The 53728-nt window shown below is 57.9% G+C and carries 64 protein-coding genes and 1 tRNA gene (2 of these 65 only partly in view); 14 read left to right on the top strand and 51 right to left on the bottom strand.

Features of this window, described 5'->3' with window-relative positions:
• The 6 genes from AC2FLJ_RS04155 to AC2FLJ_RS04180 all read right to left on the bottom strand — a co-directional run.
• Positions 1–122, bottom strand: partial view of a hypothetical protein gene (locus AC2FLJ_RS04155; RefSeq protein WP_496704520.1) — the start only. The gene continues 196 nt to the left of window position 1, outside the view; the window shows 122 of its 318 coding nt (coding positions 1–122); its start codon is at positions 120–122; its stop codon lies off the left edge, out of view.
• Positions 123–485: 363 nt separating this feature from the next.
• Positions 486–854 (bottom strand): c-type cytochrome, encoded by a 369-nt coding sequence (locus AC2FLJ_RS04160; protein ID WP_496704944.1) that lies wholly within the window; start codon positions 852–854, stop codon positions 486–488.
• Positions 855–931: 77 nt separating this feature from the next.
• Entirely contained in the window at positions 932–1798 is an 867-nt protein-coding gene (locus AC2FLJ_RS04165; RefSeq protein ID WP_496704521.1) for a CopD family protein, read from the bottom strand.
• Between the two features lie 2 nt (positions 1799–1800).
• Positions 1801–2142 (bottom strand): copper resistance CopC family protein, encoded by a 342-nt coding sequence (locus tag AC2FLJ_RS04170; protein ID WP_282120582.1) that lies wholly within the window; start codon positions 2140–2142, stop codon positions 1801–1803.
• Positions 2143–2153: 11 nt separating this feature from the next.
• Positions 2154–2585 carry a c-type cytochrome gene (locus AC2FLJ_RS04175; RefSeq protein WP_496704522.1) on the bottom strand — a complete coding sequence of 144 codons (432 nt, stop codon included), beginning with the start codon at positions 2583–2585 and terminating at the stop codon, positions 2154–2156.
• 538 nt (positions 2586–3123) lie between these two features.
• Positions 3124–3513 carry a MerR family transcriptional regulator gene (locus AC2FLJ_RS04180; protein ID WP_496704523.1) on the bottom strand — a complete coding sequence of 130 codons (390 nt, stop codon included), beginning with the start codon at positions 3511–3513 and terminating at the stop codon, positions 3124–3126.
• Positions 3514–3684: 171 nt separating this feature from the next.
• On the opposite strand from AC2FLJ_RS04180, the gene AC2FLJ_RS04185 reads away from it, so the two are divergent.
• Positions 3685–3933 carry a hypothetical protein gene (locus tag AC2FLJ_RS04185; protein WP_496704524.1) on the top strand — a complete coding sequence of 83 codons (249 nt, stop codon included), beginning with the start codon at positions 3685–3687 and terminating at the stop codon, positions 3931–3933.
• A gap of 4 nt (positions 3934–3937) precedes the next feature.
• Entirely contained in the window at positions 3938–4156 is a 219-nt protein-coding gene (locus AC2FLJ_RS04190; protein WP_282170058.1) for a GDCCVxC domain-containing (seleno)protein, read from the top strand.
• Between the two features lie 568 nt (positions 4157–4724).
• Here AC2FLJ_RS04190 and AC2FLJ_RS04195 read toward each other — a convergent pair.
• A tRNA-Ser gene (locus AC2FLJ_RS04195) sits at positions 4725–4814 on the bottom strand.
• A 202-nt stretch (positions 4815–5016) separates the two neighbouring features.
• Here AC2FLJ_RS04195 and AC2FLJ_RS04200 point away from each other — a divergent pair.
• The 8 genes from AC2FLJ_RS04200 (at position 5017) to AC2FLJ_RS04235 (ending at position 12654) form a co-directional block, all read left to right on the top strand.
• Positions 5017–6357 (top strand): SPOR domain-containing protein, encoded by a 1341-nt coding sequence (locus AC2FLJ_RS04200; RefSeq protein ID WP_108861611.1) that lies wholly within the window; start codon positions 5017–5019, stop codon positions 6355–6357.
• 16 nt (positions 6358–6373) lie between these two features.
• The gene (locus AC2FLJ_RS04205; protein WP_108861555.1) at positions 6374–7540 is read left to right on the top strand and encodes a D-alanyl-D-alanine carboxypeptidase family protein; all 1167 of its coding nucleotides are present in this window, start codon (positions 6374–6376) and stop codon (positions 7538–7540) included.
• Positions 7537–8163, top strand: coding sequence for a dTMP kinase (gene tmk / locus AC2FLJ_RS04210; RefSeq protein ID WP_108861556.1), 627 nt, complete (start codon positions 7537–7539; stop codon positions 8161–8163). Before AC2FLJ_RS04205 ends, tmk begins: the two co-directional genes overlap by 4 nt.
• 7 nt (positions 8164–8170) lie before the next feature.
• Positions 8171–9292 (top strand): DNA polymerase III subunit delta', encoded by a 1122-nt coding sequence (locus AC2FLJ_RS04215; RefSeq protein ID WP_496704527.1) that lies wholly within the window; start codon positions 8171–8173, stop codon positions 9290–9292.
• Positions 9289–10095 carry a TatD family hydrolase gene (locus tag AC2FLJ_RS04220; protein ID WP_496704529.1) on the top strand — a complete coding sequence of 269 codons (807 nt, stop codon included), beginning with the start codon at positions 9289–9291 and terminating at the stop codon, positions 10093–10095. The genes AC2FLJ_RS04215 and AC2FLJ_RS04220 overlap by 4 nt, the downstream gene beginning before the upstream one ends.
• Complete coding sequence (locus tag AC2FLJ_RS04225) at positions 10092–10889, top strand: MBL fold metallo-hydrolase (protein ID WP_472723324.1); 798 nt, start codon at positions 10092–10094, stop codon at positions 10887–10889. Before AC2FLJ_RS04220 ends, AC2FLJ_RS04225 begins: the two co-directional genes overlap by 4 nt.
• A 63-nt stretch (positions 10890–10952) precedes the next feature.
• Positions 10953–11885, top strand: coding sequence for an AEC family transporter (locus tag AC2FLJ_RS04230; RefSeq protein ID WP_282119204.1), 933 nt, complete (start codon positions 10953–10955; stop codon positions 11883–11885).
• Positions 11886–11955: 70 nt separating this feature from the next.
• Positions 11956–12654 carry a sirohydrochlorin chelatase gene (locus AC2FLJ_RS04235; RefSeq protein WP_496695786.1) on the top strand — a complete coding sequence of 233 codons (699 nt, stop codon included), beginning with the start codon at positions 11956–11958 and terminating at the stop codon, positions 12652–12654.
• Positions 12655–12685: 31 nt separating this feature from the next.
• Here the strand turns inward: AC2FLJ_RS04235 and AC2FLJ_RS04240 are convergent, their stop codons facing one another.
• The 5 genes from AC2FLJ_RS04240 to AC2FLJ_RS04260 form a co-directional block, all read right to left on the bottom strand.
• Positions 12686–13696, bottom strand: a complete 1011-nt coding sequence (locus tag AC2FLJ_RS04240) for a diguanylate cyclase domain-containing protein (protein WP_496704532.1) — start codon at positions 13694–13696, stop codon at positions 12686–12688.
• Positions 13693–14280, bottom strand: a complete 588-nt coding sequence (locus AC2FLJ_RS04245; protein WP_496704534.1) for a heme NO-binding domain-containing protein — start codon at positions 14278–14280, stop codon at positions 13693–13695. Before AC2FLJ_RS04245 ends, AC2FLJ_RS04240 begins: the two co-directional genes overlap by 4 nt.
• A gap of 120 nt (positions 14281–14400) precedes the next feature.
• Positions 14401–15960: a trimethylamine methyltransferase family protein gene (locus AC2FLJ_RS04250; RefSeq protein WP_282119200.1), complete on the bottom strand. Its 1560-nt coding sequence runs from the start codon at positions 15958–15960 to the stop codon at positions 14401–14403.
• Between the two features lie 120 nt (positions 15961–16080).
• Positions 16081–16773, bottom strand: coding sequence for an HAD family hydrolase (locus tag AC2FLJ_RS04255; RefSeq protein WP_496704536.1), 693 nt, complete (start codon positions 16771–16773; stop codon positions 16081–16083).
• A gap of 25 nt (positions 16774–16798) precedes the next feature.
• Complete coding sequence (locus tag AC2FLJ_RS04260) at positions 16799–17080, bottom strand: DUF3572 domain-containing protein (RefSeq protein ID WP_496704538.1); 282 nt, start codon at positions 17078–17080, stop codon at positions 16799–16801.
• 87 nt (positions 17081–17167) lie between these two features.
• Between AC2FLJ_RS04260 and AC2FLJ_RS04265 the strand changes: the two genes are divergently transcribed.
• On the top strand, positions 17168–18556 hold the full coding sequence (locus tag AC2FLJ_RS04265; RefSeq protein ID WP_496704540.1) for a diguanylate cyclase: 1389 nt from the start codon (positions 17168–17170) through the stop codon (positions 18554–18556).
• Positions 18557–18561: 5 nt separating this feature from the next.
• Here AC2FLJ_RS04265 and AC2FLJ_RS04270 read toward each other — a convergent pair whose 3' ends face one another.
• The 4 genes from AC2FLJ_RS04270 to AC2FLJ_RS04285 are packed head-to-tail and all read right to left on the bottom strand — an operon-like array spanning position 18562 to position 20466.
• Positions 18562–19035: a periplasmic heavy metal sensor gene (locus AC2FLJ_RS04270; protein ID WP_496704542.1), complete on the bottom strand. Its 474-nt coding sequence runs from the start codon at positions 19033–19035 to the stop codon at positions 18562–18564.
• Complete coding sequence (locus AC2FLJ_RS04275; RefSeq protein ID WP_496704544.1) at positions 19032–19385, bottom strand: hypothetical protein; 354 nt, start codon at positions 19383–19385, stop codon at positions 19032–19034. The genes AC2FLJ_RS04270 and AC2FLJ_RS04275 overlap by 4 nt, the downstream gene beginning before the upstream one ends.
• Complete coding sequence (locus AC2FLJ_RS04280; RefSeq protein WP_282119195.1) at positions 19378–19992, bottom strand: RNA polymerase sigma factor; 615 nt, start codon at positions 19990–19992, stop codon at positions 19378–19380. The genes AC2FLJ_RS04275 and AC2FLJ_RS04280 overlap by 8 nt, the downstream gene beginning before the upstream one ends.
• A gap of 6 nt (positions 19993–19998) precedes the next feature.
• On the bottom strand, positions 19999–20466 hold the full coding sequence (locus AC2FLJ_RS04285; protein ID WP_058279674.1) for an EF-hand domain-containing protein: 468 nt from the start codon (positions 20464–20466) through the stop codon (positions 19999–20001).
• A 190-nt stretch (positions 20467–20656) separates the two neighbouring features.
• Between AC2FLJ_RS04285 and AC2FLJ_RS04290 the strand changes: the two genes are divergently transcribed.
• Together AC2FLJ_RS04290 and AC2FLJ_RS04295 are read left to right on the top strand one after the other, a co-directional pair.
• Entirely contained in the window at positions 20657–21055 is a 399-nt protein-coding gene (locus tag AC2FLJ_RS04290) for a DUF983 domain-containing protein (RefSeq protein ID WP_058279642.1), read from the top strand.
• A 25-nt stretch (positions 21056–21080) separates the two neighbouring features.
• Positions 21081–21782, top strand: a complete 702-nt coding sequence (locus AC2FLJ_RS04295) for an NUDIX hydrolase (protein WP_058279673.1) — start codon at positions 21081–21083, stop codon at positions 21780–21782.
• Between the two features lie 22 nt (positions 21783–21804).
• On the opposite strand, the gene AC2FLJ_RS04300 is transcribed toward AC2FLJ_RS04295, so the two are convergent.
• The 33 genes from AC2FLJ_RS04300 to AC2FLJ_RS04460 all read right to left on the bottom strand — a co-directional run bounded on the left by AC2FLJ_RS04300 (position 21805) and on the right by AC2FLJ_RS04460 (position 51222).
• Positions 21805–23472 carry a ribonuclease J gene (locus AC2FLJ_RS04300; RefSeq protein WP_496695801.1) on the bottom strand — a complete coding sequence of 556 codons (1668 nt, stop codon included), beginning with the start codon at positions 23470–23472 and terminating at the stop codon, positions 21805–21807.
• A complete protein-coding gene (locus AC2FLJ_RS04305) occupies positions 23469–24248 on the bottom strand; it encodes a type III pantothenate kinase (protein ID WP_058274409.1) in 780 nt (259 codons plus the stop codon). Before AC2FLJ_RS04305 ends, AC2FLJ_RS04300 begins: the two co-directional genes overlap by 4 nt.
• 11 nt (positions 24249–24259) lie before the next feature.
• Positions 24260–25009, bottom strand: a complete 750-nt coding sequence (locus tag AC2FLJ_RS04310) for a biotin--[acetyl-CoA-carboxylase] ligase (protein ID WP_058279640.1) — start codon at positions 25007–25009, stop codon at positions 24260–24262.
• Positions 25010–25063: 54 nt separating this feature from the next.
• Positions 25064–26506 carry an NADH-quinone oxidoreductase subunit NuoN gene (nuoN, locus tag AC2FLJ_RS04315; protein ID WP_058279639.1) on the bottom strand — a complete coding sequence of 481 codons (1443 nt, stop codon included), beginning with the start codon at positions 26504–26506 and terminating at the stop codon, positions 25064–25066.
• A 15-nt stretch (positions 26507–26521) separates the two neighbouring features.
• Positions 26522–28066: an NADH-quinone oxidoreductase subunit M gene (locus AC2FLJ_RS04320; protein WP_496695806.1), complete on the bottom strand. Its 1545-nt coding sequence runs from the start codon at positions 28064–28066 to the stop codon at positions 26522–26524.
• Complete coding sequence (gene nuoL / locus AC2FLJ_RS04325; protein ID WP_496695808.1) at positions 28066–30219, bottom strand: NADH-quinone oxidoreductase subunit L; 2154 nt, start codon at positions 30217–30219, stop codon at positions 28066–28068. The genes AC2FLJ_RS04320 and nuoL overlap by 1 nt, the downstream gene beginning before the upstream one ends.
• Before the next feature lie 6 nt (positions 30220–30225).
• Positions 30226–30531 carry an NADH-quinone oxidoreductase subunit NuoK gene (nuoK, locus tag AC2FLJ_RS04330; protein ID WP_005984024.1) on the bottom strand — a complete coding sequence of 102 codons (306 nt, stop codon included), beginning with the start codon at positions 30529–30531 and terminating at the stop codon, positions 30226–30228.
• 4 nt (positions 30532–30535) lie between these two features.
• Positions 30536–31138: an NADH-quinone oxidoreductase subunit J gene (locus AC2FLJ_RS04335; RefSeq protein ID WP_281994868.1), complete on the bottom strand. Its 603-nt coding sequence runs from the start codon at positions 31136–31138 to the stop codon at positions 30536–30538.
• Positions 31135–31545, bottom strand: coding sequence for a carboxymuconolactone decarboxylase family protein (locus AC2FLJ_RS04340; RefSeq protein ID WP_496695810.1), 411 nt, complete (start codon positions 31543–31545; stop codon positions 31135–31137). The genes AC2FLJ_RS04335 and AC2FLJ_RS04340 overlap by 4 nt, the downstream gene beginning before the upstream one ends.
• 244 nt (positions 31546–31789) lie before the next feature.
• Entirely contained in the window at positions 31790–32284 is a 495-nt protein-coding gene (nuoI, locus tag AC2FLJ_RS04345; RefSeq protein WP_496695812.1) for an NADH-quinone oxidoreductase subunit NuoI, read from the bottom strand.
• A gap of 1 nt (position 32285) precedes the next feature.
• Positions 32286–33323, bottom strand: coding sequence for an NADH-quinone oxidoreductase subunit NuoH (gene nuoH / locus AC2FLJ_RS04350; protein ID WP_058274400.1), 1038 nt, complete (start codon positions 33321–33323; stop codon positions 32286–32288).
• Entirely contained in the window at positions 33316–33531 is a 216-nt protein-coding gene (locus AC2FLJ_RS04355; RefSeq protein WP_108861577.1) for a hypothetical protein, read from the bottom strand. The genes nuoH and AC2FLJ_RS04355 overlap by 8 nt, the downstream gene beginning before the upstream one ends.
• Positions 33528–35549: an NADH-quinone oxidoreductase subunit NuoG gene (nuoG, locus tag AC2FLJ_RS04360; RefSeq protein WP_496704551.1), complete on the bottom strand. Its 2022-nt coding sequence runs from the start codon at positions 35547–35549 to the stop codon at positions 33528–33530. The genes AC2FLJ_RS04355 and nuoG overlap by 4 nt, the downstream gene beginning before the upstream one ends.
• Before the next feature lie 3 nt (positions 35550–35552).
• Complete coding sequence (locus tag AC2FLJ_RS04365) at positions 35553–35957, bottom strand: DUF5333 domain-containing protein (protein ID WP_496704553.1); 405 nt, start codon at positions 35955–35957, stop codon at positions 35553–35555.
• A gap of 98 nt (positions 35958–36055) precedes the next feature.
• Positions 36056–36391 (bottom strand): hypothetical protein, encoded by a 336-nt coding sequence (locus AC2FLJ_RS04370; RefSeq protein ID WP_496695821.1) that lies wholly within the window; start codon positions 36389–36391, stop codon positions 36056–36058.
• Positions 36392–36444: 53 nt separating this feature from the next.
• Positions 36445–36861, bottom strand: coding sequence for an MAPEG family protein (locus AC2FLJ_RS04375; protein WP_496695823.1), 417 nt, complete (start codon positions 36859–36861; stop codon positions 36445–36447).
• A gap of 58 nt (positions 36862–36919) precedes the next feature.
• The gene (gene nuoF / locus AC2FLJ_RS04380) at positions 36920–38218 is read right to left on the bottom strand and encodes an NADH-quinone oxidoreductase subunit NuoF (RefSeq protein ID WP_496695825.1); all 1299 of its coding nucleotides are present in this window, start codon (positions 38216–38218) and stop codon (positions 36920–36922) included.
• 12 nt (positions 38219–38230) lie between these two features.
• Positions 38231–38452, bottom strand: a complete 222-nt coding sequence (locus AC2FLJ_RS04385) for a DUF5337 domain-containing protein (RefSeq protein ID WP_058274396.1) — start codon at positions 38450–38452, stop codon at positions 38231–38233.
• 34 nt (positions 38453–38486) lie between these two features.
• Complete coding sequence (gene nuoE / locus AC2FLJ_RS04390) at positions 38487–39593, bottom strand: NADH-quinone oxidoreductase subunit NuoE (protein WP_496695828.1); 1107 nt, start codon at positions 39591–39593, stop codon at positions 38487–38489.
• The gene (locus AC2FLJ_RS04395) at positions 39593–40069 is read right to left on the bottom strand and encodes a hypothetical protein (RefSeq protein ID WP_472723306.1); all 477 of its coding nucleotides are present in this window, start codon (positions 40067–40069) and stop codon (positions 39593–39595) included. Before AC2FLJ_RS04395 ends, nuoE begins: the two co-directional genes overlap by 1 nt.
• Entirely contained in the window at positions 40066–41289 is a 1224-nt protein-coding gene (locus AC2FLJ_RS04400; RefSeq protein WP_472723305.1) for an NADH-quinone oxidoreductase subunit D, read from the bottom strand. The genes AC2FLJ_RS04395 and AC2FLJ_RS04400 overlap by 4 nt, the downstream gene beginning before the upstream one ends.
• Positions 41289–41420, bottom strand: coding sequence for a hypothetical protein (locus tag AC2FLJ_RS04405; RefSeq protein ID WP_255415356.1), 132 nt, complete (start codon positions 41418–41420; stop codon positions 41289–41291). Before AC2FLJ_RS04405 ends, AC2FLJ_RS04400 begins: the two co-directional genes overlap by 1 nt.
• Before the next feature lies 1 nt (position 41421).
• The gene (locus AC2FLJ_RS04410; protein WP_058274391.1) at positions 41422–41595 is read right to left on the bottom strand and encodes a hypothetical protein; all 174 of its coding nucleotides are present in this window, start codon (positions 41593–41595) and stop codon (positions 41422–41424) included.
• The gene (locus AC2FLJ_RS04415) at positions 41595–42200 is read right to left on the bottom strand and encodes an NADH-quinone oxidoreductase subunit C (protein ID WP_058274390.1); all 606 of its coding nucleotides are present in this window, start codon (positions 42198–42200) and stop codon (positions 41595–41597) included. Before AC2FLJ_RS04415 ends, AC2FLJ_RS04410 begins: the two co-directional genes overlap by 1 nt.
• Positions 42201–42211: 11 nt before the next feature.
• Positions 42212–42745: a NuoB/complex I 20 kDa subunit family protein gene (locus AC2FLJ_RS04420; RefSeq protein ID WP_037307875.1), complete on the bottom strand. Its 534-nt coding sequence runs from the start codon at positions 42743–42745 to the stop codon at positions 42212–42214.
• Positions 42736–43101, bottom strand: a complete 366-nt coding sequence (locus AC2FLJ_RS04425; protein ID WP_058274389.1) for an NADH-quinone oxidoreductase subunit A — start codon at positions 43099–43101, stop codon at positions 42736–42738. Before AC2FLJ_RS04425 ends, AC2FLJ_RS04420 begins: the two co-directional genes overlap by 10 nt.
• A 188-nt stretch (positions 43102–43289) precedes the next feature.
• Positions 43290–44078 carry a crotonase/enoyl-CoA hydratase family protein gene (locus AC2FLJ_RS04430; protein WP_496695831.1) on the bottom strand — a complete coding sequence of 263 codons (789 nt, stop codon included), beginning with the start codon at positions 44076–44078 and terminating at the stop codon, positions 43290–43292.
• A gap of 9 nt (positions 44079–44087) precedes the next feature.
• Positions 44088–44942, bottom strand: coding sequence for a hydroxymethylglutaryl-CoA lyase (locus AC2FLJ_RS04435; protein ID WP_496704558.1), 855 nt, complete (start codon positions 44940–44942; stop codon positions 44088–44090).
• Positions 44943–45008: 66 nt separating this feature from the next.
• A complete protein-coding gene (locus AC2FLJ_RS04440) occupies positions 45009–46937 on the bottom strand; it encodes an acetyl/propionyl/methylcrotonyl-CoA carboxylase subunit alpha (RefSeq protein ID WP_496695835.1) in 1929 nt (642 codons plus the stop codon).
• 3 nt (positions 46938–46940) lie between these two features.
• Positions 46941–47366 (bottom strand): ASCH domain-containing protein, encoded by a 426-nt coding sequence (locus tag AC2FLJ_RS04445; protein WP_496695837.1) that lies wholly within the window; start codon positions 47364–47366, stop codon positions 46941–46943.
• Position 47367: 1 nt separating this feature from the next.
• Positions 47368–48972, bottom strand: a complete 1605-nt coding sequence (locus AC2FLJ_RS04450; RefSeq protein ID WP_496695838.1) for a carboxyl transferase domain-containing protein — start codon at positions 48970–48972, stop codon at positions 47368–47370.
• Positions 48969–49769 (bottom strand): hypothetical protein, encoded by an 801-nt coding sequence (locus tag AC2FLJ_RS04455; protein ID WP_108861589.1) that lies wholly within the window; start codon positions 49767–49769, stop codon positions 48969–48971. The genes AC2FLJ_RS04450 and AC2FLJ_RS04455 overlap by 4 nt, the downstream gene beginning before the upstream one ends.
• Positions 49759–51222: an AMP-binding protein gene (locus tag AC2FLJ_RS04460; protein ID WP_496696507.1), complete on the bottom strand. Its 1464-nt coding sequence runs from the start codon at positions 51220–51222 to the stop codon at positions 49759–49761. Before AC2FLJ_RS04460 ends, AC2FLJ_RS04455 begins: the two co-directional genes overlap by 11 nt.
• A gap of 205 nt (positions 51223–51427) precedes the next feature.
• On the opposite strand from AC2FLJ_RS04460, the gene AC2FLJ_RS04465 reads away from it, so the two are divergent.
• Entirely contained in the window at positions 51428–52033 is a 606-nt protein-coding gene (locus AC2FLJ_RS04465; protein WP_496704561.1) for an OmpW/AlkL family protein, read from the top strand.
• Positions 52034–52087: 54 nt separating this feature from the next.
• On the opposite strand, the gene AC2FLJ_RS04470 is transcribed toward AC2FLJ_RS04465, so the two are convergent.
• Together AC2FLJ_RS04470 and AC2FLJ_RS04475 are read right to left on the bottom strand one after the other, a co-directional pair.
• Positions 52088–53251: an isovaleryl-CoA dehydrogenase gene (locus AC2FLJ_RS04470; protein ID WP_282153997.1), complete on the bottom strand. Its 1164-nt coding sequence runs from the start codon at positions 53249–53251 to the stop codon at positions 52088–52090.
• A gap of 156 nt (positions 53252–53407) precedes the next feature.
• A protein-coding gene (locus tag AC2FLJ_RS04475) for a DegT/DnrJ/EryC1/StrS family aminotransferase (protein WP_496704563.1) crosses the window boundary here: on the bottom strand, positions 53408–53728 show its final stretch. It continues 870 nt past the right edge of the window; only the last 321 of its 1191 coding nucleotides appear in the window; its start codon lies beyond the right edge, outside the window; its stop codon occupies positions 53408–53410.

The following is a 53728-nucleotide window of genomic DNA, read 5'->3' on the forward strand; positions in this document are numbered from 1 at the left end:
TGCGAATGGCCATGATCCTCGACCATTTCAACATGGTCTTGGATCGTCTCAATAATCGCCGGTGCATGCGAGAATGATGGTGTTACGGACCAAACGACCAACGCCAGAAAGAGGGCAGCCAAGCCAACTCTCTGAATGTGCACGTAAGCCTGTTTCATCACATCTGTCAGCCCGGTGATTACAGCCTTTATGCGGCTGCCACGAATTTGTTCACTTCTACCGTAGTGTTTGCCACGCGGTCAATTCCACCTATCAGGCTCTTGCATTCGTCTGGTGATCTTGGAACTATTGAAGCGACCTAGACGATGATTGAAAAATATCCCGGGCCGACCTGCCAGATGTGCAGGTTAGTGGTCTTGTCAGTATCGCTTTCGATTGCATCGCGCATCACCGACCTTCACTCAAAGACGTGCGCGCAAAGCTTTTTCACGAAAACCCGACATGGGGGCTATGTCCTTAACGCCAGGTGGCGAAGGTTGCCTTTCTTAGTCATGCGCTGGGTTGCGGCCTGCTTGAATTTCCTGAACACGTTCAGGCCAAGTGGAACGGATATAGGCAAGAATATCCCAAATATCGTCATCGGTGAGGGTATCACTAAATCCGAGCATGCCACTTGCAAAGCCGTCGACGCCACGCGCTGCCAGCGCCGCCTCGCCACCCAGCCGGGTGTACTCGAACAGAAGCTGGTTGTCGTGGTGCCATGTATGCCCAGTCTCGTCATGGGGCGGCGCAGGCAGAATGCCGTTGTTGTCAGGCGTCTGCCAATCCGGCTGCCCTTCGAGATTGACGCCATGACAAGAAGCGCATTGTTCGGCGTAGAGGGTCTCCCCATTGGTCAAATCCCGGTCGTCCATTTCGTGACCAGCAGTTACACCCGTTGCGAAGCTGAAAAATGGGATGATCAAAAAGTCCCGCACGTTCATGGGATACCTCAGTTCGGTAGGGTCAAAACGCTGGTGAGTGTTGCGGTTGCTGCAAGGACCATCAGAATGATCACAGTTTCGATTTCAATGGAGCGCGCCAAGTGGCGGGCGGCATTATCATCCCCGGACTGCATGGCCGGAACGAAGCGGAGCTTGTTTGCGGCTGCCAACGTCAGGACCACGCCCACAAGTGCAAGTTTGACCAGCAGGGTTTTCCCATAACCCGTTGTCATTAACGCCCGCATATCGCCCAGCAACATCCAGGCCATCAGCAGTCCCGCCAAAATCAACGCAGGGACAATGATCGAAGCTGCCTGTCCAAACCGATGCCCCAACATGGCCGCGTTGTTCAAATACTCTGGCTGTTGCGACAGGGTACGCAACGGTCCAAGGATACCGACCCAAAACGCAACTCCCAGAAGGTGCAAGAGCAATAGCAAACGGACGCCAGTTATCTCCAACTCGGGGACATGCCCGATCTGGGCGAATGACCACAGGGCGATCATTCCACCAGCAAGCGCGATCCATTGGCCGACTAGGGGTATGAATATCCCGAAGATCATCAATACCGTCCCGACAACCCGATAGACGAGAACGTCGCCAACCGAGGTCTGCCACAGCAGACCGAGCATTTCTGGATCGGTCATACCATCAGCTCCGCCCGTCAAGGCTGCACCGCGCAGCATGAACCCCAGGAAAGAGCCCGCAAGCGCAAGCCCCGCCAACAGAGCAATCTGACCACGCATTCTATCACCCAGAGGCGACACCAATTCGGCAAAAGCAGCCCGAATGATCAAAAGACCGGTCGCACCACTAATGCCGACATACAGCATCAGCTTGGACAAAATCGCGCCTATTCCCCAGATATCGGGCATGCTCAGTCCACTGTGAAGGTGAATTCGCCCTGCATGGCGTGCCCATCCGCACCCAAGCCCCGCCATTCAATGCGATACGTGCCTTCGCCCATGCCTTGAAGCGGGAGCGCGAATGCGCGGCCAAAACTTGTCTGGCCTCCAAGATCGAGTGCGACGGTATGTGCCTCTTGGTGGATCATGTTGACTTTTGTCAGGCGAATATCATCCGCGAAATTGAAACTGATCTCAGAGGGCACTTCGGCAACTGTCGCGCCGTTTTCGGGTGTGGTGGTGTCCACGCTCGAATGGGCAAAAGCGCTTGTGACAAGCGTGGAGATCAATGCAACTATGCTGAGCGTTTTCATTGGGGTATTCCTCAGTTTATTCCATTAGCGCGCTGGATTTCGCGGAGATAGTCGATGACCATAGCCACGTCACCGCGGGTTAAGCCTTCAACCGGAGGCATGTTGCCAAACTGCCAGTGGTGGCTTCTGACGCCCATTGCGACCGCGCGTTGAAAGGACTCGTCTGCATGATGGCTGGGTTCATAGATTACATGGATCAGCGGTGGCCCTGCGCCTTCAACGCCTACCGCGTTGCTGCCGTGGCATGCGGAACACGCGTTTTCGAATATGCGCTGCCCGATGGCCGCATTTCCTTCGATAGGCGGCATCTGAATTGCCACCATTGCCTTGCCCTCGGTAGGTGCCGATTGCGCTGCGTCCTCAACAGGGGCGGGACGTAGGGTGATATAGGCAGCGATGGCTACCACGGCGCATGTGCCAATCAGGAGATATTTTTGATTCATATACTGGTCCTAACCTTATGTAACAGAGTGGTGCCGCAAACAAATCGCAGCACACCGGAACGTGTTCACTCCCGTGAACAGCGTTGGAAATCTGTTTCAAGAGTTAGGTGGTCTGTCCGGGTTGCCCGGTTCATTGAGCGTCGAGAGGTTTGAGGCCTGCCATACCGCTACAATCACGGATCGGTTAGGTGTCGTTTGGAAATCCTGCGCCGTGAGCGCGAGAACATTGCACAGGAAAGGATTGCATCCTTCATGTGCTGTGCTGTCCGGTTCATGCTGTCTGTCTTCGCTAGGAGCGACCAGCCCGTGGTTAGCGTGTTGCACCTCAACACTTGTGGCCATGTGATCAATACAATGCCCGCCAACGCACTCACTAGCTAGCGCATGCGCGACGTTCCCAAGCCCCATAACAAGGATCAGGCAAACCGTAAGAAGTGTCGTGGTTATTGGCCGAAGGTACGTCACGTGGCGAGGCTACCCCGGATGCTGAGCGAACACAACGCGCGTACCAAAGGGTCGCGCAACACCCGATGTTCCACTACCCGGTACGCAATTGAGAAAGCAAAGGGCAGGAAGCATTCCCGCTGTCGCAATTGGATGTGAGTTCAGTCAACGCCGCTTCCAAACGCGCAAGTTCCTTTATCTTTTTGCGCACATTCAGGACGTGCTGTTCAGCCAAGTCCTTAACAGATTGGCAATCATCGCCATCGCTTTCAGATAGCTCGAGGAGCGTCCTCGCATCCGCAAGCGGAAAGCCCAGTTCACGGCATTTCTTTAGGAACCGAAGCCGTCCAATATCCTGCGTGGAGTAAATCCGCCGATTATTTGAAGCGCGTTCCGGTTTAGGAACGATCCCTTCGCGTTCGTAGTAGCGGATCGTTTCAATGCCGACACCGCTTTGCCGGGATGCTTCCCCAATCGCAAACATGTGAGACTTCCCACCTTGATCCTGTAGTGGCTACAGAAGTTATACGAGACAGGGTCACTTAGACAACTCCGCGCAAAAGGACTGTTGAAAACGAAAATGCAGAGGGTGCTCAAACTTAGTTACATAGGATCGTTGTCAGCACTTGGCGTGGCGACTTGCTGTGTATTACCCATGACGATGATGCTGCTGGGATTGGGCGGCAGTTGGCTGGCAATCTTTGGGAAGATCGCAGCGGCTAGCTACTACGTGTTGGTAATTTCGACCGCGCTCGTCGCGGTATCTTGGCTGGTATCTTACCAACACGGCTCCCAAAAGCAGTTGAAATGGTGGCTTTTGGGGGCGACCGTGATGACCGGCTTGGCTTGGGTCGTCGTATTCTATGAGGCTCGGATCAACGATTTTTTGATTATGCAGATGTGAGACAATGACGGAACAAACTGTTGTGCTTGAAAGCACGCTGACTTGCCCAAACTGTGGGCACAGCGAAACTGAAGAAATGCCTACGGATGCCTGCCAGTGGTTCTATGAATGTAAGTCATGCAGAACAGTCTTGAAGCCGTTGGAAGGCGACTGTTGTGTCTACTGTTCCTTTGCCACCATTCCCTGCCCACCAATTCAGCTGGGCGATGGCTGCTGCGGATAGTGTGTCGTGTTGCTCGCTAGGTGAACTTGTCACCAGAGAATTTCGACAATTTGCCCAACTGCAGCCCCGGTAAATGATCGCGAGAAACCCGTCATTCAGCGCTTGCGCAGCATGAGGTATTTAGGGCTCGATGCGGACCTTCGCTGCAGTACATCCGAACGACCACTCTGCGGGACAAAGCAACCGTTCGCTGCTGTTTAAGCCAAACTACGGCTCCGCGGCCTTTTCAGCCTGGCATTGCTGTTAGCCAGCAGAATGAACAAACAGCAGCGAAATCGACCCCACAAGAATCAGGCTCAGCGCCCATATTACGTCCAGATTGAACCACCCTTTCGAAAGGAATCTCGGGTTCCAAACTTGTTTTGCAGAAATTCCCTGTAAATTGCCGGGTATCAGGGAAATCCAGCCCAAAGCGACCCCGCCAAAATGCGGCACTGAGACTGGGGCCTGAATTGTCCTCTGAATGTACGAACCGCTCTGTCTCTGATTGAAAGCGCATGCGCCAACTCGCGGGAATTGCGGAACAATTCCGGGTCAGAAAACACAACTGAAGTGAGACAGGTGTGAGTGGCGGGGAGACAGGGATTCGAACCCTGGGAACGCTCTCACGTTCAACGGTTTTCAAGACCGCCGCATTCGACCACTCTGCCACCTCCCCGCGTGGGGCCGGGTCTAAGGCCATCGCGAACCGGTGGCAAGACCAAATAGGGAATTCTTGCCGAAGCGCCCGCTGCGGTCTTTCCATGACACTTTGGCCGCGTTATGATCTGCAGGAAAGACCGAAGCAGGCTGGCAATACAGAACCAGCAATCGGCGGCGGGTCTCGGGAAACGAGGCCCAATCAGGCAAGGGATGACAAGATGAAGCGAGCGACAGAGACACGCGCACATCCGCGAGCGTTAGCGGCTTTGGCCGTTGTGTCCGTGGTTTTGGCTGGTTGCGATGAGGTGCTTTCCCCCGAAAATGTCTCGGCAGATACCCAGAGCTCCGAATCCGCACCAGACGGTCGGACCGACCTTTTCCCCACTCCAAGCGGAAGCCCGAAAGATGATGTCGAAGCGCCTGAGGTGTTTCAACTGTCTGAGCCCGGACTTTGGGACGGCCGCCCGTCTTTGGGCGGAATATGGGTTGCCCACCCGGATGTGACACAGCCCGAACGTGTGCGCGTCAAAAACCCCAAAAATAATAAAACGATCACAGCCGCGTTGTTCCGTCGCGAAAGAAACCTGCCGGGTCCTGAACTGCAGCTTTCCTCTGCTGCAGCCGAAAAACTGGGCATTCTGGCTGGTGCACCTACACAGGTTGATGTCGTCGCCCTGCGTCGCAAAGCGCCCGAACCGAAACCTGAGCCGGTTGAAGAAAAGCCCGCAGCCGAAGAGATCCCTGTCGAAGAAACGCAAACCGCAGCAGCGGATGAGCCCAAGACCGACATCGCCGAAAGTGAGGCCGCAGAAGCTGAACAGCCAGCCAAGCTCAAGTGGTGGCAACGCAAAAAACCTGCAGCGGCGGCCGGTGCCGCGACTGCGGCTGCTGTAGCCGCAGATGCCGCGACCGACACGGCAACCGACACAGCGGCGGAAACAGCCGCCGAGGCGGTCGAAACCGTCACAGAGACGGAAGTACCGGCCAAGCCCAAATGGTGGCAGCGCAAGAAACCAGCCACGGCGGCCGTGGCCGCTGATGCCGCGACCGATACGGCGACCGACACAGCGACTGAGGTGGTCGAAACGACGGCAGAAGCAACATCATCGGCTTCACTGGTGGATCCAGAGGTTACCCCCCCGACTGAACAACCGGCCAAACGTAAATGGTGGCAGAAGAAAAAGCCCGATGAAATCACCGAAACGCCGCTGGACCCTATAGCGGGCGCGGCTGCGGCGATTGACGCGGCAGAACCCACACCGGCCAGCCCCCCCTCTGCCGCAACAGCGGACGCATCGGCAGCTACGGCGGCTTCGGTATCGTCCTTGTCAAAACCGTTCGTCCAGGTCGGCACTTTCGGGGTTGAAACCAACGCCAATAGCGCTGCCAACAAGATCCGCCGCAACGGAATGCCTGCCGAGGTGCGAGAACTAACCTCGGACGGCAAAACGGTCTGGAGGGTCCTAGTCGGCCCAGCCACGTCGCGCTCGGAACGCAATGCCATGCAGCGCGATGTCAAAGACCTGGGCTTTAACGACGCGTTCACCGTCAAAAATTGAAACCTAGGAGGCCCCCATGCTGTCCTCACTGCGATCATCTGTTTTGACCCTCGGGCTGGCGCTGTTTGCCCTGCCCGCCCACGCTTTCGACACAACCGCCCGCGCGGCCTATGTGATCGATCAGACGACCGGAACGGTTCTGCTGTCGAAAGAAGCAGACCAGCCCCTGCCGCCTGCGTCGATGTCCAAACTGATGACGCTCTACGTCGCGTTTGAGGCGCTGCGCGATGGCCGCCTGACCCTGGGGGAAACCTTGCCCGTGTCGGAACACGCCATGAGCTATGGTGGGTCGACCATGTTCCTGAACACGCAGGATCGTGTCAGCGTCGAAGATCTGCTGCGTGGCATCATCGTTTTGTCTGGTAACGACGCATGTGTGGTGATTGCCGAGGCGCTAAGCCCCGATGGGACCGAGGCCGGGTTTGCCCGCTACATGACACAGCGCGCCAAACAGATGGGCATGGACAACTCGAACTTCGCCAACTCGAACGGATGGCCGGCGGCGGGCCACATGATGTCGGTCCATGACCTTGCCGTATTAGCCAACCGGCTGATCAGCGACTTCCCCGAATACTACCCACTGTTCGCTGAAGAAGAGTTTGAGTTTGATGGCCGTGCGCCGTCTAACAAACGTAACCGCAATCCGCTGCTGAAACTGGGGATCGGGGCCGACGGCCTGAAAACCGGGCACACGCAAGAGGCGGGTTACGGCCTTGTCGGCTCGGCCAAGCAAGGCGACCGTCGGGTTGTCTTTGTCCTGACCGGCCTCGATAGCACCGCCCGTCGCGCAGAGGAGGCTGAGGCCGTGGTTAACTGGTCGTTTCGCAATTTTGTCGAGAGGACCATTGCCGACGCCGAAACGCCGATAGCCGAAGCCCAGATTTGGATGGGCGCCGAAAAAACTGTTGGGCTGGTGCCCGAAGGGGATCTGACCTTGTTGTTCCCAGTTCTCAATGACAAGGACGTCAAAGCTGAGGTCGTCTACGAAGGTCCGATCAACGCGCCTGTGGAAAAGGGGCAGAAACTGGCTGAGCTGGTGATCACACCCGAAGGATTGCCCGAAATCCGTCGCCCACTGTTCGCGGCCAAAGACGTGCCTGTAGGCGGCTTTGTCGTGCGCATGAAAACCGTTGGCGGTATTGTTCTAGAAGACGTGATCGGCAATCCGCTGGAGGCGATGTGACGAAGGCAGGGTTGTTTCTGACCTTCGAAGGTATTGACGGGTCTGGAAAATCATCACAAGCACGAATGCTTGCCGAACATTTGCGTGGCCTCGGTTACGATGTCGTTCTGACCCGCGAGCCCGGAGGATCTGCAGGCGCTGAAGAGATCCGAAGCCTTGTTCTGGAAGGTGACCCGGATCGCTGGTCTGCAGAGACGGAAATCCTGCTGTTTACGGCGGCCCGCCGGGATCATTTGGAACGCACGATCAGGCCAGCGCTGGCCGAGGGCAAAGTCGTGATCTGCGACCGCTTCGCCGACAGCACCCGCATGTATCAGGGCCTGTCGCGCGGCGATCTGCGGGGATTGGTCGATCAATTGCACGACCTGATGATCGGGCGCGAACCCGACATGACCGTTTTGATCGACATGGACCCCGAAACCGGGCTGTCCCGCGCCAAGGGGCGTCAGGGAACAGAAGAACGGTTCGAAGATTTCGGGCTGGATCTGCAACAACAGATGCGTGCAGGGTTTCTGGCCCTTGCGGATGAGTATTCCGACCGTTTCCGCGTGGTTGATGGTAACCGGGACATGGACAGTGTTGCACAGGATGTGACAGATATCGTTCTGCAAGCTTTGCGATAGACGATAGATGAGCGACGACACCCCAACCCCGGATCAGGCACCCGGTGCCCCACACCCGCGCGAGACACTGCGCCTGTTTGGTCAGGACGCGGCGGAACAGGCTTTTCTAAGTGCCTATACCTCTGAACGTCTGCACCACGGCTGGTTGATTACTGGTCCACGTGGGGTCGGCAAGGCGACGCTGGCCTGGCGGATCGCGCGATTTCTACTGGCAACACCTCCGACTGAGGATGACGGGCTATTTGGTGCACCGCCACCGCCCGATAGCCTTGAGATCGATCCTGAACACCCCGTCGCGCACCGTATTCAGGCTGGGGCCGAGCCCGGCTTGGCCGCAATTACCCGATCTCTGAACGATCAGGGGCGGTTGCGTAATGAGATTGTGGTTGATGATATCCGCAAGCTTGGCAAGTTCTTCGGCCTTTCCTCGACTGACGGTGGTCGCCGCGTTGTGATTGTGGATGCCGCGGATGAGATGAATGTCAGCGCCGCCAACGCGCTGTTGAAAATGCTCGAGGAGCCCCCGGCCCGCACCACCCTGCTGCTGATCTCGCACCAGCCGTCGCGTCTGTTGCCGACAATCCGGTCGCGGTGCCGGACACTGCGCCTGTCTCCGCTGGGATCTGAGAATATGGAAGCCGCGCTGATGCAGACCGGCACAGAAATGCCGGGACAGGTGGATCATTTGGCTGCACTGGCTGCCGGGTCCGTGGGTGATGCGGTGCGCCTGATAAACTTGGGCGGGCTTGAGATTTACGCCGAGCTGATCGCCATTCTGGGCACCCTGCCCCGAATGGACCGTCAGCGCGCGCTTGCCTTGGCCGAGACTGCTGCCCAACGTGGCGCGGCCGAGCGGTTTGAACTGTTACTGACGTTGATCGACGTCGCCCTGTCCCGGCTTGCGCTGACCGGTGCAACCGGCGCGGCCCCGATGCCCGAGGCCGCTCCGAACGAGGCAGAAACCCTTGCCCGCCTGTCTGCCTCACCGCAGCAGGCCCGCAAATGGGCAGAGGTCGCTGCAGTGATCACCGCACGTGCGCGTCATGGGCAGGCGGTGAACCTTGACCCTGCCGCTCTGGTCCTAGATACGGTGTTCAAGATACAGGAAACCGCCGGTCAGAGCAGATGAGCAATACGCCCGAAATCACCGACAGCCATTGCCATCTGGACTTCCCCGATTTCGAAGGTCAGCTGGATCAGATCGTGGCCAATGCTACCGAGGCTGGCGTGACCCGCATGGTAACAATTTGCACCCGCTTGCGGAACGAACCAACCGTCCGCGCCATCGCCGAAACCCACGCGCCGGTCTTCTACGCGGCTGGAACGCACCCGATGAGTGCCGCTGATGAGCCGATGGCATCGGTCGATGAACTCGTCGCCTTGTCCCGGCACCCCAAATTTGTAGGTATCGGCGAAACCGGGCTGGATTATCACTATACCGCCGACAGCGCAGCGGTGCAGAAGCAATCCTTGCGGGTGCATATTGAGGCTGCCCAACGCACTGGCCTGCCTTTGATCATTCACGCCCGTGCCGCCGATGACGACATGGCCCGCATTCTGGCCCAGGAACACCGCAACGCGCCCTATTCCTGCGTGATGCACTGCTTTTCATCTTCTGCCGAACTGGCCAAAGCCGCCCTTGAACTGGGGTTCTACTTGTCGATGTCCGGCATCGCGGCCTTTCCCAAAAGCCAAGAGCTTCGCGATATCTTTGCCAGCGCCCCGGTCGACCGCATCCTTGTTGAAACCGACGCGCCATACCTGGCCCCCCCCCCGTATCGCGGCAAACGGAACGAGCCCGCCTATACCGCCCACACAGCGCGCAAAGGGGCCGAGGTGTTTGGGATGGACTACGCCGATTTTGCTGCCCATACGCAGGCAAATTTTGACCGGTTGTTCACCAAAGCAGCGACCTACAAGGCGGCTGCATGACCGAATTGCGATGCACCATCCTTGGCTGCGGATCATCCGGCGGCGTCCCCCGGCTGGGCGGGCACTGGGGCGATTGCGACCCCAAGAACCCCAAAAACATCCGTCGCCGCTGTTCATTGCTGGTGGAACGGGACGGCCCGGACGGTACAACCTCGGTGCTGATCGACACCTCCCCCGACATGCGCAGCCAATTGCTCGACAGCGGGACCGGACGTCTGGATGGAGTTATCTACACCCATTCGCACGCCGATCACGTCCACGGCATCGATGACCTGCGTATGATTGTGTTCAATATGCGCGAGCGCGTGCCCGTGTGGGCCGATGGCGACACGCAGAACGCCTTGTTGGGACGGTTCGGTTACGCCTTTGTCCAGCCCGAAGGTTCACCCTACCCGCCGATCCTTGACCTGAAGTCCATCGACGGCCCGTTCGAGGTGGACGGCCCCGGCGGCCCGATCCCGTTCCAGCCATTCAAAGTCAACCACGGCTCGATCGACTCGCTTGGTTTCCGGATGGGCAACCTGGCGTACCTGCCGGATGTGGCGGAAATCTACGAAGAGGCCTGGCCGATGATGGAAGGGTTGGATTGCCTGGTCATCGACGCGCTACGTCGGAAACCTCACCCGACCCATGCGCATCTGGAAAGGACCCTGGGCTGGATCGAACAACTGAACCCCAAGCGCGCGGTTCTGACCAACATGCATATCGATCTGGACTATGCCACGGTTGATGCAGAAACTGCCGACAACATCACCCCAGCCTATGACGGAATGGTGATCCATCAGGCGCTCTAAGACCCCACGCAACCGACCTGGGACGCAGCAATTTTGCGTCGGCCCAGCCTGCAAAGCGGTGCCATGCTTCAAAGTCTGATCGACGTCATTCTACCGGTTTTCCTTGTGATCGGGGCAGGTTATGCCTCGACCCGGTTGGGGTATTTCAAGGAAATTCACATCGATGGATTGATGAAGTTCACCCAGGGCTTTGCAATCCCATGCCTTCTGTTCCTTGCAATCTCGCATCTGGATCTAAGCGCTAGTTTTGATCCCCGGCTTCTGATCAGCTTCTACTCAGCAGCTGGCCTGTGTTTCACTGCTGGTCTGTTCGGTGCACGGTTGATCTTTGGCCGGGATTGGGAAGATTGCGTTGCCATCGGGTTTTGCTGTCTGTTCTCGAACTCTGTCCTTTTGGGACTGCCTATTACCGAACGCGCCTATGGCCCCGAAAACCTGACCGGCAACTATGCGATCATCGCCTTCCATTCACCCTTTTGCTACGGCGTTGGCATCACGGTGATGGAGGTTATTCGAAATCGCGGCCAAGGTGGCCCCCGCATGGTCAAATCCATCTTGTCGGCCATGTTCCGCAACGCACTGATCCTTGGCATCGCGCTGGGTTTTGCCGTGAACCTGTCAGGTATTGGCATACCTGCGGTCGTGGACGAAGCGCTGGGCCTTGTGACTCGCGCCGCCCTGCCCGGGGCGCTGTTCGCGCTTGGCGGAGTGCTTGTGAAGTACAAGCCCGAAGGTGACCTGCGCGCCATCGCCTTTGTCTGCGCGATTTCACTAATGCTGCATCCCAGTCTTGTCTGGTTATTCGGCTCAACAGTTGGTCTGCCGCAAGACCTGTTCCGCTCGGGCGTGCTGACGGCAGCGATGGCTCCCGGTTTTAATGCTTACATCTTTGCCAATATGTACGGACGGGCAAAACGGGTCGCGGCCTCGTCCGTTCTGGTCGGAACCGGCGTCTCGATCCTGACAGTCTGGCTTTGGCTGACATTATTGGGATAGCGTGACGTCCCACGGATTGACTTTGCACCAGCCGGACACACCTAACTGAAAAGCCACAGGATACTCCTAAATGCCGCACGCCCTGATCGTCGCCCACGGCCAACCCTCGGACCCGGCCCCTGCCGAAGCGGCGCTAGCTTCCTATGCGGCAGAGGTCGATGCGTATTGCGATGGCGTCAGCGTTCATTCAGCTACGCTTGCTGCGCCTGGAATGCTGGAGGCTCGTTTGGATGAACTGCCCGACGACACTGTCATCTATCCCCTTTTTATGGCCAAGGGGTGGTTCGTGACACGTGCGCTGCCCAAGCGTCTGGGTGATAGAAACATCCAAATTCTGGACCCGTTGGGCGTTGACCCAGAACTCCCCGCTTTGGCTGCGGGCGCATTGCTGGATGCGCTATCGGGCAAGGGGTGGGACGCGGACAAAACGGATCTGGTTCTGGCGGCACATGGATCGGGCCGTAGCCGCAATCCATCAGCTGTCGCCATTGAGTTTTCCAGGGAACTGGCCCGGTGCATGACCTTCCAATCCATCCGCGTCGGGTTTGTGGAAGAGGCCCCGTCCATTGCCGAAGCCGCGACCGGGGCTGGCGATCACTCTCTGTGCCTACCCTTCTTTGCCTGCACCGGCGGGCATGTTTTGGAGGACGTGCCACAGGAGCTAGAGCGAGCGCGGTTCAAAGGCCACGTGATGCCGGTTGTCGGAGATCTTCCCCCGATCAAGCGCAATATTGCGGAAATTCTGACACGAGCTATTGCGCTGGATTAACTTAAATACCCGCCCCGCGCGGAATTAGAAGTCATTGTGAACTGGCCGGTTTCAGCCCAGAGGCCGCAAGTGCCGAGTACAGACAATGCCGCGACCGTCCCTGCCGCTTTGCCTCGTACAGCGCCTGATCCGCTGCATTCAGCAGCTCTGCCGCATCCGGCGTGCCAAATTGCGTGGACAGAGCCGTTCCGATGCTGGCTGAAATCTTACACTGGGCACCCTGAAACATCATGGGTTGGCATAGCCTGCTGATCAGGCGCCCCGCTATTTCAGACAGGACACTTTCGTCGACCAGACCTTTAAAAATGATAACAAACTCATCACCACCGATCCGGGCGACCGTGTCCTCAGTTCGTGTTTCTTCCTCCATAATGCATGCGGCCTGTTGCAACACAAAGTCCCCCGCCGCATGGCCAAGGCGGTCGTTGACACTTTTGAAGAAATCCAAGTCCAGATGCATAAGCGCAAAAGCGCAATTGGCCGAGATCAGGTGGCCGAGAACCACATCCATCGCACGGCGGTTTTTCAACCCCGTCAACATGTCTGTCACCGCCTGTTCTTCAGCGGCCAGCATAGCTCCCTGCAGTCGCAGGTTCAGTGAGCGCGATGCCTCCATCGCGGCTGTTTTCGCCTCAACCAAGTACAGCAGTTCGATCGCCAGATCCGTGCCAGAGAAATCCGCGCTAGTCAGGGCATAGTCACGAACTGCATCCAGTATCGAAATCCCGAAGGACAGGTTGATGATGGCCCCGTTCCCCTTTGGCAAGGGCGCGATTAGCCCGGTCAGCGCGGTCCGAGGCTCGTCGTGAAATTTCAGATGTACTTTGCCACCGGTCAGAGATAACAGCGTGGAAATCGTTGTTATTGTTCGCGGTCGCACAAGTTCAAAAACGTCCAGAAAATCGCGCCCCTGCATCGGATGGTCCGGACGGAGCTTTTGCAGCGTTGGTCCTGCGTTTACGATCATGCCCTTGTCATCCACCATCACGAACATGGGGCACAACGTGTCCAAAAGAGCTGAGAGTTCAGAGGCTTGCATCATGACTTGCGCGCCCCAAGATCGAAATGACGCCCTTCGGCAAAGGCGCTTTCTACAAGGGCAATCGTGATGACCTCGGCGTCGGCCTGCTGCCCTTCATGCGACAACATGGCCAATGCTCCATAATCGTCTGCAATTGCCCGTAATACGCCGACCATCACGCTGGAATAGCCTGGCAGGCCGGGGTAGCAGTACAAGTGATATTCTGCCGGTGACACCTCACACAACTCCAGCATTGGCAGACGCAGATCAGATACTGCAAGGCGGGCACGATCCGATAAGTCATCCAGCGAGTGCAGGAATTCGACATATGTCACACCGCCGAACCGAAGCAGTCGGCGCAAATCTTCCATATTGGGGTGCGACACCAGATAGGTCCCAAGATCCTCCAGTATCTCGGCCCGTGGACGATTCAGGTCAGCACATAACACGTCCAAAACCTGCGCGGTCATGGCGTCGTCATAAAGCAGCATTGCCTCAAACTCGGCAAAACCCAGGCGCGCAGCCTCGGTCACCCGCAGCCAGCAGGGTTGTCCATAAGTCGCGCAAACAAATGATTGTATTGCCCGATTGATCAGACCATGCATGAGATGCCCCAAATTGGTTACGCCCCAATCTGGACAGATAATCCTTAACAAATAGCCAAAAAACACGTTGTATTGACGGCAATCCGACAGAGTCTTAATCTGGAAGTCACTGTTGTTACATTAGAAATCCGTCGGCGCGCCACCCTCGGCCTTTCGGCGGGCTACAAAGTCCTCCAACTCCTCGCGAATCCCGTCATCTATCGGCGGGGGCTCAAAGCTGGTTACGATTTCCTTGAACATGTGGTGGGCGCGCTCAGCCGTCCAGATACCACCTGCCACATCCCAACCTTCATAGTTTTTCCAATCACTCAGGAAGGGTTGGTAGAATGCGGTCGTGTAGCGGTCCTGGGTGTGTTGAATACCAAAGAAATGGCCATCGTTCCCGACAGACTTGATAGCATCCAGCGCGATTTCGTCTGGGCCTGTCGCTGTAATTTCTGGTTGCATATACCTTTGGATTTGCTGCAGAATTTCACAATCCATGATAAATTTTTCGGGGCTCGCAATCAGACCGCCCTCAAGCCATCCCGCCGCGTGATACACCATGTTGGTACCCGACTGCACAGCAGCCCAAAGTGAGTTCGACGTCTCCCAAACAGCTTGCCCATCGGGTACGTTCGCCGCACACACGCCCGAAGACCGCATCGGCAAACCATAGTATCTTGCCATTTGGCCGGTCATCTGGGTTGAGCGCATATATTCGGGCGTTCCAAATGCAGGTGCGCCGGATTTCATGTCAACGTTGGAGGTGAACGTCCCGATAACACAGGGAATTCCCGGCCGGACATATTGGAACAGCGCAATTGCGCACAGCGCCTCAGCCAGGGATTGCGCAACCGCACCGGCCATCGTAACCGGCGCCATCGCACCGGCCAATGTGAACGGCGTCACGACAATTGCTTGCCCGCGCCGCGCAAGACGCAGGCAGCCGTCAATCATCGGATGGTCGTGTTTCAACGGTGAGGTCGAGTTGATGTTGGTATACATCCGCGGGGTCGCTTCGAACTCTTCATGGCTGTGACCTCCAGCGATCCGCACCATCTCCATCACGTCCTCAACGCGTTCCTTACCCAGCGAATAGGCATGCATCGCCTTGTCGGTCAGCGTCAGCTTGTCATAGAGCACGTCCAGATGTCGGACGCTGGCGTGGATATCGACCGGCTCGACCGGATAGCCCCCCGCAAAGTGGATGCAGTTGAAGTACTGCGTCAGCTTCAGCAAATTCCGGCACATCTCGCGATTTCCGGCCACCTTGGTACCAATCTCAAGATCCCAGTAGTTCGGAGGAGAAGACACGTTCCCGAACAACAGGGTTTTGCCACCAACTTCAATCGTCTTGTCAGGATTTCGCGGCGTGATCGTGAACTTTGATGGCGCTTTGGCCACCATTTCCATCACAAAGTCACGACCCATGCGAACGTTGTCGCCATTGATCGTACAGCCTGCCTCTTTCAGGATGCCAAGGGCTTCTTCGTTGTAGAACTCGATCCCGATCTCTTCGAGGATGCGCATGGCCCCCTCGTGGATCGCTTCGATTCCAGCTTGGTCTAGCGGTTCGGTGGGTTTGTCGGTATTGATCGGCGGGTTCCACGGCATTTGGTCGATCACCGCGCTGCCCCTGCGCGCTGCCGCACCTGCCCGTCCCCCTCCGCGCCGTTTGCGAGTCTGTGTGTCAGCCATTGGATCCCTCCGGAACTTGCTTTCTTCAAGCAAGCCCTGAAGTTGGCCCAGTGGCCGCTCTGTCTGCGACAAGGTTTGTCGGTTTTATTACTTGGACAGTCGAATTCAGCCGAAGCTGGATCAGTTTTCTGCCAACCAGGCGGGAATGTGACCGATGTCCGGCAGCACGACATCTGCCATCGGCGCGAGCGCTTCGGCCGGCGCCAACCCCGTCAGCACACCGATTGTGGTCATTCCGGCAGCTCGCCCGGCCTGCAGGTCATGCAGGCTGTCCCCCACCATCGCCACGCGCGACGGGTGGACGTCAACATGGGTCGCAAAGGCAATCAATTGCCCGGGTCCGGGTTTGAACCCATGGCCGCTGTCGTAGCCAGCAACAAAATCGAAGTGGTCGCGAATCCCGACTGAGGCGAGATGTTGCAGCGCTGGCATTTCCCCGTCATTCGTGGCTACACCCAGTTTTAGGCCCGCCTGCCGCAAAGCATCGAGGAAGGGAACCAGTGGAACAGCCGGAGCCTGTGTCGCCGTAGCCGATTCCGTGTTCAGAATGTCGATCAGCTCATCGCTGGGCATATCCGGGAAATAGGGTGCAAGGGCTTCGGCGATCTCTTCGACGGTCCCCGCAATCACGATGCTGTCGTCAGCATATTCTTCCGAAACCGGATCAAACCCGATGGCCTGGCCCAGTTCAGCAGCCCGCTTTTGGTCGCCATCTGACAGCTTTTCCAACACGCTGCGCCCGAAACCACCCCATGTCTCCGCAAAGTCAAACAGTGTTCCGTCCTTGTCGAACAAGATCGCATCGATGGGCATTACATGCTCCTGTCAGTGAATTAAATCAGGTCCAGTGAACGTCGCCACCGGACAAAACAGCCCGCGCCTGACCCGGCAGGTCATAGGGCACGGAATTGGCGTCACAAAAGGCGATCACCCACGAATCGTCAAGCATCAAGAATTCAAGAACCGAATTCAGGAATTCCGGCTCTGATGCGCGAACCCGCAGATCCTCGGTGGATGCACCCGTCGAGCCCAAAAAGATCGGCAGCAATTCGTCATTCCCGACCAGCCAGCCAAGGGCGTTCAGGGCAATCGTTTCGGCGGATTGGGCGGTGATCGGCATAAAGAGGCCTCGAATATGCACTTGGAAAGGGTTTGTTAACCAGACTCATAAACACTTTGGCAACGCATGCAATCAACGGTGACAGATATGTCCGTGCAGGGAACCATCCTTGTCCTCGACGGGACTTCGACCAATCGCATTATGCTAAAAGTTCAGCTGACGGCGGCGTGGTATCACGTGGTTCAGGCTGAAAAGCTGCAGGGGCTGGCCGAGCTGCTAAGTCGCACACGCCCCGATCTGGTGCTGGTGGCGAAATCGCTGCCCGATGGCTCGGCTGCGGACGTCAAAAGACTGGTGATGGCCAACGCGGAACTGGCCGATGTACCGGTCGTTGCAATCGCGCCGCAGAACGACAAGGCGGCAAGGTTACAGGCATTGTCAGATGGGTTGGACGACGTGTTGGCAGCCCCGTTCAAGGACACCCTGCTTCTGGCGCGAGTTCGCAGCCTGCTGCGCGCGCGCGCAGATACGCAAGAGCTTCAGCTGGGCGGCGGATCACATCCAGTCGGATTTGCAGAACCCGCGACCGTGCTGATTACGCCGTCGAAATCGGCCCATGTGGCCATACTGACCCAAAGCGCCCGGATCGGGACATTGTGGAAATCCGCGTTGTCCGAGAAATCGCATCACAGCCTAAGCACACATGCAGCTTCGAACATGCGTGCCCTGCTGTCAGGACCAGTGCCAGACGCAATCCTAATCGAAATAGATACGACGGCCGCGGGCCTGAGTACGTTGGCGGACCTGAAGTCACGGGGGGCAACTCGGCATACCGTATTGATCGCCGTCTTGGCCGATGAAAATCCGACAATGGCGAGCGAGGCGCTGGATCGTGGCGCTGACGCCGTGTGTATGGGGGGGTTCTACCTCGAAGAGGTTAAACTACATCTGGATAACCAGATCGCGCGAAAGACCCGAATGGACCAAATGCGCGCCTCATTAAAACGCGGGCTGGCCGAGTCATGGGTCGACCCCCTGACTGGGTTGCACAACCGTCGCTATGCTATGCAAGCTATGGATCAGATGGCACGACAACCATCGCATACCGGTCACGGTTTTGTTGTCATGCTGGCAGACCTGGATCATTTCAAAACCATCAACGACCGTTTTGGGCATGTCAGCGGCGACCAGGTTTTGACCGAGGCCGCAAAGCGCATGAAGCGCACGGTTGGCGCGGCGGGTTTTGTCGCGCGCATCGGGGGAGAGGAGTTTATGATAGGTCTGCCTGACAGCTCTCAGGCTGGGGCGATGGATCTGGCTAAAACCTTGCGCGACTGTATCAGCAAGACACCATTTTCTCTGCCCGATACCACAGCCCCCGTGCCAGTCACCATCAGCATCGGCCTGACGGCACCGATCCCGCCCCTGCCCCCTGGTGACCCGGTGGAGCGGTTGCTGAAATCCGCCGATACTGCGCTTTATGCAGCCAAGAAGGCTGGTCGCAATCAAGTAAGGATCAGACAGAGCGCTGCCTGAAACCCTCAGTCCTTTTTCTTGTGGCCACGCGGGCCGCGTTTAACGACCTCTTCCAGCCGGTCGGCATAGACCAGACGCTCTTCATCGCTCATGGCTTCTACCCGAGCCAACCACTCTTGCTGCAGGGCATTCTGCAGGTCCGCCATAGACTGCGCTTGCTGGTCTAGCAGGGCTTGAACCGCCGCAGCGTCAAAGGGGCTTGCCCGCAAAGCAGTGCTGAGTTGGGCAAAATCCTGGGATCGGTTGTGTGTCCCCTTTTTGTGTCGGTCGAACAGCTCGCCCCGCATGGCTTTACGCTCTTCCTTTGGCAGCGCACGATACAGCGCCGAACCAAAACCTGGCGGAGATTTTGCATGATCCCCACCTTTGACTCGCAGTGCGGTCCCCAGGGCAACGCCGACGATCAGCAGGTTCAGGGCCAGCGAGATGACCAGTAGAACCGACATCCAGCGGTTTTTGGGTTTGGGGCTATCGCTCATTCGGCGTCCTCCAGAAAACTCGTATCCAGACTTAGGTCAGCGACCACGAAACTAACATCCTGCGCGTAAATGTAATTGGCGGGATCAGGCAAAAACGCCGGTGCTGAAAAGCCGATCCAGACGCCCGCCATACTGGCGGCAACCAAACCGCCCATTCCCTGCCAGCCGCCAAACCCGGCCAGCAGGCGCGCCCACAGAGAGTTTGTCTTTGGCTCATCTGGCTTCAGGCGACCCAGCCGAACAGATTCCGCGTCGGTGAGAATGCGCACAGCCAGATCATCCGGCAAGTCTTGCCGATCCTGCCGGGCTTGGGCGAACAACAGATCCAGATTGTCTTTGTCGTCAGTCATCGTCGTACCCCAGTTCATCACGTCGCCCGGCCAGAATCGCCGCTAACGACCGTTTTCCTCGTGCCGTAAGGCTTTCCACCGCTTCCACCGAAATACCCATGATCCCAGCGATTTCAGGGTTGGGCAATTCCTCAATATGCCGCAAAACAACAGCTTGCCGCTGACGTTCGGGCAGTTGTGATAGTGCCATTTGCAGTGCATCCTTTCGGGCTGCGTCCTGTAGACGGTCGGCTGCACTGGCCTTTTCATCTGCCGGCTCTGGCACATCCGCCAGCCGGTCCGGCGTCTTTTTTCGGCGCAGATCAACACACAGATTTAGCGTCACGCGATAAAGCCACGTCGATACTTTGGCCTGACCAGGTACCCAATCAGGTGCCATCTGCCACAGGCGCATCATCGCATCTTGTGTCACATCTTCAGCCTCGGCGCGATTGCCCAGAAACCGAAGGGCCACTGATAAGCTGCGCGGCGCAAGCCGATCGGTGAGAACGCGCGCCGCCGCAGCATCGCCATCGGCAAACTGCCTGAGCAACACATCGTCGCCCAATTCGTCCGCGGCGTAATCCACGCCGCGAACGTATTGTGGAGCAGAGGTCAGGTCCTCCATCCCGCATCAGCTGTCGTCAGAGTCCGCTTTCCCATGTTTCTTGTGGCGCTTTCCCATTCTGTCTTTTGCATCGGCAAATTCTTCTTCCGAGATAGCGCCGTCCTCGTTCGCGTCGATCCGGTCAAACATCTTGTCAGCACGGCGCGGCTTGGGCAACTCGTCCTCGCTCAGAAAACCGTCCTTGTTGGCATCGTTGCGTTCAAACATCTTCGTAACACGGTCGTTGGCCTTCTTTTGACCTGCTGCCTGCATCTCTTCGACGCTCAGCTGGCCGTCGCCATCGGTGTCGGCATTGGTGAAACGCTGATTCCGATGAGCCTGCATTTCTTCCTTGGTCACCTGCCCGTCACCGTTCGCATCGAGCTGTTGAAAGGTCACAGGTTCGCGATCTTTACCGCCTGCGGCGAAAACGGATGTGCCAGTGATTGCCAGTGCTGACACAATGATTGCCGGAATGAATTTGGCGCTTTTCATAACGTTTTTCCCTTGTTTTCGCGGCGCCATTGCCGCTGCTTACATAGGTTCAAACGGGGCAGGCATCCCATTCCGTCGCAGGAAGTGAAACTTTTTTAGAAACGTCTTAGCGATGCAAAGCGACGCACCCCCTTTCCCGAAGCTGCAAACAAGCGTTATATCCTCATCATTGGAACGCGCGAGTATCAACATGACAGATCAGACGATCGAAACCCACGATGTAGAAGACCGCCCGACAAAGCCAGCACTGGTCAAAGGGTTCCGTTGCCGTTGCCCAAATTGCGGCGAGGGCAAACTGCTGCACAGCTACCTCAAGGTTAACAACGAATGTTCGAATTGCGGGCAAGAGCTGTTTCACCATCGCGCCGATGACGGGCCGGCCTATCTGACTATTCTTCTGGTGGGTCACCTGCTGGCACCGGCGCTGCACTTATCTTATGTCCATTGGCGCCCTGAGCCCCTGACGATGTTCCTGGTTTTGGCAATTGGCTGTACTGCCCTGTCACTATTCCTGCTGCCACGATTGAAAGGGGCAGTTGTCGCCTATCAATGGGCTCGTCGCATGCACGGCTTTGGCCAGTCCGCGTGATCTTGGACCGCAAGTTGAGCAACGGATGACGGTGGACAAAACAGCCATACGCGACGCGGCGACAGTCATCGTTTTGCGGGATCGTCTGACCAATCCATCCATCCTGATGGGGCAACGCGGTGCAAAAGCCGCGTTCATGCCCAACAAATTTGTCTTTCCAGGCGGCGCTGTCGATGCGTCTGATGCAGATGTTGCACTGTCAACAGATCTGCCCGCTGTGTGCTGTGATCGCCTTGCGGAGCGGTCACAAGCCGGGCTGCAAAATGCCTTGGCGGCGGCGGCGATCCGAGAGCTTTGGGAAGAAACCGGACTGATTTTGGGCCAACCAGGTGATTGGGCGGGCCCGCGGACCGAAGATTGGGCGACATTTGCGCAGATGGGATACCGCCCATCGGCACAAGCACTTCAGTTCGTTTTTCGTGCCGTCACACCGCCTGGGCGACCCCGCCGGTTCGATGCACGCTTTTTCCTGGTAGACGCCGCCGCAATACAGGGCGATCTGGATGATTTCAGCCACGCCTCGGACGAGCTGTCACATCTGCAATGGGTGCCGCTGGACCGGGCGCGCGAATTCGACCTGCCGTTCATTACAGAAGTCGTGCTGGCCGAAATCGCCGCTCGGGTGACAGACCCAACGCCACCTGAAACTGTTCCGTTCTTTCTGAACAGTGAGGAGGAAAGCCTTTTCCTCAAACTTCGCGGTTATCCCATGCCAGAAGCAGACTGAGGGCCGGTGGCCCTCAGACACGTTATTTCATGCGGCTGATTACCGTGGTGACTTCGGGCTTTTTCCCAATCTCGGTCTTTGCTGTTTGGCGAACGATCCGGCGTATTGCCTCTTCCAGTTTGTCATCATCGCGCAGGGTCTTGGCATCGGCCCGCATCAGGAACTGATTCAGGTCTTCTTCTAGAACTTCAACCAATGCAGCCCGGGACGATCCAATCTCGGACAGTCCCATCGTATCGCACCACGGCTCGCCCAGTGGTTCGTCCTCTTCGTCCAGAATGACCGTGACAGTGACGTGCCCGTTCAGCGCCATGCGAAGCCGGTCACGCACAACCCCATCCAGGGCGCCAACTTTGACCGTGCCGTCCAGATAGGTCCGTCCGGTTTCGACATAATCGACAACCCGTGGCGCATTCCCTGTCAGATCCAGCATGGTTCCGTTTACGGCCAGAATACCGGTACGCCCACCAGCTTCGGCCAGTTTGGCATGCTCGCGCAGGTGACGATGTTCACCGTGCATCGGAATGATCATCTGCGGATCGACCAGCCCGTGTACTTTCTCAAGATCCGGACGGTTGGCGTGACCAGACACATGGTACAGGCCCGCACTGTCATCGACCACATCCACGCCCTTTTCACTGAGCTGGTTCATGATGAAAATCACGCCACGCTCGTTGCCTGGGATGGTTTTGGACGAGAAGAGAAACAGATCGCCCTCTTTCAGTTCCAACCCGCGGTATTTGCCCCGCGCAAGTTGTGCGCTGGCCGCGCGGCGTTCTCCCTGGCTGCCGGTGACGATCAGCATCAGGTTCTGGCGCGGCATGTCCACAGCCTCTTCGGCGCTGACGACGCGTGGAAAGCTGGTCAGAATGCCCGTTTCGGTCGCGGCTTCGATCATCCGGCGCATCGCGCGACCCAGCAGAACGACCGAGCGCCCCGCCCGTTCACCCGCCTCGGCCAGCGTTTTCACACGTGCGACATTCGACGCAAATGTGGTGGCAACAACCATGCCGCTGGCTTCCTCAACCAGCCTGGTGATCTCGGGGCCGACCTCGGATTCCGAACGACCCGCATGGGGGGAAAACACGTTCGTACTGTCACACACCAGCGCTTTGACGCCAGACTTGGCAACCTCAGCCCAGAGATTGGGGTCAAAAGGTTCACCCACGATCGGATTTTCATCCAGCTTGAAGTCGCCGGTATGTACGATCCGCCCCTCTGGCGTGTCGATCACCAGGGCAGCGCTTTCGGGGATCGAATGCGAGACCGGCAGGAAACCCACCTTAAACGGACCAACGGAAATCTGTTCGGGCCAGGCCGATGCAGTATGTACGGCATCCTCGGGGTGTCCGTGCTCTTCCATCTTGCGGCGCGCGATGTTGGCGGTGAAGGCCCGTGCGTAAACAGGCGCACCCAGCGCCTCATAGCAATGCGCCACAGCGCCCACGTGGTCCTCGTGTGCGTGGGTAACGAACACGGCTTCCAGCCGGTCGGCACGTTCGCGCAGCCAAGAAATGTCGGCATGGATCAGGTCAACGCCCGGGGTGGTGTCCATGTCCGGAAATGTCACGCCCAGATCCACAAGGATCAGCCGTTCCTGACCGGGTTTGCCATAGCCGTAGACATAGGCGTTCATGCCAATTTCGCCGGCACCGCCCAGCGGTAGGTAGATCAATCTTTCGCTGCTCATGTCGAGCCATTGTCCTTGTTATAGCGATGTATCACGGTAAGCCCGTGCATCGTCAGATCATCTTCGATTGCGTCAAACCCCACGTCCGCCTGATCGAACAGCGGCGCGAGCCCACCGGTTCCAACGACTTTCATCGGCATTCCATATTCCGCCTTGATCCGGGAAATCAGCCCCTCGATCAATCCGGAATAGCCCCAATACACGCCGGATTGGATACAGCCAACCGTATTCGTGCCAATCACATTTTCAGGGCGGGTGATATCGATATGCGGCAGGGCAGCCGCGCCCTGGTGCAACGCCTCGAGGCTGAGATTTACGCCCGGCGCAATGATCCCGCCGACATAGGCCCCATCCGCCGCAACCACATCAAAGTTCGTCGCCGTGCCAAAATCCACAACAACCACGTTGCCGCCATGCCGGTCAAACGCAGCCACCGCGTTGGCCAGACGATCCGGACCGGGCACTGTGCCCTCGTCTACACGCGGATTCATCGGCAACAGACAATCGGGCTTGCCCACGACAAGCGGCCGACATCCAAAGAACCGATCAGCAAAGACCCGCAGGTTGAACACAACCCGAGGCACGGTCGAGGCGATGATCACATCAGTAATTTCAGCCTCGATCCCATAGTGTTTCACCAGCGTCGAATACCACGTGAAATAGGCATCCGCCGTGCGCGCATGGTGGGTCGATGTGCGCAGGGTGCACAGAAACCTTTCACCGTCCCAGATCGAGAACACAGTGTTCGTGTTGCCGCAATCAATAGCCAGAAGCATCTGGGCCTCCTTCAGAAAAAAACATCCGCCGCCGGAATGCTGACGCGGCCTTTGGCGGTGTTTAGGACAAGATTGCCCGCTGCGTCCACCGTTTCAAAGGTTCCAACCGTTTCCGACGCTGCGGTACGGGCGGTGATGACCTCACCCAACTTGGCAGCCCGGGCCAACCACGCGGTCCGGATCGGTTCGAACCCGTAAGTCACGAATTGGTTCTCGTATCTGGCATAGGCGACAGCCAGTTCGGTCAGAAAATCCTCGGGCGTTACGTTGGCTCCGGCTTCCGATAATAGGGAAACCGGTCGGACGGCGCCGGGTTCTACCTGATCTGCTCCGGGTGCCTCTGACAGGTTCACACCGATGCCGATGGACAGGTGCGAGACGCCGTGCCCCTGCCCTGTGCTTTCCAACAGGATACCTGCTAGTTTGCCACCGTTCAGCAATACGTCGTTGGGCCATTTTAGGGACAAGCCTGTCGCCCGACCTGTCACTGCAACGCAGGCGTCAAACAGCGCCAGCGCAGCCACAAAGCTGCGCAGTGCGGCCTGTTCCGGATTTCCGTGTGGCCGCATCAAAAGGGTCGCGGCAAGATTTCCCTTGGGATTTGCCCATGCCCGCCCCCGTCGCCCACGCGCCGCCGTTTGGTGATGCGCCATGATCCACACCGGACCGGTCGTGGTCGGGGCCATGCGGGTGGCCTCGTTCAATGTGCTGTCGACCTCTTGCAGCACGTGCAGGCCGTATCCCTGTGGCCAGTCTGTCATGTCAAAAAGGCCCGGTCTGCTGACCGAGCCCCCAAGTTTGCTGTGTTACGCTGATCAATTGACAAGAGTGGCCGCCGCAGCTGCCGCCGCGCCTTCAATACCGAACTGATAGAACACACCCACCAGCATCAACGCAGCCGAGCCCATTAGAGCAACCCACAGAACCGGCGAAGAATGCGTTTCGATCGGGTCGTCGTTTTCAGCTCCGAAATACATGTAGAACACGATCCGCAGATAATAAAACGCGCCGATGACCGAGGCGATGGCTGAGGCGATCACAAGTCCGGTCAGGCCCGCGCTTACGCCGGCCTGCCAGACACCGAATTTGGCAAAAAAGCCCAGCATTGGTGGGACGCCCGCCAGGCTGAACATCAGGATCAGAACCGCCAGTGCCTTGCCCGGTTCGCGTTTGGAGTATTGGCGTAGGGCGTCGATGTCCGTGACCGGTTTGCCGTCTCTCTCCATCATCAGGATGAAAGCGAAAGTGCCGATATTCATCGTCACATAGATGGCCAGATACATCAGCATAGCCTTGATGCCCAACTCGGTACCTGCAGCCAGTCCGATCAGCGCATAGCCCATATGGGCAATCGACGAAAACGCCATCAGCCGCTTGATGTCACGCTGGCCAATCGCTGCGACCGCACCCAACAGCATCGACAGGACCGAGAGCAAGACGATCACCTGCTGCCAGTCCTTGATCACACCACCAAAAGCGTCGTGCATTACGCGTGCGAACAGGGCCATGGCCGCCACTTTCGGCGCTGTGGCAAAGAAAGCGGTGATAGGCGTGGGCGAGCCTTCGTACACATCCGGTGTCCACATGTGGAACGGTACAGCGGACACTTTGAACGCTAGACCCGAGATCAGGAACACCAGACCAAACAGAAGGCCAACCGAAATCTCACCATCCTGAACCGTTTGAATAATGCCCGAGAACAGCGTGGTGCCTGTGAACCCATAAACCAGCGAGGCACCGTACAGCAGCAGGCCCGAGCTGAGCGCACCAAGCACGAAGTACTTCAAACCGGCCTCGGTCGATTTGGCACTATCCCGGCGCAGCGCGGCCACGACGTACAGCGACAGTGACTGCAGCTCTAGCCCCATGTACAGCGACATCAGATCGCCAGCACTGACCATCATCATCATACCTACAGCGGCCAGCGCAACCAACAGAGGGAATTCGAACCGCAGCAGATCGCGACGCGCCATATATTCCTGGCTCATCACCAGAATGGCAGCCGCTGATAGCAGGATCGCCACCTTCGAGAACCTTGCGAACCCGTCATCGACAAACATGCCATTGAACGCGACATTGGTACCATCGCCGTTGGTCGCGATCCAAATCGCCAGCAGCGCCATCAACCCAGCGGTCGTCCAGACCAGCAAAGGTGCCAGCCCGTCTTTCGTCGTGTAGACAGCCGCCAACAGCGCCGCCATCGCATATACGGCCAGAACAATCTCTGGCAGGATTATCGTCAGATCAGCCTGGATCATGTCTCCAAAGCCCCCTTAATGCGATGCGGCTGACTGGGTCGCGGCCTCTGCCGCGGCCAGAGCCATGTCATAGTTCGAAATCAGCGCGGCGGTCGAGTTGCCGATTACATCGGTCACCAGCGACGGGTAGACGCCCAGCAAGATGGTCATCACGATCAGCGGCGCAAAGATCAGCCGCTCGCGCGAGCTCATGTCCGTCATCGCCTTGAGGCTTTCTTTGATCAGATCGCCAAAGACCACCCGACGATACAGCCATAGCGCATAAGCTGCCGAGAAGATTACGCCAGAGGCCGCAACAGCTGTCACCCATGTGTTGACCTGGAAGGTGCCCATCAGTGTAAGGAATTCTCCGATGAATCCACTGGTGCCAGGCAGACCTACATTGGCCATCGTGAACAACATGAAAACCAGCGCATAGGCTGGCATGCGAATGACCAAACCACCGTAAGCCTCGATGTCGCGAGTATGCATCCGGTCATAGATCACGCCAACACACAGGAAGAGCGCAGCCGAGATGAACCCGTGGCTGAGCATCTGGAAGATCGCGCCGTCAATGCCCTGCTGGTTCGCCGCAAAAATACCCATGGTCACAAAGCCCATATGCGCGACTGAGGAATAAGCTATCAGCTTTTTCATGTCTTCCTGCACCAGCGCCACAAGCGAGGTATAGACAACGGCTATCGCTGACATCCACAACACTACATCGGTCATTACTGCCGAGCCCACCGGGAACATCGGCAGGCTGAACCGTAGAAAACCATAGCCGCCCATCTTCAACAGGATCGCCGCCAGAACGACCGACCCGGCGGTCGGCGCCTGAACGTGCGCATCCGGCAACCAGGTGTGTACTGGCCACATCGGCATCTTCACTGCGAATGATGCAAAGAATGCCAGGAACATCAGCGTCTGCATGCCGCCGACAATATAGATGCCAAGCACGCTGAACCCTTCGGACGAGAAGTGGTGGCTCATCAGTGCTTCGATATCCGTAGTGCCCGCGTCCGCATACATCGCAACCATCGCCACCAGCATCAGCACTGATCCAAGGAAGGTATAGAGGAAGAACTTGAAGCTGGCATAAACCCGGTTCGCACCGCCCCATATGCCGATGATCAGAAACATTGGGATCAGACCTGCCTCAAAAAACAGGTAGAACAGCACCAGATCCAGCGCCATGAACACGCCCAGCATCAGCGTTTCCAACAACAGGAAGGCGATCATGTATTCCTTGACGCGGTCCGTGACGTGCCAACTGGCCAGAATGGTCAGGGGCATGATGAAGGTGGTCAACAAGACAAACAGAACGCTGATACCGTCCACGCCCATCTTGTATTTCAGACCCAGCAGCCATTCGCCTTCTTCCACCATCTGGAAGCCGGTGTTGGACGGATCAAACCCCGTATAGATGCCGATCGAGACCAGGAACGTCACCGTGGTTGCCACCAGCGCGACCCATTTGGCATTGCGCTGTGCGGCCGCGTCCTCGCCATGCAGGAACAGGGCCAGAATGCCTGCTGCCACAGCGGGGATGAATGTGACGATGGAGAGGATATTATCCATTAGTGTGCGCCTCCGCCGATCGAAATCCAAGTGACAAGGGCAGCGATACCCAGAACCATCCAGAAGGCGTAAGTAAAGATGTAGCCCGTCTGCGCCTTGCCAGCGAGGCGGGTAAAGAAGGGTACAACACCCATGGCCACCCCGTTGAGGAAACCGTCAATGGTGTTGCCGTCACCCCGCTTCCACAGGAACCGGCCGAGCGCGATGGTGGGTTTGACGAAGACCGCGTCATAGATCTCGTCAAAGTACCACTTGTTCAGCAGGAACAGGTACAGAGGACGCTGGTTCTGCGCCAAACGCGCCGGCAGCGACGTGTTCACGATGTAGAACCAATAGGCCACGATAAAGCCCAAAGCCATGGCGACAAAAGGCGAAACCTTGACCCACTTGGGGGCAGCATGCGCATCGTCCAGAACATGATTGTCCGGCGCGATGTAAATCGCGCCCTCGCCCGGTTCGCCCGCAAAGACGTAATGGTGGTCGTCGCCGTGAGCCGCTTTTTCTTCGTGTCCGGCGTCATCACCATGGCTTTCATCCGCGTGCGCCTCATCCGCATGCGTATCGTCACCATGGGTCGCATCAGCAGTACCGTGATCACCAGTCTCAGCATGCTCGGACGCCTCAGCCACTGGTATTCCGTAGAACTTGCCGACTTTGTCTGTGTGACCAAAGAAATTGCCATACCAGATCATCCCGGCAAACACCGCGCCCAAGGACAGAACACCCAGCGGCACCAGCATGGTCATCGGGCTTTCATGCGCGTGCTCATGCGTATGCTTGTCGCCACGCTCTTCGCCATAAAAGGTCAGGAAAATCAGACGCCAGCTGTAGAATGACGTGAACGCCGCCGCGATCACCAGCATCCAGAAAGCATATCCGGTGCCGCCGGCAAAAGCGCTTTCGATGATGGCATCCTTGGACAGGAACCCGGCGAACCCAATTTGGGTCAGCGGGATGCCGACGCCTGTAATCGCCAGGGTGCCGACCATCATCGCCCAGAATGTATAGGGGATCTTCTTCCGCAGGCCGCCGTATTCGGTCATCTCCTGCTCGTGATGCATCGCGTGGATCACCGAACCTGCGCCAAGGAACAACAGCGCCTTAAAGAATGCGTGCGTCAGCAAGTGGAACATCGCTGCCGAATACATACCAACACCCGCGGCCACGAACATGTAGCCCAACTGAGAACAGGTCGAATAGGCAATGACGCGCTTGATGTCGGTCTGAACCAGACCAACGGTTGCAGCAAAAAACGCGGTCGAGGCCCCAAGGAAGGTGATGAACCCGGTGGCACCCGGCGCAAATTCCATCAATGGCGACATCCGGCAGATCAGGAACACACCCGCCGTCACCATGGTAGCAGCGTGGATCAGCGCCGACACAGGCGTCGGGCCTTCCATCGCGTCCGGCAACCAGGTGTGCAGGATCAACTGCGCTGATTTACCCATCGCGCCAATGAACAGCAGAACGCAGATCACCTCAATTGCGGTCCACTCACCCCACAGGAAGTGTAGCTTTTCTTCGGCCAGCGCAGGGGCCGACGCAAAAATGTCCGAGAAATTGATGCTGTCCGTCAGGAAGAACAGCGCGAAGATGCCCAGAGCAAAGCCAAAGTCGCCAATCCGGTTTACGATGAACGCTTTCATCGCTGCCGCATTGGCCGTGGGCTTGCGATAATAGAACCCGATCAGCAGGTACGAGGCTACACCCACACCTTCCCAACCAAAGAACATCTGAACCAGATTGTCCGCTGTCACCAGCATCAGCATGGCGAAGGTGAAGAACGACAGATAGGCAAAGAAACGCGGCTTATAGCTCTCGCCCTCGCGCCATTGCGGATCGTGATCCATGTAGCCGAAGGAATAGAGGTGCACGAGCGCCGAAACCGTCGTCACCACGATCAGCATGATCGCGGTCAGACGATCCAGTCGAACGGCCCAGCTTGTCGACAGCGAACCGCTTTCGATCCAGCGCATGATCTCGATCTGCTGTGTCACACCGTCGAACGAGAAGAACACGATCCAGGACAGCAGACAAGCCAGGAACAGCAGGCCAGTGGCGGTCCACATGGCGGCTTTCTCGCCAATGAACTTCCAGCCGAACCCGCAGATCAGCGCGCCCACCAACGGGGCAAAGAGGATGGTGGTTTCCATGTTCTCTTACCCCTTCATCATATTGACGTCTTCAACCGCGATGGTGCCACGGTTGCGGAAGAAGCAGACCAGAATGGCCAGCCCGATCGCCGCCTCGGCCGCCGCCACGGTCAGCACGAACAGCGTAAACACCTGCCCGACCAGATCGCCGAGGAAGCTTGAGAACGCCACGAGGTTGATATTCACCGCCAGCAGCATCAGTTCGATGCTCATCAGCAGGATGATGACGTTCTTGCGGTTCAGGAAGAGACCGAAGATGCCGATGACGAACAGCGTCGCCGCGACTGTAAGATAGTGTTCAAGTCCGATCATCGTCTTAAAGCCCCTGCCCCGGTTTTACGTCCTTCAACTCCATCGCCTTGGCCGGGTCGCGCATCATCTGGCCGACGATGTCCTGACGCTTGATGTCCTTGCGGTGGCGCAGCGTCAGAACGATGGCGCCGATCATGGCCACCAGCAGGATCAGGCCCGCCAGTTGGAACAGAAGGAAGTATTGATCATAAAGGATAACACCTAGGGCCTCGGTGTTGTGCCGGTCCACCGGGATCGGCTGCGCCAGATTGGCCGCTGCACCCTGCGCGCTGTCCCATGCGCCAAAGGCCATGACGAACTGCATTAGGATGACCAGACCGATCAGCAAGGCCAGCGGCATATAACGCGCCATCTCGGCCTTGAGCTCGGCAAAGTCAACATCCAGCATCATCACCACAAACAGGAACAGCACCGCGACCGCGCCGACATAGACGATGATCAGCAGCATCGCCACGAACTCGGCCCCCAGCAGAACGAACAGCCCTGCCGAGGACAGGAAGGACAGGATCAGCCACAGAACCGAGTGCACCGGCTGACGGCTGATCACCGTGAACAGCCCGCCGGTGATGGCGCTGATTGCAAACAGGTAGAAGGCAAAGACGGTCATTGATCCTCATCCTCGTTGTCGCCCATGACCTCTTGCGCCAGTTCCAACGCGCGGGTCATAGCCGGGATGCCGGCAAAGACCGACATCTGACCGATCGTTTCCACGATCTCTTGTTTCTTTGCGCCCGCCTCCAGTGCATGGCGCACGGTCTGCCTTACGGCCGCATCCGCCTGCGCGCCCTGACAGGTCAGCCCGGCCAGCGTCAACAGCAGGCGTGTCTTGGCATCCAGCCCGTCCTTGTTGACAGTGTTGCCGAACATCATCTCCATGACCTCTTTCGGCATGGTCGGCCACAGCGCCTCGAACCCTTTGGGCGAGAAATTCTCCATCGCCGGGTTCATCGCCTTGGCCATGTCCTGAGCCTGCTTCATCATTAGGTCGAACGGATTTGTAGGATTATCAGTCATTGGGGGCGCAACCAGTATGCTGTCCACGTCGCAAAGACGAGAATATATAAAAGGACGTCCAATCCCGGCTTTTTGAATTTCGAAAGCACTAGATCAGCGGCAAAGTACAAAGTGCAAAGGAGAATCCCACCAACGAACGCATCGAAGGGCCTATCGAAACCCATGTACCAATTAAGACCAGAGAACAGCGAAAATCCCGCAATTATTGCAAGATAGAATTTTCGCCTGGACAAGAGCACATTCATCATCGGTACGGCGCGTCCATTTCCAGATTGCGGGCGATCTCGGCTTCCCAGCGTTCGCCGTTATCCAGCAGTTTTTCCTTGTCGTAAAACAGCTCTTCGCGGGTTTCGGTGGCGAATTCGAAATTCGGACCTTCGACAATGGCATCGACCGGGCAGGCCTCCTGACAGAAGCCGCAATAGATACACTTGGTCATGTCGATGTCATATCGCGTGGTGCGGCGGCTGCCGTCTTCGCGTGGTTCGGCGTCGATGGTGATCGCCTGCGCCGGGCAGATCGCCTCGCACAGCTTGCAGGCAATGCAGCGTTCTTCGCCGTTGGGATAACGGCGCAAGGCGTGCTCACCGCGGAAACGCGGGGACAGAGGGCCCTTTTCGTGCGGGTAGTTGATGGTGGCTTTCGGGCCGAAGAAATACTTCAGCCCCAGCTTCATGCCGACCCAGAAGTCCTGAAGCAGAAAGTATTTGGCAGCGCGGGTGTAGTCTATGTTTGCCATATCAGCCTCCTACGCTCCAACGCGCAAACGCGCCCCAGAACCAATCGAATTTTGCCGCGAAGGCCACGAAGACCACCCAGGCCAGCGAGAACGGCAGAAATACTTTCCAGCCCAGACGCATCAGCTGGTCATAGCGGTAGCGAGGGGTGATCGCCTTGACCATCGCAAAGAGGAAGAAGAAGAACGCCATCTTGGCGACCATCCACAGCACGCCATCCGGCAGGCCCGGGATCGGTGACAGCCAGCCGCCGAAGAACAGCAGCGTGGTCAGCGCGCACATCAGGAAGATCGCGATATACTCGCCGGCCATGAACAGCAGGAAGGGCGTGGCCGAGTATTCGACCTGATAACCGGCGACCAATTCCGACTCCGCCTCGGGCAGGTCAAACGGAGGCCGGTTGGTTTCCGCCAGCGCCGAGATGAAGAACAGGAAAACCATCGGGAAATGCGGCAGCCAGTACCAGCTGAAGAACCCGAACCGACCGTCCTGCGCCTCGACAATGTGGCCGAAATTCATCGAACCGGTTGAGATGATTACGCCGATAATGATCAGACCGATGGAAACTTCATAAGAAATCATCTGAGCCGCAGAGCGCAATGATCCAAGGAAAGGGTACTTTGAGTTCGAGGCCCAACCGCCCATAATCACGCCATAAACTTCCAGTGAGGATACGGCAAAGACATACAGGATTGCGACATTGATATCCGACAACACCCAGCCATCATTGAACGGGATCACGGCCCAGGCGATCATCGCCAATACGAATGAGGTCAGCGGAGCGAGGATGAACACAGTGCGGTCGGCCCCGGCGGGTATGACCACCTCTTTTACCACGTACTTCAGGGCGTCAGCCACCGATTGCAGCAGTCCATAGACGCCAACCACGTTGGGGCCGCGGCGCATTTGGACGGCGGCCCAGATCTTGCGGTCGCCGTAAACAAGGAACAACAGCGAAATCATCACGAAGGCAACAACTGCAAGCACTTGCGCCAGAATGATGATGGCTATTCCGCCTGGGGTGTTAAAGAAATCAGCCATTGGTCCTCACACCGTGGGTATTCAATTTTTCGCGGGTGATGATCAGGCCAAGTGCCTGCGCATCTTGCGGTTGGGTCGGCGCATAGGTGTAAACAGCATCCACAGCCATCGCGCTACCTTTTTCATTGCGTTTCATGCGCAGTTCCCTGGTGCCCGCACCGCAAGCGATGTTGGCTTCTGAAAGCGATATGAAACGGGTCTGGTTCATTCTGCCGCAATCTTCCCGGTATTCCGAGACTGCGCCTGAGCAGAAAGCTCGGCCATCAACTGCGACGCCCGTGCAATCGGGTTGGTCAGATAAAAATCCCTGATCACATTGCGGAACGTCGCCTGACCCAGAGGGCCGGCATCCAACGGCTGGACCTCATTCTCGATCACGTGGTCGATCTGGGCCAGATGCGGGACAGCTTCGATCAACGCTGTGCGCAGTTGCGCCAGCGAGTCGAAAGGCAACGTAGCGCCCAGCTCTGCCGACAAAGCCCGCAAGATGGCCCAATTCTCTTTCGCCTCACCCGGGGCGAACCCGGCACGCATCGCCAGTTGCGGGCGGCCTTCAGTGTTCACGAACAATCCGTTTTCCTCGGTATACGCGGCACCAGGAAGGATCACATCGGCGCGGTGCGCGCCACGATCACCATGGCTGCCCTGATAGATCACAAAGGCCCCTTCGCCGATTTCAACTTCATCTGCGCCGAGGTTGTAGATCACGTCAGCCGCACTAACCGCATCTATGCCGCCTTCGTTGGTGGCATCCACATCCATCGCCCCCACGCGAGACGCAGCGCTGTGCAGGATCAGCAATCCACTTTCGGTATTGGCTGCAATCGTTTGCGCGGCGGCCAGCACAGCTGCGCCGTCGGCTTCAAGCAGCGCACCCTGCCCGACGATGACCAGCGAGGCTTTGCCCTTGATCTCAACATCGCCGCCCATATCGACAACCTTTTGCAACGCCGCGCGGTCGTCGCCCATATGGTGATACGCGTAGGTCAGATCGGCCGCTGGCCCAACCAAGGCCACCTCGGTCCCATGTGCCCAGGCCTTTCGGATACGCGCGTTCAAAACCGGAGCTTCGTCGCGCGGGTTCGTTCCGATCAGCAGAATACGCTCGGCTGTGTCGATATCCTCGATCGCGGCCGTCCCGGCATAGGCACCGCGATTTCCCGCAGGCAGCTTGGCCCCATCGGTTCGGCATTCAACAACACCGCCCTGCCCTTCGATCAATTGCTTCAGCGCGAACGCGGCCTCGACCGGAGCGAGATCACCAACGATACCCGCAGGTTTTTCCGCCCCTTTCAGCGCTTCGGCAGCTTTGGTCAGCGCCTCCGGCCACGAGGCCGGACGTAACTTGCCGTTTTCGCGCACGTAAGGTTTGTCCAAACGCTGACGACGCAGGCCATCCCAGACAAACCTGGTCTTGTCGCTGATCCATTCTTCGTTCACGCCGTCATGGTTGCGCGGAAGAAAGCGCATGACTTCGCGCCCTTTGGTATCGACCCGGATGTTTGAACCCAAGGCGTCCATGACGTCGATGCTCTCGGTCTTGGTCAGTTCCCACGGGCGCGCTGTGAAGGCATACGGCTTCGAGGTCAGAGCTCCAACTGGGCACAGGTCGATGATATTGCCCTGCAAGTTCGAATTCAGCGTCTCGTTCAGATAGGACGTGATCTCGGCATCTTCGCCACGCCCGGTCTGACCCATCTGTGTGATCCCGGCGACCTCGGTCGTGAACCGCACGCAGCGGGTGCAGCTGATGCAGCGGGTCATCGCGGTTCCGACCAGCGGCCCCAGATCCAGATCGTCCACGGCGCGCTTGGCTTCCTTGAAGCGCGAGCCCGACACACCATAGGCCATCGCCTGATCCTGCAGGTCACACTCCCCACCCTGATCACAGATCGGGCAGTCCAGCGGGTGGTTGATAAGCAGGAACTCCATCACTCCTTCGCGCGCTTTCTTGACCATGGGCGAGTTCGTCTTGACCTCTGGCGGCTGACCTTCCGGTCCCGGGCGTAGATCGCGTACCTGCATCGCACACGACGCTGCAGGTTTGGGCGGGCCGCCAACAACTTCGACGAGACACATCCGGCAATTCCCGGCAATCGACAGACGCTCGTGATAGCAAAAGCGCGGCACCTCGACCCCGGCCTGCTCACAGGCCTGGATCAGCGTCATCGCACCGTCGACTTCGATTTCCTGCCCGTCGATATTCACTTTACGGAGGTCAGACATGGTCTAGTTCGCCCTCAAATACACGCCAATGGCGCTGTTTCTTTCGATCTCTGCCTGCCCCAACGTGCAGAAAGATATGGGATTGTCATAAGACACACCGTTCGCGGCCAGATACGTCTCGCCTTTGGCACGCATCCGGTCCTTTTCGGCATCCGATTCCACGTAAGCGCGGATTTCGCCGTCCGAATACCCCAGACTGTTCGCCTTGGACTTGAGCCCCCACATCACGCCAATCGCCTTCAGCCTGCGCCCGCTGATCGACGGGCAGTAATCCGAAATCTCGTTTGCGATAGCGATGTAATAGAGTTCGTCGTCAATCTCTTTGACTTCGCGCAAGGGCGGTTTGGCGTCGGCCATGGCCGGGATAGTCAGAACAGACAGCACAGTAAGCAGTTTCACACCAGACATGACAAATCCTTTCGTCTTGGACAGGCCAAAACGATCCAGGACTGGCGCGCTATTTAATAACACGCCCTGCGTCACGCTCTGATATGCGAAAAACCGGTTCATGGTCGCTGGCAGGTTCCTGCAAAGGTCAATTTATTGTCGGTGATGCGCAAATTCTGCGGTTCGGTGTCGGGTCCGACTATCCAGTTGATTTTAGAAGTCCCAAAGGCGTCGATACAGAATTTGGTTCCTTCGTGCCGCCCCGCTTCGCGCGCGCCATCCAAAGACGCGGACACGCCGTTCACCACAACCGTAAAATCCGTCGGAGCGTTCCTTTTGTCGACGGCCTTCGCTTTGGCCCGGAAGGCTTTGCCATCAAAGAGGATTCGGTCACTGGACGACGTGCCGCAGGCCGAGACAAAAACTGCAGCACCCAAGGCGGCGGTCAGTACCACACGTCCCTTCCTGAATTTTGATCCAGTCAACGGATAAGTACCTTTCTTTTCCATTAGAACGCCGCCACCAATGCCATGAAGCCCATCACAACCATGCAGGCCCATCCGATAACGTAGGATACCGATCGAACGCCGCTGTGCGGTTGTCCAATACCACGCATGTGAATAACCAACATGACGATGCGCGCAATCAGAGCGACCGATGCCAATAGGTTCACCCAGAACGGGCTGACCCCAAGCAACATGGCCGCGACCGTGACAGCGATATAGGCCGGCAGCGTCTCGGTCCCGTTCAGATAAGCCCGGTTCAGGCGATACGCCTTGTCGGAATAGTCCTGTTCCGGCGTTGCCCCGGGGGCCAAGCCCTTGCCCTGTTTGGCCAGCGCGGAAAACGGCGCAAGCGCCAGAATGATCAACGTAAAGACCACGAGGGATGCGATTGCATGTGAATACTCAGCAAAAGATTCCATTAGTTCAACTCCCTGATCTCAACTTGGTTTGGGTTTGATCCGATATCCCGCAACTTGATCACTCCGCCGCCATCGCGCCCATACGGCCCGATTTCTGGACCTTGATACGGTCTTCAATCTCTTCGCGGAAGTTGCGGATCAGGCCCTGGATCGGCCAGGCGGCAGCATCGCCCAAAGCACAGATCGTGTGGCCTTCGACCTGCTTGGTCACGTCAAACAACATGTCGATCTCTTCCAGTTCGGCCTCACCCCGCACCAGACGGTCCATCACGCGCATCATCCAGCCGGTGCCTTCGCGGCAAGGAGTACACTGACCACAGCTTTCATGTTTGTAGAACTTCGACAAACGCCAGATCGCTTTGATGATGTCGGTAGACTTGTCCATCACGATTACAGCCGCCGTCCCCAGACCGGACCCCAGATCATTGCGCAAATGATCGAAATCCATGATGGCGTCGCGCATGTCTTCACCGCGGACACAAGGAACTGATGAACCGCCGGGGATCACGGCCAGCAGGTTGTCCCAACCGCCACGAATGCCGCCGCAATGGGTTTCGATCAGTTGCTCAAACGGGATCGACATCGCCTCTTCAACCACGCAGGGGTTATTTACGTGGCCCGAGATCGCAAACAGCTTGGTGCCCGCATTGTTCTGGCGGCCAAATCCAGCAAACCAATCCGCACCACGGCGCAGAATGGTCGGCACAACGGCGATGGATTCCACGTTGTTCACCGTGGTCGGGCAGCCGTAAAGCCCCGCCCCCGCCGGGAACGGAGGTTTCATGCGCGGCATGCCCTTCTTGCCCTCAAGGCTTTCGATCAGGGCTGTTTCCTCACCGCAGATATACGCCCCGGCCCCGTGATGCAGAAACAGGTCGAAATCCCAACCCGAACCGGCGGCGTTTTTGCCCAGCAATCCGGCATCATAGGCCTCATCAATCGCGGCTTGCAGTGCCTCGCGCTCGCGAATGTACTCACCACGCAGGTAGATATAGCAGGTATGTGCATTCATCGCGAAAGACGCGATCAGGCAGCCTTCGATCAGCGTATGCGGATCGTGGCGCATAATCTCACGGTCTTTGCAAGTGCCGGGCTCGGATTCGTCCGCGTTCACCACCAGATAGGCCGGACGACCGTCGCTTTCCTTGGGCATGAACGACCATTTCAGACCGGTGGGAAAACCCGCACCGCCGCGACCGCGCAGGCCCGAGTCCTTCATCGTCTGGATGATCCAGTCACGCCCGTTCCCAATCAGGCCAGCTGTGCCGTCCCAATGCCCGCGGGTCTGCGCGCCTTTCAGCGTACGCTCATGCATCCCGTAGATATTGGTAAAGATCCTGTCCTGATCCTTCAGCATCATGTCTTACCTTCAGCTGTCCTGACGCATGCGCCAGAGTTGAAAAATGTTCACGCCCGCATAGATGAAACCCGCCAAAGCGGCGAAATCAAACAGCAGCGCATAGCGCCCGGGCAATCCCAGCGCCGGGCCGATGAACAACGAAATGGCAAGCCACAACAGCATGGTCACCGCGATGACCACCCCGATATGTCGGCCCTTGCGGGCCATGGCCTGTTCTTTTTCTTTGTCCATCTCACCTTGATGCCCCGAACGGGCACCGTCCTATTCAGTCTTGGTAGGTGCCGTCTTCTTTGGCACGTTTTGCAAATTCGGTTTCTTCGCCTGTCGCCAGTAGGGCTGCTTGTCCGATCCAACCGTCCCGCTCGATCCGGCCCTTGAATTTTAGCCGCGCATCTACCCAGGCCACCTGTTCCGGCGTCCATGCTGCGATCTGGTCAAAGTGGAAAAAGCCAAGTTCGTTCAGCGTCTGTTCAAGCTTGGGGCCCACACCTTTCAGCATCTTGAGGTCATCCGCTTTCCCCTCCCGCGCGGCGGTCAAAGTTTCGGGCTGATCCTCTTTGATCAGTGCCTTCTTTGCCTCTTCCGCCTGCTTCACGGCGGGTTTGGCAGGTGCCGGCGCCTTTGGTGGCTTTGGAGCGGCCTTGGTCGCCGCAGCCTTGCCGTCTTTGCCCAGCCATGGCGTCAGGATCGGAACCTCGGTCCCGTCGATGCGCTTGACCGTATCACCAAGTTCTTCGGCCAGTTCAACACTGGCATTGTACTGCGGTTTTCCGGCATCGTAGTCCGTGAGGCTGGTCAGACCGCTCAGCGGTTCTGCCGCGTATCTGCCATTCTGCGGACCCGGTGTCGGCACCTTGCCTGCGGCCAGATCGTCAATGATCTTGCCAAAACTGTCAGCGGTCAGATCTTCGTAATAGTCCTTGCCGATCTGCGCCATCGGCGCATTGGTGCAGGACCCAAGGCATTCCACCTCTTCCCAACTCAATTTACCATCAACTGAAAGCTCATGCGGTTTGGCAGCGATCTTCTCCTTGCAAACCGCGATCAGGTCTTCGGCCCCGCAGATCATGCAGGAGGTCGTTCCGCAGACCTGAATATGCGCGACAGATCCAACCGGTTGCAGTTGGAACATGAAGTAGAACGACGCAACCTCGAGCACCCGGATATAGGCCATGCCCAGCATGTCGGCGACAGATTCAATCGCGGGACGGCTCAGCCAGCCTTCTTGTTCCTGCGCGCGCCAAAGCAGCGGGATAACCGCGCTGGCCTGACGGCCGTCAGGGTATTTGGTGATCTGTGCTGTGGCCCACTGCTGGTTGGCAGCAGTGAAGGCAAAGCTTTCAGGTTGTTCGGGGTGCAGACGGCGCAGCATTAGCAGGCATCTCCGATCACGATAATATAGGGGTCTTCCTGATGCGCGCGGCGTTGATTGACAAGGCGGGCAATCAGATCAGGCGTTTCGGCCTGAGTAAAACCGGCGGGGCGCAATTTGATCTGAGCTTCTTCGTCGACCATGCGGCACCCGTTCAGACGCACAAAATCATAAAGTGCATCGGCACGGCCCGCCGCATCTTCGAGTGCCAGCCCATGCGCACCGCAAATCGCCGGAGCAATTTCGAATGTCGCACCGTCCAGCCCGGCTACCCCCTGTTCAGCCCAGGAATTAATCACAGCGCTGACATCTTCGGGTCGCAGGTCATGGGCAGAAAAGGCTTCCTCGGCGCGCGATACATCCAGCCGGCAGCCGTTTTCGCGCATCACCTCAAGCACTTTTGCCGTCGGATGGGTCGAGGCGGCCTGCAACGGTGTGGCGGCTGCTAGCGCCAGGATCAAAACAAGGCGTCTCACCGGTCAATCTCTCCGAACACAACATCCATCGTCCCGATGATCGCGGCCACGTCAGCCAGTTGGTGGCCCCCGGCGATATGGTCCATGGCTTGTAGGTGCAGGAAACCCGGCGCGCGTAGCTTGGCGCGGTAAGGTTTGTTGGTGCCATCAGCGACGAGGTAGACGCCGAACTCACCCTTGGGGGCCTCGACGGCGGCGTAGACCTCGCCTGCGGGCACATGGAAGCCTTCGGTGTACAGCTTGAAGTGATGGATCAGGCTTTCCATCGAGGTTTTCATGTCCGAACGTTTCGGCGGAGTGATCTTGCCGCGTGCCAGGACGTCACCGGGGCAGTCACGGATTTTGACAATGGCCTGCTGGATGATCGACAGCGATTGACGCATCTCTTCCATTCGGACCAGGTAACGGTCATAGCAGTCACCGTTTTTGCCGACGGGGATCTGAAACTCGAACTCGTCATAGCATTCATAGGGCTGCGCGCGTCGCAGGTCCCATGCCAGACCCGATCCACGCACCATCACGCCCGAGAAGCCGTATTTCTGGATATCTTCCTCGGTCACGACACCGATATCGGCATTGCGCTGCTTGAAGATGCGGTTTTCGGTCAATAGGCCATCTATGTCGTCCAAAACGGCGGGAAATTCGTGGCTCCACGCCTCGATATCGTCCAGCAGTTCGGGCGGCAGGTCCTGATGCACACCACCGGGCCGGAAATAAGCCGCGTGCAGGCGGGCACCGCAGGCACGCTCATAGAACACCATCAGCTTTTCGCGTTCTTCAAAGCCCCACAGAGGCGGGGTCAACGCGCCCACATCCATCGCTTGCGTGGTCACGTTCAAAAGGTGGTTCAGAATTCGCCCGATCTCGGAATACAAAACCCGGATCAGTGAGCCACGGCGCGGAACCTCGACGCCGGTCAGCTTTTCGATGGCCAGACACCAGGCGTGCTCCTGGTTCATTGGCGCCACATAATCCAGACGGTCGAAATACGGCAGGTTCTGCAGATACGTTCGGCTTTCCATCAGCTTTTCGGTGCCACGGTGCAGCAGGCCGATATGCGGGTCACAGCGTTCAACGATCTCGCCGTCCAGCTCAAGCACAAGACGCAAAACCCCGTGCGCCGCAGGGTGTTGCGGGCCGAAGTTGATGTTGAAATTGCGGATCTTCTGTTCTCCGCTCAGCGCGTCAGTGCTGCCGTCATCGTATCTTGAGCCGTCCATCAACGCCCCCGTTTCTTTTTCGCATCAGCCCGAACCCGGACCTTTTCCGCCTCGACAGCCTTGGCCGCAGCCCCTGCCAGCAGGACCCCCAGCGCACCCAAAGCGATCAGTTCCCCCAGCAGCATCAGCATCTTATCGGCGCTCCAACTCTTGTAGTTTCAGCCCGACCCACCACAGCAACGCGATCGTGCCGAATGGAACCAGACAAAGAAGGCACCAGAATTTATTGATCCCGAAAAACGGCAATATCTTCACCATCGGGATGATGGTCAGCGCAGACAGGATCAGCCACCAAATGCCACCCATTATTCGGCCTCCTGCTTTTCATCACCCGGCAGTATGTAATTCGCGCCTTCCCACGGGGACATGAAATCGAACTGACGGTATTCCTGGACTAGCGACACAGGCTCATACACAACGCGCTTTTGGGCCTCGTCATATCGAACTTCGGTGTATCCTGTGGTTGGGAAATCCTTGCGCAGCGGATAGCCACGGAATCCATAGTCGGTCAGGATGCGCCGCAGATCCGGGTGGCCTGAGAACAAGATGCCGAACATGTCGAACACTTCGCGCTCAAACCAATTGGCCGAGGGATGCACATCCACGATCGAAGGCACCATGTCCTCTTCGCGGATCGAGACCCGCAGGCGGATACGCTGGTTCTGATACATCGACAGGAAGTGATAAACCACGTCAAAACGCTTGGCCCGTTCCGGGTAGTCGACGCCGGTGATATCGACGAGCGTGGAGAACTGGCAGCCGCGGTCGGACTTCAGGAATTCAATAAATTCCACAACGTTCGACAGCGCCACATCTACGTTCAACTCACCATGGGTTACGTCCCAGGACAGAACACAATCAGTTCGCTTCAACTCCAGCTGGGTGCCGAGTTCTTTGAGTGCTTCGCTCATCAACTCTCTCCTCAGCGCACGATGGTGCCGGTACGGCGGATTTTGCGTTGCAACTGCATCAGACCGTACAACAGCGCCTCAGCGGTCGGGGGGCAGCCGGGGACGTAGATGTCCACTGGAACAATACGGTCGCAGCCACGCACAACGGAATATGAGTAGTGGTAGTAGCCGCCGCCATTGGCGCAAGAGCCCATTGAGATCACATAGCGCGGCTCGGGCATCTGGTCATAAACCTTGCGCAGAGCGGGGGCCATCTTGTTGGTCAGGGTGCCAGCCACGATCATCACGTCCGACTGTCGGGGGGAAGCACGGGGTGCGATGCCAAACCGTTCCGCATCGTAACGCGGCATCGAGGTGTGCATCATCTCAACCGCGCAGCAGGCCAGACCGAAAGTCATCCAGTGCAGCGAGCCGGTGCGAGCCCAGTTGATGATGTCCTCGGTCGAGGTCAGCAAAAACCCTTTGTCCTGCAGCTCGGCATTCAGGGCCTGGGTGGCGACTTCTTTGTCGACGCCGGCGGTGTTTGCACCCGTCATCACTCCCATTCCAGGGCCCCCTTCTTCCATTCATAGGCAAAGCCGATGGTCAGAACACCCAGGAACACGATCATGGACCAGAAGCCAACATCGCTGATGTCCTTGAAGCCGACAGCCCAGGGGAACAGAAACGCGATTTCCAGGTCGAATATGATGAAGAGAATCGCGACCAGATAGAACCGGACATCAAACTTCATCCGCGCATCATCGAACGCGTTGAAACCACATTCATATGCGCTGACTTTCTCGGGGTCGGGATTGCGGACCGCCAGAACGACTGCCGCCAGAATCAAAACGATTCCAAGGCCCACAGCTACGGCCAGAAACACCAGAATCGGGAGATACTCCCGCAATAGGTCTTCCACGTACAGCTCCTTTCCTGCGCATACCCTGAAAGGGAGCGCCGTCAATTGGCGTGTTGACTGGACATTCTCTATCCCTGCGGGGTCAGAGGGTCAACCGAACACAAACGCACAGGGGGTTAATATTCGACTTATCGAAGCTCTGTCCCAGAAGGTCACCCACACAATCGCGGCCACATCACAAGTGGCGCCTAAACCTTACTAATCCATGCAGGTTTTCTTTTTTCAAAGAATGCGCCGATTCCCTCCTTGGCCTCTTCGGTTTCCCACCTGTCAACCAGCTCGCGGATCGTGTGGTCGATCACGGCATCGTCAATGCGCGGCCCCAGCTGGCGAACCAATTGCTTGGCCGATGCCACCGCGCCGGATGCACAGGTAAGATAGGGCAGGACTTCGGACTCAACCGCATCATTCAGGTCGGCAGCGGGCACAATTCTGGCCAGCAGGCCCAGCTCTACAGCTTCTGCGGCTTCGAAGACCCGGGCCGACATGAACACGCGCCGCGCGCGGGCTTCGCCCATGCGGGCGATGACATAGGGGCCAATCGTGGCCGGGATCAGCCCCAGCTTGGTCTCTGTCAGCCCCATTTTGACCGTTTCCACTCCGATCGCTACGTCGCAAACCGACGCCAATCCCACACCGCCGCCAAAGGCATTGCCGTGGATCGCGCCGATTAGCGGTTTGGGCAACGTGTTCAGCGCCTGCAACATTTCGGCCAGCTTACGCGCCTCGACAAACCGGGTCTCGGATTCTGCCGCCATCTGAGATTGCATCCACCCAAGATCACCGCCAGCACAAAAGCTTTTGCCCGCACCGGTCAGTACAACAACACGCACGGCGTCGTCGGTTCCAAGCTGGTGCGCGGCTTGCGTAAGATCGGTGATCATCTGGGCCGACATGGCGTTGTGCTTGTCGGCACGGTTCAGGGTCAGAGTGGCCACACCGCGCGCGTCCGTGGTCACCGCAATCGTTTCAAACATGTCCGCTCCTTACTGGGATCGTATGGCGCGTGTCATCTGCGCGGCCTCTTCAATGACCGCAAGGTCGAGGCCGGTCTGATATCCAAGCCGCTCCAAATGAGCCACAACAGCTTCGGTGGCGACGTTTCCGGCAGCGCCCGGCGCGTAAGGACACCCGCCCAAACCGCCAACGGCGCTGTCGAAAACCCGAACGCCCAGCGCCAGCGCAGCGTCGATATTGTCGATGGCCCGCCCGTTGGTGTCGTGGAAATGCCCCGCGAGCCGCGTCATCGGAACGCGTTCGCGCACGGCCAGCAGCATATGGGCAATGGTGTCGGGCGTGCCCTGCCCGATCGTGTCCCCCAGCGATACTTCGTAACATCCCAACGAGAACAGCCGGTCCGCAACTTCAGCCACTTTCTCGGGCGGTGTTGGTCCGTCAAAGGGGCAATCAGTCACGCAGGACACATATCCACGTACAGGCAAGTCGATGTGGCGCGCAGCTTCAAGGATCGGGACAAAGCGGTCGATGGATTCTTCAATAGTCGCGTTGATATTGGCTTTTGAGAACCCTTCCGAAGCCGAAGCGAATACCGCGATCTCATCCGCCTTTGCGGCCAAAGCGTCTTCGTATCCCTGCATGTTCGGTGTCAGCGCTCCATAGCGGACACCGTCGGCCCGTTTGATCCCGGCCAACACGTCCGCGCTGCCCGCCATTTGCGGCACCCATTTGGGCGAGACAAAACTGGCCACTTCGATGCGGTTGAAACCGGCCTTGCTCAGGCAATCGACCAGCGCCACCTTGTCCGCCACTGCAATTTCGCGCTTTTCGTTTTGCAGACCGTCGCGCGGACCCACTTCGAAGATTTCGACCCGTTCACCCATTGCTGTGTCCTTCTCTGATTGCCGCATTCGATTCGACTGTGCCACGTTGTTCGAAAAGGGGACAGTTCATTCCTCCTCCAGCCGGACCAACGCGGCCCCAGCCTCAACCTGCGCCCCGGCATCCGCCAGCACTTCGGCAACGATGCCGTCACGGGCGGCCAGCAGGGAATGTTCCATTTTCATGGCCTCAAGGATTGCCAGCCGGTCGCCTTCCTGCACGGCTTGACCCACCTGCGCAAAGACAGCTTTGACCAGACCCGGCATCGGGGCCTCAATCACATTGGTGTCGCCAGCGGCACCGGCATCGCGGTCCAACGGATCAACAATTTCCAGGACTTGACCATAGTTTTCAAAGACTGTGATCTGCGAACCCGAGACAGACACGCGCGGCATAGGGGCTCCGTCGATCATCCAACCGCCCGGACCGCGCTGGGCAAGGATTGTTTGCTCTCGGACCTGCCAGACCTGACGGTTCTGACCTTCTACCTGAACGTCCAGATCAATATCATCACCTGCCCGCAAATGGACCGCGCGATGCAGCGGTGCCCACAGCGAAAACCCTGTTTCCTCAACTGTATCCACCAGATCCAAAGCCGTCATCGCGGCCGCGACGATCGAAGACGCCGGGATCGGCTCTGCACGGGCCAGCACATCCAGATCGCGACCAATCAGGCCAGTATCAACATCACCGACGGCAAAGCCCGGATGCCGCGTCAGTGCACCCAGAAAGCCAAGGTTCGTCACTGTCCCCGCAACCTCAGTGCCTTTCAGGGCGCGATGCAATTGTTCCAATGCGACAGCGCGTGTGGGGCCGTGCACGATCACCTTCGCGATCATCGGATCATACCAGGGGCTGATCGTATCGCCCGCACGAACGCCACTATCTGCGCGGCATGCCGCCGGAAAGCGCAGATGGGTCAGTGTACCGGTCGCCGGCAGAAAGCCCTTTGGCACGTCCTCGGCATAAAGCCGCGCTTCGAAGGAATGGCCTGAGATCGACAGGTCACTCTGCTGCTTCGGCAGGCTCTCGCCCGCCGCAACACGCAACTGCCATTCGACAAGGTCCACGCCGGTGATCGCCTCGGTCACCGGGTGTTCAACCTGCAGGCGGGTGTTCATCTCCATGAACCAGAAACGGTCCGGACGCAGCCCGTCCGAGGCATCCACGATGAATTCAACCGTCCCCGCGCCTTTGTAACCAATGGCCTCGGCGGCACGCACGCCCGCCTGCCCCATCGCCTCGCGCATCTCAACGGTCATGCCCGGAGCTGGAGCTTCTTCGATTACCTTCTGATGTCGCCGTTGCAGGGAACAGTCGCGTTCAAACAGATGCACCGCATGGGTGCCGTCGCCAAACACCTGAACCTCGATATGGCGGGGCTTGGAGACGAATTTCTCGACCAGAACAGCATCATTGCCAAATGCGGTGCGGGCCTCACCCCGGGCGCTGTCCAATGCCTCGGTAAAATCTGCGGGCCGCTCGACCAGCCGCATGCCTTTGCCACCGCCACCCGCGACGGCCTTGATCAGGACCGGATAGCCAATCGTGTCGGCCGCACCCGCCAGATGCTCGGGGTCCTGATTGTCGCCGTGATACCCCGGAACAACCGGCACGCCTGCCTGCTCCATCAATACCTTGGCCGCGTCTTTGAGACCCATCTTGCGGATCGCATCCGCCGAAGGGCCAATGAAGGTCAGGCCAGCCGCCTCGACCGCATCCACGAAATCGGGGTTTTCCGAGAGAAATCCATAACCCGGATGGATCGCCTGCGCCCCGGTATCGAGCGCGGCTTGAATGATCACGTCGCCCTTGAGATAGCTCTCAGCCGGCGCCGCACGACCAATATGAACAGCCTCGTCCGCCATCTGCACATGCCTGGCCGACGCATCAGCATCAGAAAACACAGCCACGCAAGTTACACCCATTTTCTGAGCGGTTTCCATCACCCGACAAGCAATCTCGCCCCGGTTGGCGATCAGGATTTTTTTGAACATAGTTTAGCCCTTATCCACCAGGTCTTCGATCAGGCGGAACCGTTCGCAAAGCAATTCCATCTCGGGATCAAACCCGCCGTTACGCTCAAAGTAACGCCGGTGATCCTCACGCCACCCATCTAACGTTTCGTTTTCACCCTCGGCCAAGGCGAAGTCTTCGGTCATGTCACAATAGCGGCAGATCGAAACTTCGACCGTCTCAATCACCAATGCGGGACGATCATCCCATTCAAGGGCAATATCGCGCCGCCCAACAACCGGGGTATCAAGGCTGCCTTCGGGATAATCGCGCAGTGCGCCGCAGGTTGCCGTTTTTTGCCCTGCCCGAACCAGCGCTAAAAGCTCGGCACTCAGGATTGCACTGTCGCCGAATTTGAACGTCTGTGCATCGGGATAACGCGCTTTTATTTTTTCCAGGTCGATGCTCATCTTACATCCTGAACACGCCAAAGCGTGTCTCCTCAATCGGCGCATTCAGTGCCGCGTTCAACGACAAGGACAGCACGTCCCGGCTTTTGCGCGGGTCGATAATTCCGTCGTCCCACAGCCGCGCTGAGGCATAGAGCGGATGGGATTGTTCTTCGAACATCTCCAGCGTGGGGCGCTTGAACTCGGCCTCTTCTTCCGCCGACCAAGTTCCGCCCTGGCGTTCAATCCCATCGCGTTTTACGGTGGCCAGAACACCCGCCGCCTGCTCTCCACCCATCACGGAAATGCGCGAGTTTGGCCATGTCCACAGGAACCGCGGTTGGTAGGCCCGTCCTGACATGCCGTAATTCCCCGCTCCGAATGAGCCACCCACCAGCATGGTGATTTTTGGCACATTGGTCGTCGCGACCGCAGTCACCATCTTGGCCCCATGCCGCGCGATGCCTTCGTTTTCGTATTTCCGCCCAACCATGAAGCCAGTGATATTTTGCAGAAACACCAATGGAATTTTGCGCTGTGAACACAGTTCCACAAAATGCGCGCCCTTTTGCGCAGCTTCCGAAAACAGCACGCCGTTATTGGCGATGATCCCAACCGGGCAGCCTTTGACATGAGCGAACCCTGTCACCAGCGTCTCACCAAAGCGCGGCTTGAATTCGTCAAAGCGCGAGCCATCGACCAACCGCGCAATCACCTCGCGAATGTCATAGGGCGTGCGCAGATCGGCGGGGACGACGCCCAGAATCTCTTCGGGGTCATAGGCCGGATCCTCGGGGTTGGCCCAATCCACCGTCTGTGGCTTGCGCCGGTTCAGCGATCCGACGGCCCGCCGCGCCAAAGCTAGCGCGTGGGCGTCATCCTCGGCCAAATAATCCGCCACCCCGGACAGGCGCGTATGGACATCTCCGCCACCCAAGTCTTCGGCGCTGACCACCTCACCCGTCGCGGCCTTGACCAAAGGTGGTCCGGCGAGAAAGATGGTGCCCTGTTCCCTGACGATGATCGTTACATCTGACATCGCGGGCACGTAGGCCCCGCCAGCCGTACACGACCCCATCACCACAGCGATTTGCGGGATGCCCTTCGCGCTCATCCGCGCCTGATTATAGAAGATGCGGCCAAAGTGATCGCGATCGGGAAACACCTCATCCTGATTGGGCAGGTTTGCGCCGCCGCTGTCGACCAGATAGATGCAGGGCAGTTGGTTTTCCTCGGCAATCTCTTGCGCGCGCAGGTGCTTTTTGACTGACAACGGATAATAGGTGCCACCCTTCACGGTGGCATCGTTGCACACCACCATGACCTCTTGCCCCTGCACCCGGCCAATCCCTGCAATTACCCCGGCACAGGGAGCGGCGTCGCCATACATCGCATGCGCCGCCGTCGCGCCGATCTCAAGGAACGGCGACCCCGGGTCCAACAGGTTCGCCACCCTACGACGCGGCAGCATCTTGCCCCGCGATTCATGCCGTGCGCGGGATTTTTCGCCGCCGCCCATGCGGGCGGCCTCGGCGGCGTCGACAATTTGCGCCAACGCGTCCAGATGAGCCGCGCGGTTTTCCCGGAAGCCTTTGGACGAGGGCAAAGCAGAGGATCGGAGCTTCATCTTGTGTACTCTCTTAGAAAATCTCGAACGGGGTTTTCGCTGACTGCAAAGCTCTGCATCAGACGCGCGTAACCTTGCGCCACGTTGCTGGAACAAACTGCGTCAAGTTTTTTGATCTCTGGCTCTTCCAGAAAATCTTCCAGATCCGACATCGGGACCATAAAATAGTAGTCAAATGGCAGCATCTCGGCCGCCATCTCCATCGCCTCGATGGCCTCTTCGTTATCCCCGCGGCACAAATAGGCCAGGGATAGGTTGTGATAGGCGCCTCCCATTGCGTCATAGTCGCCGTCCGCCTCGTACTGGCTCACGGCAAGTTTGAAACGCCCGACGACTTCGCGATTGTAAAAATTCTCATCAGCTTGCGCTTCCGGCAGGAACATCGAGACATAGGCCAGATTTTCATCATGCCATCCGTCGGTTTGCATCTCGGTGCTGAAGACACTTCTCAGCATGCGAATTTCGGGTTCATATTTCAAGGTGCTGTAAGAGGCAGAGATCGCATCTAAATAGTTGTCGTAAAATGCAATTTTTCGTTTGTCTTCGTCATCAAGGCTCGCCACTCGACCGGCTACTTTGCGCAATTCAGAGATAGCCTCGTCGGGATAATCATAATAAACTAGAAGGTCTGCCAGTTGCAGTTGCTCTATGACTGCAATTTTGTCTTCGACGGCTTTATCGATTGTGTCCCGCATCCACGTCTCGAAGTAAGCCTTACCGGCCCAAGCCGCGCCAATGACCGCAATTGCCGTCGCGCTGAATTCAATCCCCGTTCTGATACTGGACTTATCCGCCATGATTTCCCTCCTCAGACGCGCGACGCTTCAATTCCTTTCGGATTACTTTTCCGGTCACGGTCAAAGGCAACTCTTGCACAAAAGCCACTTCACGGGGGTAAGAATAATGCGCAAGGCGGGTTTTAACCCACTCCTGCAACTCGGATTCCGAGGCGTCAGCCGCCGGTTTCAAAACCACATATGCCTTGACGATTTCTGTCCGCAGCTTGTCGGGCTTGCCGACCACGCCCACCGTTGCCACCGCCGGGTGGGTCAGCAGGCAATCCTCGATCTCTGCCGGGCCGATACGATAACCGGACGAGGTGATGACATCATCGTCGCGCCCTACGAAACGCAGGTACTCACCCTCCCACACACCGCGGTCGCCGGTAATCAGCCAATCGCCGCGAAATTTCTCAGCCGTTGCCTCGGGGCGGTTCCAATATTCCAACAGCATTGAGGCCGAGCCTCGCCGGATGGCCACGTCACCCTCATCAGCCGTCGGGTTGCCGTCCTCGTCGATCACCGCAATTTCGTGCCCCGGGACCGGTTTGCCTATGCAGCCGGGCCGCACCGGGAAGTCATCTGAGCAGGAAGAGACAACCATGTTGCATTCGGTCTGGCCGTAGAATTCGTTGATCGTTAGACCGAAGGCCTTCTGCCCCCATGCTAACATCTCGGCCCCCAGCGGCTCACCCCCGGACGCGACTGACCGTAGCCCGGGAAGTGCCTGATCCGCCGCCTTGAGCATTCGAAGTGCCGTTGGGGGAAAGAACACGTTTCGCACACCACCGCGCGCAATCACATCGGCGCAGGCTTCTGGGGTGAATTTGTCCAGCCGTGCGGCGACTACGGGGATTCCCAGCGCAAGACCGGGCATCAGCACATCGAACAACCCGCCGATCCAGGCCCAATCGGCCGGTGTCCAGAGGCAGTCGCCTTCGCACAGGTTGTTATGGCTGATCGAAACCCCCGGAAGGTGGCCGGTCAGCACCCGGTGGCCATGCAACGCACCTTTCGGGCTTCCCGTGGTGCCAGAGGTATAGATCAACACCGCCGGATCCTCTGGCCCGGTGTCAGCGAATGGCACAACGCCTCCGTCTTCGCCAATCTGGTCCGCCATGAGCGGTTCTGCCAAGTCGCCTAACAGCGTCGCGCCGTCCGGGTCGGTCAGCACAACCTGCGCTCCGGCATCGCCTACCCGAGACCGCAGGGCATCTTGCTTGAATAGTTTGAACAACGGCACAGAGATCGCGCCGATTTTCCAGATCGCCAGATGCGCCGCCGCACACCACGGTGACTGGCTGAGCAACACGCCCACGCGATCCCCCGGCTGCACTTTCTTCGACAGCGCACGCGCGATGCCGTCTGTCATTTCAGCAAGCTGCCCGTAGGTGACGCGCCGCTCGTCGCTTCCTGTCAAGTCGATCACGGCGACCTGATCCGGTGCGTGATCAAGACACTGACGCGCCATATTCAGACGAGATGGCACGTCCCAGCCCCCCGCTGAACGCAAACCCGGTATGCGATTAGCTTCTGGCACGCTGCAATTCCCTTATTTTCAAGGGCCTTACCGGAGAAACCTCCGATGACCCCGTCACACAAATTTGATGCAGATCAGAGTGCGCGGATCGCGCGGCTGTCAATTCAATCTCATCAACTGAACCAAAGGCAAGACCATGACCAACAAACTCGCCACTTTGACACTTTCCACCGCGCTGGTGGCGCTTGCCGCCCCCGCCTTTGCCCAATCGCAGGGTGATTGGACCGTCGGTGTCGGTGTCGGTTACCTCAACCCCAAGTCCGATAATGGCACGCTGGCCGGACAAAAGGCCGAGATCGACTCGGACACCCGCCCGATCTTCACTGCCGAGTATTTCATCCGTGACAATCTGGGCATCGAATTGCTGGCCGCGACACCGTTCAAGCACACCGTAACCCTGGGCGGAAGCACCGAGGCTGGCACCGTCAAGCACCTGCCGCCCACCCTGTCGCTGAACTATCACTTCCCGACCAACAGCGCATGGAAGCCCTATGTCGGTGCCGGTCTGAACTACACCATCTTCTTCGACGAGCAGTCCGCACTGGGTGATCTGAAGGTCGATGACTCTTTCGGTGTCTCGCTGCAGGCCGGTCTGGACTATATGGTCTCGGACAATGGTGCTGTCCGTCTGAACGTACGTTGGTTTGATATCGACACGGACGTCAAACTGAACGGAACCAAGATCGGCAAAGCCGATATCGATCCCTTCCTTGTCGGCGTATCCTACGTTCATAAGTTCTGATCCTTCCAAGGAAAACGCTTCGCAGTTCCCTCGTCTGCGAAGCGTTTTCTTCTCTCAGCGCATCTCGTTCATCAGTTCCCGCCCGATCAGCATCCGGCGGATTTCGCTGGTGCCCGCGCCAATCTCCATCAGCTTGGCATCGCGGAAAATCCGGCTGACCGCCGAGTCAGACAGGAACCCTGCCCCACCCATCGCCTGAACAGCCTGATGCGCCTGCGACATGCCCTGTTCTGAAGCATAAAGACAGCACGCCGCCGCATCCTGACGGGTTACATCCCCCCGGTCACAAGCCTTGGCGACCTCATAGACATAGGCCCGTGCGGAATTCATCGCGGTGTACATATCGGCGATCTTGCCCTGCATCAGTTGAAAGCTGCCGATCGGTTTGCCGAACTGCTTTCGCTCTGCCAGATAGGGCATGATCTCATCCAGACAGGCCGCCATGATGCCGGTTCCAATTCCGGCCAGAACCACACGTTCGTAATCCAGCCCGGACATCAGAACCGCAACGCCCTTACCTTCTTCGCCCAAAACGTTTTCGAACGGCACCTCGACATCTTCAAAGATCAGCTCGGCCGTGTTCGAACCGCGCATCCCCAACTTGTCGAAATGGGGCGAGGTCGAGAAGCCCTTCATCTCTTTCTCAATCAGAAACGCGGTGATGCCCTTCGATCCGGCCTCCGGGTTGGTCTTGGCATATACGACCAGCGTATCCGCGTCCGGCCCGTTGGTGATCCAGTATTTGTTGCCGTTCAGCCGGTAGTGATCATTGCGTTTTTCCGCACGCAACTTCATCGACACAACATCGGATCCGGCGGAAGCCTCGGACATGGCCAACGCACCAACATGTTCGCCCGAGATCAGGCGCGGCAGGTATTTCGCCTTTTGCTCGTCATTACCGTTCAGCTTGATCTGATTGACGCACAGGTTCGAATGCGCGCCATAAGACAGAGAGACCGAGGCCGATGCCCGCGCAACCTCTTCCACAGCTACAGTGTGGGCCAAATAGGACATCCCTGCCCCACCGTATTCCTCGGACACAGTGATGCCGAGCAAACCCAGATCGCCCATCTCTTTCCAAAGCTCGTTTGGAAATGCGTTCGAGGCATCGATTTCACCCGCCATCGGCTTGACCCGCTCCTGCGCCCACCGGTGTACCATTTCACGCAGGGCATTCACGTCCTCGCCCAGATCAAATTGCATGGCCGCCGTGAACATAAGCGATCTCCTCTTTCGCATTAATGAACAGTTGTTCAATAAATAGCAGCGAATCTGAATTGGGTCAACGACGGCATCCCAAAAACAAACCGCCGCCCTGATCGGGGCGGCAGTTTCATACAAATAAAGCGTGCGCGTCACGCGCACTCGATTGGATTACGACTGATACACTGCGCTCACCTCTGCCCGAATGATCCGTGCGATCAGCGCGCAATCATCAAGCGAAAAGGTTAAGGGAACGCGCATGTCGACGATCCCGGCGAGGATTCGATCACTTTTTGGCATCGGCGCGCTGTCGGCATATCGCCAGCTGTCATAGCGCGATGTAAAGCCGTTCGGCTCGGCCCCGCCGAACCACTTAAGCTCGACCCCCCGGGCCGCGCAGCGCTGGATAACCTCGTTTACCCGCTCCGCCGTCCAATCGAGCAACAGGAACTGGATCGAGGAACCGACAAATGTCTCGGCCTCTGGCCGGTC

It is taken from the genome of Ruegeria sp. CDSA034 (genome assembly GCF_059612275.1).

What these genes read in the sequence shown, in the direction of transcription:
- AC2FLJ_RS04160 (WP_496704944.1), bottom strand. Translation starts at nt 854, where the DNA reads ATGGACGACCGGGATTTGACCAATGGGGAGACCCTCTACGCCGAACAA.
- AC2FLJ_RS04165 (WP_496704521.1), bottom strand. Translation starts at nt 1,798, where the DNA reads ATGCCCGATATCTGGGGAATAGGCGCGATTTTGTCCAAGCTGATGCTG.
- AC2FLJ_RS04170 (WP_282120582.1), bottom strand. Translation starts at nt 2,142, where the DNA reads ATGAAAACGCTCAGCATAGTTGCATTGATCTCCACGCTTGTCACAAGC.
- AC2FLJ_RS04175 (WP_496704522.1), bottom strand. Translation starts at nt 2,585, where the DNA reads ATGAATCAAAAATATCTCCTGATTGGCACATGCGCCGTGGTAGCCATC.
- AC2FLJ_RS04180 (WP_496704523.1), bottom strand. Translation starts at nt 3,513, where the DNA reads ATGTTTGCGATTGGGGAAGCATCCCGGCAAAGCGGTGTCGGCATTGAA.
- AC2FLJ_RS04185 (WP_496704524.1), top strand. Translation starts at nt 3,685, where the DNA reads ATGACGATGATGCTGCTGGGATTGGGCGGCAGTTGGCTGGCAATCTTT.
- AC2FLJ_RS04190 (WP_282170058.1), top strand. Translation starts at nt 3,938, where the DNA reads ATGACGGAACAAACTGTTGTGCTTGAAAGCACGCTGACTTGCCCAAAC.
- AC2FLJ_RS04200 (WP_108861611.1), top strand. Translation starts at nt 5,017, where the DNA reads ATGAAGCGAGCGACAGAGACACGCGCACATCCGCGAGCGTTAGCGGCT.
- AC2FLJ_RS04205 (WP_108861555.1), top strand. Translation starts at nt 6,374, where the DNA reads ATGCTGTCCTCACTGCGATCATCTGTTTTGACCCTCGGGCTGGCGCTG.
- AC2FLJ_RS04215 (WP_496704527.1), top strand. Translation starts at nt 8,171, where the DNA reads ATGAGCGACGACACCCCAACCCCGGATCAGGCACCCGGTGCCCCACAC.
- AC2FLJ_RS04220 (WP_496704529.1), top strand. Translation starts at nt 9,289, where the DNA reads ATGAGCAATACGCCCGAAATCACCGACAGCCATTGCCATCTGGACTTC.
- AC2FLJ_RS04225 (WP_472723324.1), top strand. Translation starts at nt 10,092, where the DNA reads ATGACCGAATTGCGATGCACCATCCTTGGCTGCGGATCATCCGGCGGC.
- AC2FLJ_RS04230 (WP_282119204.1), top strand. Translation starts at nt 10,953, where the DNA reads ATGCTTCAAAGTCTGATCGACGTCATTCTACCGGTTTTCCTTGTGATC.
- AC2FLJ_RS04235 (WP_496695786.1), top strand. Translation starts at nt 11,956, where the DNA reads ATGCCGCACGCCCTGATCGTCGCCCACGGCCAACCCTCGGACCCGGCC.
- AC2FLJ_RS04240 (WP_496704532.1), bottom strand. Translation starts at nt 13,696, where the DNA reads ATGATGCAAGCCTCTGAACTCTCAGCTCTTTTGGACACGTTGTGCCCC.
- AC2FLJ_RS04245 (WP_496704534.1), bottom strand. Translation starts at nt 14,280, where the DNA reads ATGCATGGTCTGATCAATCGGGCAATACAATCATTTGTTTGCGCGACT.
- AC2FLJ_RS04250 (WP_282119200.1), bottom strand. Translation starts at nt 15,960, where the DNA reads ATGGCTGACACACAGACTCGCAAACGGCGCGGAGGGGGACGGGCAGGT.
- AC2FLJ_RS04255 (WP_496704536.1), bottom strand. Translation starts at nt 16,773, where the DNA reads ATGCCCATCGATGCGATCTTGTTCGACAAGGACGGAACACTGTTTGAC.
- AC2FLJ_RS04260 (WP_496704538.1), bottom strand. Translation starts at nt 17,080, where the DNA reads ATGCCGATCACCGCCCAATCCGCCGAAACGATTGCCCTGAACGCCCTT.
- AC2FLJ_RS04265 (WP_496704540.1), top strand. Translation starts at nt 17,168, where the DNA reads ATGTCCGTGCAGGGAACCATCCTTGTCCTCGACGGGACTTCGACCAAT.
- AC2FLJ_RS04270 (WP_496704542.1), bottom strand. Translation starts at nt 19,035, where the DNA reads ATGAGCGATAGCCCCAAACCCAAAAACCGCTGGATGTCGGTTCTACTG.
- AC2FLJ_RS04275 (WP_496704544.1), bottom strand. Translation starts at nt 19,385, where the DNA reads ATGACTGACGACAAAGACAATCTGGATCTGTTGTTCGCCCAAGCCCGG.
- AC2FLJ_RS04280 (WP_282119195.1), bottom strand. Translation starts at nt 19,992, where the DNA reads ATGGAGGACCTGACCTCTGCTCCACAATACGTTCGCGGCGTGGATTAC.
- AC2FLJ_RS04285 (WP_058279674.1), bottom strand. Translation starts at nt 20,466, where the DNA reads ATGAAAAGCGCCAAATTCATTCCGGCAATCATTGTGTCAGCACTGGCA.
- AC2FLJ_RS04290 (WP_058279642.1), top strand. Translation starts at nt 20,657, where the DNA reads ATGACAGATCAGACGATCGAAACCCACGATGTAGAAGACCGCCCGACA.
- AC2FLJ_RS04295 (WP_058279673.1), top strand. Translation starts at nt 21,081, where the DNA reads ATGACGGTGGACAAAACAGCCATACGCGACGCGGCGACAGTCATCGTT.
- AC2FLJ_RS04300 (WP_496695801.1), bottom strand. Translation starts at nt 23,472, where the DNA reads ATGAGCAGCGAAAGATTGATCTACCTACCGCTGGGCGGTGCCGGCGAA.
- AC2FLJ_RS04305 (WP_058274409.1), bottom strand. Translation starts at nt 24,248, where the DNA reads ATGCTTCTGGCTATTGATTGCGGCAACACGAACACTGTGTTCTCGATC.
- AC2FLJ_RS04310 (WP_058279640.1), bottom strand. Translation starts at nt 25,009, where the DNA reads ATGACAGACTGGCCACAGGGATACGGCCTGCACGTGCTGCAAGAGGTC.
- nuoN (WP_058279639.1), bottom strand. Translation starts at nt 26,506, where the DNA reads ATGATCCAGGCTGATCTGACGATAATCCTGCCAGAGATTGTTCTGGCC.
- AC2FLJ_RS04320 (WP_496695806.1), bottom strand. Translation starts at nt 28,066, where the DNA reads ATGGATAATATCCTCTCCATCGTCACATTCATCCCCGCTGTGGCAGCA.
- nuoL (WP_496695808.1), bottom strand. Translation starts at nt 30,219, where the DNA reads ATGGAAACCACCATCCTCTTTGCCCCGTTGGTGGGCGCGCTGATCTGC.
- nuoK (WP_005984024.1), bottom strand. Translation starts at nt 30,531, where the DNA reads ATGATCGGACTTGAACACTATCTTACAGTCGCGGCGACGCTGTTCGTC.
- AC2FLJ_RS04335 (WP_281994868.1), bottom strand. Translation starts at nt 31,138, where the DNA reads ATGACCGTCTTTGCCTTCTACCTGTTTGCAATCAGCGCCATCACCGGC.
- AC2FLJ_RS04340 (WP_496695810.1), bottom strand. Translation starts at nt 31,545, where the DNA reads ATGACTGATAATCCTACAAATCCGTTCGACCTAATGATGAAGCAGGCT.
- nuoI (WP_496695812.1), bottom strand. Translation starts at nt 32,284, where the DNA reads ATGGCAAACATAGACTACACCCGCGCTGCCAAATACTTTCTGCTTCAG.
- nuoH (WP_058274400.1), bottom strand. Translation starts at nt 33,323, where the DNA reads ATGGCTGATTTCTTTAACACCCCAGGCGGAATAGCCATCATCATTCTG.
- AC2FLJ_RS04355 (WP_108861577.1), bottom strand. Translation starts at nt 33,531, where the DNA reads ATGAACCAGACCCGTTTCATATCGCTTTCAGAAGCCAACATCGCTTGC.
- nuoG (WP_496704551.1), bottom strand. Translation starts at nt 35,549, where the DNA reads ATGTCTGACCTCCGTAAAGTGAATATCGACGGGCAGGAAATCGAAGTC.
- AC2FLJ_RS04365 (WP_496704553.1), bottom strand. Translation starts at nt 35,957, where the DNA reads ATGTCTGGTGTGAAACTGCTTACTGTGCTGTCTGTTCTGACTATCCCG.
- AC2FLJ_RS04375 (WP_496695823.1), bottom strand. Translation starts at nt 36,861, where the DNA reads ATGGAATCTTTTGCTGAGTATTCACATGCAATCGCATCCCTCGTGGTC.
- nuoF (WP_496695825.1), bottom strand. Translation starts at nt 38,218, where the DNA reads ATGCTGAAGGATCAGGACAGGATCTTTACCAATATCTACGGGATGCAT.
- AC2FLJ_RS04385 (WP_058274396.1), bottom strand. Translation starts at nt 38,452, where the DNA reads ATGGACAAAGAAAAAGAACAGGCCATGGCCCGCAAGGGCCGACATATC.
- nuoE (WP_496695828.1), bottom strand. Translation starts at nt 39,593, where the DNA reads ATGCTGCGCCGTCTGCACCCCGAACAACCTGAAAGCTTTGCCTTCACT.
- AC2FLJ_RS04400 (WP_472723305.1), bottom strand. Translation starts at nt 41,289, where the DNA reads ATGGACGGCTCAAGATACGATGACGGCAGCACTGACGCGCTGAGCGGA.
- AC2FLJ_RS04405 (WP_255415356.1), bottom strand. Translation starts at nt 41,420, where the DNA reads ATGCTGATGCTGCTGGGGGAACTGATCGCTTTGGGTGCGCTGGGGGTC.
- AC2FLJ_RS04410 (WP_058274391.1), bottom strand. Translation starts at nt 41,595, where the DNA reads ATGGGTGGCATTTGGTGGCTGATCCTGTCTGCGCTGACCATCATCCCG.
- AC2FLJ_RS04415 (WP_058274390.1), bottom strand. Translation starts at nt 42,200, where the DNA reads ATGAGCGAAGCACTCAAAGAACTCGGCACCCAGCTGGAGTTGAAGCGA.
- AC2FLJ_RS04420 (WP_037307875.1), bottom strand. Translation starts at nt 42,745, where the DNA reads ATGGGAGTGATGACGGGTGCAAACACCGCCGGCGTCGACAAAGAAGTC.
- AC2FLJ_RS04430 (WP_496695831.1), bottom strand. Translation starts at nt 44,078, where the DNA reads ATGTTTGAAACGATTGCGGTGACCACGGACGCGCGCGGTGTGGCCACT.
- AC2FLJ_RS04435 (WP_496704558.1), bottom strand. Translation starts at nt 44,942, where the DNA reads ATGGGTGAACGGGTCGAAATCTTCGAAGTGGGTCCGCGCGACGGTCTG.
- AC2FLJ_RS04440 (WP_496695835.1), bottom strand. Translation starts at nt 46,937, where the DNA reads ATGTTCAAAAAAATCCTGATCGCCAACCGGGGCGAGATTGCTTGTCGG.
- AC2FLJ_RS04445 (WP_496695837.1), bottom strand. Translation starts at nt 47,366, where the DNA reads ATGAGCATCGACCTGGAAAAAATAAAAGCGCGTTATCCCGATGCACAG.
- AC2FLJ_RS04450 (WP_496695838.1), bottom strand. Translation starts at nt 48,972, where the DNA reads ATGAAGCTCCGATCCTCTGCTTTGCCCTCGTCCAAAGGCTTCCGGGAA.
- AC2FLJ_RS04455 (WP_108861589.1), bottom strand. Translation starts at nt 49,769, where the DNA reads ATGGCGGATAAGTCCAGTATCAGAACGGGGATTGAATTCAGCGCGACG.
- AC2FLJ_RS04460 (WP_496696507.1), bottom strand. Translation starts at nt 51,222, where the DNA reads ATGGCGCGTCAGTGTCTTGATCACGCACCGGATCAGGTCGCCGTGATC.
- AC2FLJ_RS04465 (WP_496704561.1), top strand. Translation starts at nt 51,428, where the DNA reads ATGACCAACAAACTCGCCACTTTGACACTTTCCACCGCGCTGGTGGCG.
- AC2FLJ_RS04470 (WP_282153997.1), bottom strand. Translation starts at nt 53,251, where the DNA reads ATGTTCACGGCGGCCATGCAATTTGATCTGGGCGAGGACGTGAATGCC.